This window comes from Streptomyces sp. NPDC046379, assembly GCF_055587785.1.
In genome coordinates this window covers 224,178-278,373 of the sequence record NZ_JBVJFP010000011.1, presented here as the reverse complement: position 1 = coordinate 278,373, position 54,196 = coordinate 224,178, and the positions used below count along the sequence as shown (strand labels likewise).

Here is a 54,196-nt window from a genome sequence, read left to right as displayed (position 1 = left end):
GGCGACGGCCTCGGCGGTGAACTCCGCCACGGAAAGACCCCGGCCGTCGGCGCGGTAGGTCTCGGCGAGCATGCCGATGTCGATCTGCGAGGGGCCGAGATCGAGGGTGGTGAGGGTCTGCAGGAACGGCATGGTCTCGGTGACCGAGAGCTCCGCGCCGGCGATCTGGCGGGCGAACCGATGGGTCTTGAGGATGCTGACCACCGACTTGTTCACCAAGGAGCGGCTGTGCAGCAGGACGGTCACGTCCCGCTCGCGCTGCAGCTTCCCGATGATCGGGATCATCGCCTCCGCGATCTCCTCGCGGTGCTTCCAATTCGTGAACGAGTCGTCGTTGACAGTCACAGGTCCATCTTTCGAGCTAGGTGGCGCTCAGATGATAACCACATGACTTTCCGGCCCGTTCACCCGGTCATCGCCCGCCGGTCGAGCAGGGCGCAGACGGCGTCCTCCTGGACCGCCCGCAACCGCGCGACCTGCTCCGGTGCGGTGGTCTCGTTGATCTGGGCGGTGACGGAGAAGGTCAGCGAGCGGCGGCCGTCCGGGGTGGCGGCGATCAGCTGGGTGTAGCCGGGGAAGTTGCCGGTGTGGCCGAGGACGGTGCCGCAGCGTGTCGCGTACCGGAAGATCGCCAGTCCGGCGGAGTTGCGGCCGGGGCCCGCGGGCTGGGAGGCGCCGGGGATCCACCGCCGCTGGGCGCGCAGCACGTCCTCGCCGTACAGCGCTCCCCCGGCGTAGGCGCGGACGAAGCGGTTCATGTCGGCGGGCGTGGAGACGATCCCGCCGGACGCCCAGACGCCGGAGGCGCCGAGGACCTCGCTCACGTCCTGCGGGGGCGGCGGGGTGACGTCGTAGCCGTGCAGATACGGCTCGGGCATCCGGTGGTCCTGCGGGAGGCTGGTCCGGCGCAGGCCGAGAGGGCGGTGGACCAGGTCGGCGAGGAGTTGTTCGTACGTCGTGCCGGTGGCCGCCTCCGCCATGAGGGCGACGGCGATGTTGTCGGAGTTGGAGTAGCGGTAGCGGCTGCCCGGCGGGAAGCGCAGGGGCTCGTCCGCGACGTAGTCGAGCAGGCGGCGGGAGTCGAAGCGGCGGCGCGGGTCGGCGGTGACGTCGGCGAGGAACCGGGGGTCCTCGCTGAAGTCGGGCAGCCCGCTGGTGTGGTGCAGGAGCTGCCGCAGGGTCACGGCGGACCAGGCCCTCGGCAGCCGCGGCAGCCTCCGGCCCAGGGTGTCGTCCAGGCTCAGGCGCCCGCGGTCGACCAGGGTGAGGGCGACGGCCCCGCTGAAGGCCTTGGCGACACTGGCGATGCGCATGTGGTCGCCGGGGCGGGGCGGGCGGCCGGTGGCGAGGTCGGCGACTCCGGCGCGCAGCACCCGCCGCTCACCGTCCCGCTGGAGGACGGCGATCACGCCCGGCGGGCCGCCGGCGCCGCGGACGAGATCGGCGATCCGCCGCTGGAGCGCCTGCTCCGCGGGCGGGACGGGCGGCGGGGCGGGCGTCGCCGCCGTGCTCACGGCCGCCGGGCACAGGGAGGCCAGGCAGAGCGCGAGCACGCAGGCCGCTCGCACACGGGCGCGCCGGGACGGCCCCGGACGGCGAGGCGGGCCGGGCGGGGCGGACGGGCCGGAAGGAGGAAACGGGACGGCGGTACGAGACGGGATGGGCGGCGGAGACGGAACGGGACGAGGCTCCGGAGCCGGACGGAACTCCGGGGCCGGGCGGGACTCCGGTACGGGACGGCGGGAGGCGGGACGGCGCGGCATGGCGGCTCCTGGGCGCTGGGCGATCCTGCCGCCCAGCCTCCGCCGTCCGCCCGCCCCCGGCCCGCCGGCGCTGCTCCGGTCGGCCCAGCCCCGCCTCCGCCGGGGTTACGCCTCCCGCGGCGGCTTGACGGCGACGTCCAGGTAGAAGGTGTCGATGCTGCGCACCGCCTCCTCGAACTCCTCCAGGTTGACCGGCTTGGTCACGTAGGCGTTGGCGTGGTGGCGGTAGGCGCCCGAGACGTCGTCCGGCGCCGCGGAGGTGGTCAGCACCACCACCGGGATGGTGCACAGCTCGGCGTCCTCCTTGACCACGGCCAGGAACTCGCGGCCGTTCATGCGGGGCATGTTGAGGTCGAGGACGATCAGGTCGGGGCGCTGCTTGCCGGGGTCGCGCAGGTATTCGAGGGCTTCGACCCCGTCGGCCACCTGGGTGAGGTTGCGGGCGCCGCGATCGGCGAGAGCGTCCTGGATGAGCATCGCGTCGGCGATGTCATCCTCGACCAGCAGCACGTCGTAGGGGCGAGTGGTGTCGGAGACGACCATGACTATGAACTCCGGGGGACTGGAGAAGGAGTGTGACGGGGGGTGCTGCTGGTGATCAGGCCCGGCCAGCGGCGCCGGGCTCCCTGACGGCTCATGCTCGACGCCCGGCCGATCTCGGGATAACCCGCGCCGGCCGCCGCCGCGGCCCTGGCCGCGTGATGCTCCAGGAGCTGAGCCGCCCGCTCGACCTGGATGAGCACCTGGAGCCGAGCGAGGGCCTGCCGGCGTGCCGCGACGACCGCGTCGTCCGTGCCGCCGGGCACGTCCACGGCACGTCGCGCGATCCGGCGGGCCACTTCGTCCACCACTTCGATCACGAGATCGGTCATCTCCCCGTCGTTCATGGGCAGGGGGAAGTGGGAGGCAGACATGCCACTACCCTAAGCGCCGCCGCACCTGCCGACAACAACCGTTGTCACCGGATGTGTATGGTGGGCGTTCCGCCGGGTGCGCCGCGCCGCCGCGGTCGTGTCGAGGACGAGGAGCTACGCAGGTCGTGATGAGTGAGCAGTCGTCCAGGGCCGCCTCCCGGGTCGCCGGCTGGACCACTCGCCGCTGGCTGCGGGTGAGCGTCGCGGTCACCCTGGCCGTCCTCGCGGTACTGGGCTCCCTGGGCGCCTGGGCGATGTCCCGCACCTCGGACCTGACCGACCAGCTCGTGGAGCGCCGGTCGCCCGCGCTGACGTACGCCGTGCGGCTGGAGACGGCCCTGGTCAACCAGGAGACCGGGGTCCGCGGCTACGGCCTGTCCGGACGGCGCGACTTCCTCCAGCCGTACCGGCAGGGCGTGACCGACGAGCGGACCGCGCTCGACCGGCTCGACCGGCTCACCGCGGACGACCCGCGGGGCCGGGCGGACCTCGCCACCGTGCGCCGGCTCGCGGACCGCTGGCAGGAGCAGTGGGCGCGGCCCATAGCGCAGGCGGACCCCGAGGAGGCGCTGCCGCTGGCCGAGCGGCGCGCCACCGCGGGCAACACGGCGTTCGACGCCCTGCGCGACGCCATGGCCCGGCAGCAGGAACATCTCCAGCAGGAGCAGTCGGCCGCCCGGGACGACCTGCGCCGGGCGCTGACCGTGCGCAACGCGGCGCTCGCCGTGATCGCGGCCGTCATCGCCCTCACCGCCGTCCTGGTGTTCGAGGCGCTGCGACGGGGCATCAGCGCGCCGCTGGCCCTGCTCGCGCACGGGGCGCGGGAGGTCGGCAGCGGCCGCTTCGACCGGCCGATCACCGTGACCGGTCCGGCCGACCTGCGTCAGCTGGGCGCCGACGTGGAGTCGATGCGCCGCCGGCTGCTGGCGGAGCTGGAGTTCAGCGAGCGCTCCCGGCGGCTGCTGGACGAGCAGGCGACCGACCTCAAGCGCTCCAACACCGAGCTGGAGCAGTTCGCCTACGTCGCCTCGCACGACCTCCAGGAGCCCCTGCGCAAGGTGTCGAGCTTCACCCAGCTGCTGCAGCGCCGCTACGGCGGGCAGCTGGACGAGCGGGCCGACCAGTACATCGACTTCGCCGTGGACGGCGCCAACCGCATGCAGGTCCTCATCAACGACCTGCTCGCCTTCTCCCGGGTGGGCCGCGTGCACAACGACCACGCGCTGGTCGACCTCGCCCAGATCGTCGACCGCACCCTGGACACCCTCAGCGTGGCCGTCGAGGAGAACGGCGCCCGGATCGCCCACGACCCGCTGCCCACCGTCGTCGGCGACGCCACCCAGCTCGGCATGCTCTGGCAGAACCTGCTCTCCAACTCGATCAAGTTCCGCCGCCCCGACGTGCCGCCGGAGATCCGGATCACCGTCGAGCGCGCGGACGACTTCTGGGAGTTCGCCGTCGCCGACAACGGCATAGGCATCGATCCGGAGTTCCAGGAGAAGGTGTTCGTCATCTTCCAGCGGCTGCACACCAGGGACGCCTACCCGGGCACCGGAATCGGGCTGGCCATGTGCAAGAAGGTCGTGGAGTTCCACGGCGGGAACATCCGGATCGACCCTGGTCACACGACCGGCACCCGCGTCGTGTTCACCCTTCCCGTTGAGCACTCCGCCGAGCATCCGGCGGCGGACGGCGCGCGAGAGGCACACCCGTGACACAGGCATCCGTGGGACAGACGCCACCCCTGCGCATCGCACTCGTCGAGGACGACGACGGCGACGCGCTGCTGGTGGAGGAGCTGCTGTCCGACACCGACCTCCGGTACGCGCTCGTGCGGTGCAGAACGCTCGCCGCGGCGCGCGCCGAGCTGGCGGTGCGCCACTTCGACTGCGTGCTGCTCGACCTGCATCTGCCGGACGCGTCCGGGCTCGGCACCGTCGAGGCGATCCAGCACACCGACACGCACGCCGCGGTCATCGTCCTGACCGGCCTCGCCGAGCCGCACGCCGGCGTCGAGGCGCTGGCCGCCGGCGCCCAGGACTATCTCATCAAGGGCAAGGTCGAGCCAGACCTGCTGCAGCGGGCCGTGCGCTACGCCGTCCAGCGCAAGCAGGCCGAGCGGGCCAACGCGGCCCTCCAGGTGGGCCGGCTGCGCGCCCAGGAGAACGCCCGGCTGGAGCGCGGACTGCTGCCGACGCCGATCCTCTCCTCCCCCGTCGTCAGCGCCACCAGCCGCTATCTGCCCGGCCGGGAGCAGGCCCTGCTCGGCGGTGACTTCCTCGACGTCGTGCAGACCGACGACGGACAGGTCCACGCGATCATCGGCGACGTCAGCGGGCACGGCCCCGACGCCGCCGCGCTCGGGGTCTGTCTGCGCATCGCGTGGCGCTCCCTCACCCTCGGCGGCCACCGCGACCAGGAGCTGCTGCGCCTGCTGGAGCAGATCCACACCGCCGAACGCACCGGCAGCGACCTGTTCACCACCTGCACGCTCATCACCCTCGATCCGCACGCCGCGACGGTGCGGCTGCACCTGGTCGGCCACCACGAACCGCTGCTCGTCGGCCCCGACGGCGCCCGTGTCCTGGAGGCGCCGCACGGTGTCGCCCTCGGCATCGTGCCGGGCCTCGGCCAGTGGCCGTCCGTGACCCTGCAGCTCCCGCCCACCGGCACGCTGATCGCGTACACCGACGGCCTGATCGAGGGCTACCGGGACGGCGGCGAGGAGCGGCTCGGAGTCGACGGGCTGCTGCGCATCCTGGAGGAGACCCGGGAGTCCGACCCGGGCAAGCACCTCGACGCGGTGATCGGCCGGGCCCGCGGCCTCAACGCCGAGCGCCACACGGACGACCTGGCCATCCTGCGCCTGGACTGGGCCGCCCGCCCCGCCCGCCACGGCGAGCGCACGGTCCCGCGCCAGGCCCCCGGGCACGCCGCCCGGCGCTGACACCGCCCGCGGACCCGGTCGCCGAATTCATGGCGCCGGACGGTGCGGGGTCCGGGAGGTAGGCTGCGGTCACGGTCGGCCGGTCCGTCGGCCGGGCCGGCACACCGACGGGCGGGTGGTGGACAGGGATGGACTGGCGCGAGTTCGCCGAACGGATGGCCGCCTTCGCCCGGGATCTGCTGGCGAAGGACTCCACGCAGGAGACGCTCGACGCGATCAGCGTGCAGGCCGTGGGACTGCTGGAGGGCTGCGACGCCGCCGGCGTCCTGGCGCTGCGCAAGGGCGAGGTGGTCACTCTCTCGGCGTACGGCGAGATGGTCGAGGACTCCGACCGGCTGCAGGGCGAGCTGTGCGAGGGCCCCTGCTTCGACGCGGCCCGGCGCACCGACGGCGAGCGGATGTTCCGCATCGCCGACCTGACCCGGCCCCAGCCGGACTGGCCCCGGTACGCGCCCGCCGCCCGTGACCTGGGCGTGGGCAGCATGATGGGCTTCCTGCTCTACACCCGCGACGAGGACTACGGCGCCCTCAACGTCTACTCCCGCCGCCCCGGCGCGTTCACGGCTCAGAGCGAGACCGCCGGCCTGGTCCTCGCCTCGCACGCCGCCGTCGCGCTGGCCGCCGCCCGCACGGTGGACCAGCTGGAGCAGGCCCTGGACAGCCGGCACGCGATCGGCGAGGCGATGGGCATCCTGCGCGAACGCCACCGGCTCAGCGAGGACGAGGCCTTCGACGTGCTGCGCCGCATCTCCCAGACGCACAACGTCAAGCTCCGCGAGGTCGCCCGCACGATCCGCCTCGAGGCCGACGGCCGCAAGGGCTGAGGGCGTCGGCCACCGGGGAGTCGGCATCCGGGGACGGGGCCGGTGGACCGGCCACCCGCTGGGTACCTGGGGAGCAGACGACGCCGGCGCCGTTGGACCCGGCCTCGTCGGGGTGTCGTGGTTCGGACCGGAGCCACGGCACCGCTGCTTGAAGCGCGGCCGAGCGGTTACTCGGCCCCCATGGCAAAGCTGCATCTTCCTGGGCGCAAGGAACACCGCGTCGACCCGAACCCCTCGCCCGAGGAGGCCGGTCCGGGGCCCGAGGTGGAGCGGGCGGCGCCCGACACTCCGGCCCACCTGTCGAAGCGTTCCTGGCTCGCGGTGCTCAAGGGCAGTGTGCGCGAGTTCAAGGACGACGAGCTGACCGACCGCGCCGCGGCGCTGACGTACTACGGGGTGCTGGCGCTGTTCCCGGCGCTGCTGGTGCTGGTGTCCCTGCTGGGCCTGGCCGGCAAGTCCACCACGGACCGGGTGCTGGAGAACGTCGAGAAACTCGCCCCCGGCCCGGCGCGCGACATCATCACCCGGGCCGTGGAACAGCTCCAGAACAACTCCGGCATCGGCTCGATCATGGCCGTCGTCGGTCTGGTGCTGGCCGTGTGGTCCGCCTCCGGCTTCGTCGCCGCGTTCATGCGCGCCTCGAACGCGGTCTACGACATGCCCGAGGGGCGACCGGCGTGGAAGATCCTCCCGGTGCGGCTCGGTGTGACCGTCGTGCTGATGGTCATGGCCGTGATCAGCGCGCTCATCGTGGTCTTCACCGGCGGGCTGGCGAAGGAGGCCGGGGAGATCCTCGGCGTCGGCGACACCGCGCTCACCGTGTGGTCGATCGCGAAGTGGCCGGTGCTGGTCGTCCTGGTCACCCTGATGATCGCGCTGCTGTACTGGGCGAGCCCCAACGCCAAGGTGCGCGGCTGGCGGTGGATCACCCCGGGCAGCTTCCTCGCCCTGGTGATCTGGCTGGTCGCCTCGGCCGGCTTCGCCTTCTACGTCGCCAACTTCGCCTCGTACAACAAGACGTACGGCACCATGGCGGGCGTCATCGTCTTCCTGATCTGGCTGTGGATCAGCAATCTGGCGATCCTGCTGGGGCTGGAGTTCGACGCCGAGACGGCGCGCCAGCGGGCCATCGCGGGCGGGCATCCGCCGGAGGCCGAGCCGTACACCGAGCCGCGCGACACCGCCAAGTGGGACGAGCAGGACCGGCGCCGGATCGAGCGCGACGGCGGCGTCTGACGGCGCCCGCGCGCGGTGCTCCGACGCCCCGCGCCGGGCGATCCGACGTTCGGTGTCGGGCGATCCGCATTCGGCAGGAGTGCTTCGCCTGTGAACAGGTACCCGGAAAGCGTCCGGAAGCCGAAGAGCGAAGGAGAAGCGATGTCGAAGGTCGAGGAATCCATCAAGGTCGACGTCCCGGTGCACACGGCCTACAACCAGTGGACCCAGTTCGAGTCGTTCCCCGAGTTCATGGGCGGGGTCGAGCGGATCGAGCAGCGCACGGACACGCTGACCCACTGGGTGACGAAGGTGGGCGGCGTCCAGCGGGAGTTCGACGCCCGTATCACCGAGCAGATCCCGGACGAGCGGGTCGCCTGGACGACCGTCGGCGGGGAGGCCGAGCAGGCGGGCGTGGTGACGTTCCACCGGATCGACGACGGCACGACCAAGGTGATGCTCCAGATGGAGTTCGATCCCGACGGCATGACGGAGACCGTCGGCGACAAGCTCGGTGTGGTGAAGCGGCAGGTCAGCGGTGACCTCAAGCGCTTCAAGGAGTTCATCGAGAAGCGTGGCACGGAGACCGGCGCCTGGCGCGGCGCGGTCTGACACGAGCGGCGAGGGCGGGGCCGCGGCCGGTGGGCCGCGGCCCCGCCGCCGTACGAGTGGCGGCATGTCACCGGCCGTGTCGGTGCGGCGCGCGCAGGGCACCCGTAGGCGGAGGCGGGACCGCAGGGAACCGCCGGCTCATCCGGAAGCGAGGAAGACATGGGACATGGTGGAAACGTCATCGACGAACTGATGACCGATCACCGCGAGGTGGAGGAGCTGTTCGGCAAGATCGAGGCGCTGCCGCCCGGTGACAAGAAGCGCAAGCTGCACGCCGATCAGGTCACGATGGAGCTGGTGCGGCACTCGGTGGCGGAGGAGGCGTATCTCTACCCGGCCGTGCGCGAGCACGTCCCCGACGGCGACTCCATCGCCGACAAGGAGCTGGAGGACCACGCCAACGCCGAGCAGATCATGAAGGATCTGGAGGGCTGTGAGGCGGACGACCCGGAGTTCGACCGGCTCGTCGGCATGCTGATGAGCGAGATCCGTATGCATGTGGCCGACGAGGAGGCGAACCTCTTCCCCAGGCTGGCCGCCGCCTGTCCGCCCGAGGCGCTCGACCAGCTCGGCGACAAGGTGCGCCAGGCGAAGAAGACGGCGCCGACCCGGCCACATCCGTCGGCCCCGGACAAGCCGCCGATGAACAAGCTGATGGCGCCGGGCGCCGGGCTCGTGGACCGGCTGCGGGACATGATGACGGGGCGCGGCAAGGAGCAGTGACCGCGGTCGGCCGGGGCGGCGCGGACGTGCCCCGTCCGGGCACGCGGGCCGCCCCGGCGGACGGACCGTGATCCGTCCGGGCGCGCGGGCGGTGATCCGCCCGGGCCGGCGGGGCGCGGCCCGTGGTCCGTCCGGCCTCGCGGGCGGGTGCGGCCGTCAGGCGACGAGCTGGTTCCCGGAGCTCAGGCGGTCCAGGAGACCGTCCTGGTGCAGTTCGGCCACGGGGAGCACGAGGTCGGGGTGGCGCAGCAGGGCCGCGGCCCGCCGGTCACGCTCGTCGGGGTGGAGCAGCCGCCGGAACTCGGCGGGCGCGCCGCCCGGCCGGCCGTCCTCGGCGAGCGCGGCCACCGCGAGACGGGCCAGCTGCGGGTCGGTGAGCAGCCCGGCCGCCCAGCTCGCCACGACCTCGTCCACCCAGGTGCGCCAGGCATGCCCGTCGGGGTCCGCCGCGTCGGTCGTATCCGCGCCGGTCACCCAGTCCAGGCGGGCCGAGCCGCCCGGACCCGCCATGACGACCAGCGCGGCGTCCATGGGCGTCAGGTAGCGCAGCCGCGCCGCGACCGTCACGGCCTGCCGTGCCTGCGCCTCGCACAGGGCGGCGGCCATCGCTCCCCCGGACGCCGGGTAGGCGCACGTCAGCCACTGTGTGGTGGCCGCTATCAGCGGGGAGAGGTCTGCGAGCACGTCGAGGGCCGTCCGGTTCGCCTGCGGGTCGGGGGGCTGGACGGAAACGGTAGCCCGCGACCCGACCGCGAGGACATGGCCCAAACCTCATCCGGGACGTGGTTTCGGCCACACCGCGGCTTCTTCCGGTACGCGGCGCGGCCGGACCGCCGTCTCCGCCGGCACGCGCCGCGACACGAGCGCTACGGCTCCATGAGCCCGGCGGCCACCGTCGCGCCGAGTTCCCGGCAGGCCTCGGTGTCGGCCCTGCCGGGCTCGCCGGTGACGGTGACCGCGCCGGCCGCGCGCCGCCAGCCGAGACCGGTGGTGATCGTCTCGATGCCGCGGACGGCGCCGGTGACGTCGTTGCCGCCGTGGACGTAGTAGCCGAAGGGCCGGCCGCGCGTCTCGTCCAGGCAGGGGTAGTACACCTGGTCGAAGAAGTGCTTGAGCGCGCCCGACATGTAGCCGAGGTTCGCCGGGGTGCCGAGCAGATAGCCGTCGGCGGCGAGCACGTCGGACGCCGTGGCGGACAGCGCAGCGCGCCGCACGACCCGGACGTTCTCGATGTCGGGGTCCGTCGCGCCGTCGACCACCGCCTCGAACAGCGCCTGGCAGTTGGGCGACGGCGTGTGATGCACGATCAGCAGGGTGGGCACGGTGAGAACCCTAGACGCCGCCCGCCGGGTCCCGTTGTCACCCCGGGTTCCGGATGCGACGATGCCGGGCACCGGCACACCTGGCGAAGGGAATCCATGTGACCGAGGGGGATCACCGAGCGCGCGGCGCCGAGGTGTTCGACGCGATCGGGGCGCGGTACGAGGAGGCGTTCGCGGGGTCCGAGGCGCACCGGGAGTCGCTGGAGTGGCTGCTGGAGCGGCTGGCGCCCGGGAGCAGGGTGCTGGACGTGGGCAGCGGCACCGGCCGGCCCACCGCCGACACGCTGGCCGCGGCCGGCCACGAGGTGCTGGGCGTCGACTTCTCCCCCGTGATGGTCGACCTGGCCGTGCAGCGGGTGCCGGACGCGACGTTCCGCTGCGCCGACATCCGGGAACTGCCGCTCGGGACGGGGTTCTTCGACGCGGTCTGCGTGTACTTCTCGCTGCTCCAGATGACCCGCGCGGAGCAGTCCGCCCTGGTGCGGCGGCTGACGGCGGCGCTCCGGCCCGGGGGGTACGTGATCCTGGCCACCGTGCCCCTCGACGTCGAGGGCGTGGACGCCGTCTTCATGGGCCGGCCGGTGCGGGTGACCAGCTTCGGCGCCGAGGAGTTCACCGCGCTCGCGACCGACGCGGGACTGACCGTGCTGCGGCGGCAGAGCACGGTGTTCACGCCGGCGCATCCGGAGGCGGTTCCCGAGCCCCATCTGTACCTGTACTGCCGGCGCGAGGCCGGCGCGGGGAGCTGATCCGGGCGGGCCGGGGGTCCGGCAGCGCGGTCGGGACCGGCTGCGGCGGCGGCCGGGCCGCCCAGGGGCCCTCCACCGCCACCCAGGTGCGCCTTATGCTTGGCATAAGATCGCCTTATGGGCCCATAGACCGGACCCCGGTACCAGGTAAGGCTTGCCTTAGCTTAGGCTTCCCGTCGAGTCGTTTCGTCACCACTCGAAGGGAACCCGATCATGCCCCGCCCCCTGCGGGTAGCAATCGTCGGCGCCGGTCCTGCCGGGATCTACGCCGCCGACGCACTGCTCAAGTCCGACGTGGCCGCCGAGCCCGGCGTGTCCATCGACCTCTTCGAGCGGATGCCCGCGCCGTTCGGACTGATCCGCTACGGCGTCGCCCCCGACCATCCCCGGATCAAGGGCATCATCACGGCCCTCCACCAGGTGCTGGACAAGCCGCAGATCCGGCTGTTCGGCAACGTGGACTATCCCTCCGACATCAGCCTGGACGACCTGCGCTCGTTCTACGACGCCGTGATCTTCTCCACCGGCGCGATGGCCGACCGGGCCCTGCCCATCCCCGGGATCGACCTCGACGGCTCCTACGGTGCCGCCGACTTCGTCTCCTGGTACGACGGCCACCCGGACGTGCCGCGCACCTGGCCGCTGGAGGCCGAGAAGGTCGCCGTCCTCGGCGTCGGCAACGTCGCCCTGGACGTCGCCCGCATCCTCGCCAAGACCGCCGACGAACTGCTGCCGACGGAGATCCCGCCGAACGTCTACGAGGGCCTGAAGGCCAACAAGGCGCTCGAGGTGCACGTCTTCGGCCGGCGCGGCCCGGCGCAGGCGAAGTTCAGCCCGATGGAACTGCGCGAGCTGGACCACTCCCCCAACATCGAGGTCATCGTCGACCCCGAGGACATCGACTACGACGAGGGCTCGATCGAGACCCGGCGCGGCAACAAGCAGGCCGACATGGTCGCCAAGACGCTGGAGAACTGGGCGATCCGCGACGTCGGCGACCGGCCGCACAAGCTCTTCCTGCACTTCTTCGAATCGCCCACCGAGATCCTCGGCGAGGACGGCAGGGTCGTGGGCCTGCGCACCGAGCGCACCGAACTGGACGGCACCGGCAACGTCAAGGGCACCGGCAAGTTCACCGACTGGGACGTCACCGCCGTCTACCGTGCGGTGGGCTACCTCTCCGACAAGCTGCCCAAGCTCCCGTGGGACCTCGACTCGGGCACCGTCCCGGACGAGGGCGGCCGGGTCATCGAGGAGAGCGGCGCGCATCTGCAGTCGACGTACGTCACCGGCTGGATCCGGCGCGGCCCGGTGGGTCTGATCGGTCACACCAAGGGCGACGCCAACGAGACGGTGTCCAACCTGCTGGACGACTTCGCGAACGGCCGGCTGCACACGCCGTCCGCGCCCGAGCCGCAGGCCGTGGACGCGTTCCTCGCCGAGCGCGAGATCCGCTTCACCACCTGGGAGGGCTGGTACAGGCTGGACGCCGCGGAGAAGGCGCTGGGCGAGCCGCAGGGCCGCGACCGGGTGAAGATCGTCGAGCGCGAGGACATGCTCCGGGAGAGCGGCGCGTAGGGCGCACGCCCCACGGCCGCGGAACACGGGCCCGGCGGACGCGTCCGCCGGGCCGGAACCCGACGCTGGCACCCTCCCGGGTGACCCCCGGGTCAACGGGGGCGACCTGCGGCGACGATACTGGCAATCGCCCCCGCCCCCGTTCACAGATGGACTCATGCCGACCTCCAGCACTGTCCGTACGACCACTCCCCCCACGGTGTGGCTGGCTCGCGGCCGCCACGTCGGATCCGGCGCCCACGATCTGCTCTGCCGGCGACTGCGACAGCAGCAGGACAGCGGGGCCATCCGCGCCTTCCTCGAACTGCCCCCGGCCGAGGACTCCGGGGACCGGGTGTTCGAGGCGCGGTGGGAGGCGGGCGGCGGTGTGACGGTGCGGGCCCGGCTCACGCTCACCGGTGGGCCCGGGGACGACGGAGCGGAACGGGAGTGGGTGCTGGCCGCCGAGGCCGAGGCCGCCTGGGACCCGCGGTGGCCGTCGCCCGCGACCGTGTTCTGGCCGGAAGCGCCGGGCACCGGCTGGGACCACGCGGCCGACGCCGGGCTGCGGCTGCGGCACGTCAACGCGCTCCCCGAGGACGACAAGGACCTGCGGCGGGTGCTGCGGGCCGCCGCGCGGGACTCCTGGGCCGTCCATGTCGTGGTGCACGAGGCCATGACGCCCGACGCACGCGGTCTGCTGCCGCTGACCCGGCTGATGCCCCCCGGCCTGCGCCACCTGGTGGTCGAGCACCGCGCCGCGCCCCAGCAGCTGCGGAAGGTCAACTACGCGCTGCGGGAGTTCGGCGTCGAGGTGCCCCGCGGCGGAGCCGTGGTGCTGCCGGGCGCACCCGCCGCCGAGAGCTACGACGCCGCCGCCTTCTGTGTGCGGACCGTCTTCCTGGACGGCAGCGAACCGGCCGAACTGAGCGACGCGGTGCGGCGTTTCGCCGCCTCGGCGAGGCCGCTGCCCCGGGGCGCGGACACCGTCCTCGCCGCACTCCGCGACGACTGGCACCTGCTCACGCTGGAGGAGGAACTCGACCGCCAGCGCGCGCTCGTCGCCATGTACGCCGAGGCGCTGGAGGCCATGACCAGGTCCCGGGACCTGTACCGGGAGGCGGCGGAGCGGGCCCACGAGGCGCTGGCCGCCTACCGCGAGTCGGCCGGCGATCCCCCGCCGCAGACGTCCGGGCAGACGCGGGAGGCGGCCGGCGCCTCCCCGCTCCAGCAGCTCACCCGCACCCTCGACCGGCTGCGGACCGGCCGGAAGTCCGCCCGCCCCGCCCGCCCCGCCCTCCCGGCGCCCGCCCAGGAGGCTCCCGGGAAGCGGACCGACACCGTCGGCTGACCCGCGCGGGCACGCCGATTGGGTCACACCCGCGTGCCGCAGGCAATACAGGGACCGTATGCGGGCATTCAAGGAAGGGACGCGCCGGTGTGCGCGCCGGACTGAGGAGGGCCCGTGGAGAACAGCACCACCGTGCTCGTCGTTGTCGCCGTGCTCCTCGCGGCCGTCCTGCTCGCCGCGGCCGTGGCGCTGCTCGTCCGGCTGGTCCGGGCACGCCGCGGACTGCGGCGCGCCGGGCTGCCGACCGGTCCCCGCTGGGTCTTCTGGGGGGCCGTGCTGTACTTCGTTCTGCCGACCGACCTGCTGCCCGACCCGGTGTACCTCGACGACATCGGCGTACTCCTGCTCGCCCTGCGCACGCTCCGCGCCCCCCTCGCCGCGACCGGCCGCCGGGCCACCCCCGCGGGTCACCGGCCCGGGGATGCGGCCTGACGGCACGGCAGATGCACGCCCCGCCGCGGGCGCGCACCGAGAAGAACCGCACCACTTTCACGCCCCACCGAGCACTTCACGCCCCATCCCGCGTCCACGTGCCTGCCTGTCGAGGCGGGTGTGCGGTACGCGTGCTCCACGATCGGTCAACCGGAGGGCCTCCTCCGCCGTCTCAGGTGCAGAGCGACCGAACCGCCGCCGCTCACGGAGCGTAAGGAAACCAATCACTCGTTCGACTCGTATAAGTCCATGGAAGCCCCGGCGTACCCCACGGGAAACGACGACATGGCAGGCCGGCGGCCCGGCCGGGGCAACACCCACGAGGGAGAGACGATGCAACCGTTCGCGCTCGACTACGCACGCCCGGCGGCGGAGTTGGCCGTCGCCACGCCCTACGCCTACGACCCCGGACTGCAGCTGAACGTGCTGCGCGACGGCCGGATCGCCGCCACCGACCTCGCCCTGCTGCGGGAGCTGGGCACCACGACGTCCACGGCCGGCTCCAAGACGCACTTCGACGACTGACCGCGGACCGTCGACGATGACCGTACTGATCCTGACCAGCGAGCAGGACGTCACGGCGGACATGGTGGTGGTGCACCTCAACGCCGCCGGCGTCCCGGTGGTCAGGCTGGACCCGGCCGACCTCACCGGCCGGGTCGCGCTCTCCGGCGAGTACGCACACGGCGGCTTCCGCGGCCATCTGTCGTCCGCCGGACGGCTGGTGGGCCTGGACGCGCTGCGTTCGGTGTGGGTGCGGCGGCCGGGGACCCCGGCCGCCCGGGTGGCCCAGCCGTCCGAGTGGCTCACCGAGGAGTCCGGGCAGGCGCTCTACGGCATGCTGCGCGGCAGCGGGACCCGCTGGATGAACCACCCCGACGCCGCCCGCCGGGCCCGGTACAAGCCCTGGCAGCTCCGGCTCGCCCAGCGCGTCGGGCTGCCCGTTCCGGCGACGCTCATCACGACGCTTCCCGAGGCCGCCCGGGACTTCGCGGCGCGGTTCCCGGACCTGGTGGTCAAGCCGGTGTCGGGGGCGCACCCCCAGGAGCCCCCGCGCGCGGTGCCGACCAGCCGCGTGGCCCCGGACGCCGACTTCGAGGCGGTCGCCTTCGGACCGACCCTGCTCCAGCGGCGGATCGCCAAGCGGGCCGACATCCGGCTCACCGTGGTCGGCGCCCGGATGCTGGCCGCCCGGCAGGCGGTCTCCCCGGACGCGGATCCCGACGAGGTGGACGGCCGGTTCGCCGCCCGGCCCTGCCCCTGGCGGCCGGTGGAGGCGCCGGCACGGGTCGCCGAGGGCGTGCGGGCGTACATGCGACAGGCCGAACTGGCGTACGGCGCCTTCGACTTCGTCGAGGACGCCGACGGGACCTGGTGGTTCCTGGAGTGCAACCAGTCCGGGCAGTTCGGTTTCGTGGAGGCGGACACGGGCCAGCCGATCGCCCGCACGATCGCGCGGTGGCTGGCCCGTCCCCCGGGCGACCTGCCGAGACAGGTCGACGGCAGCAGTACGACGGTCCGCTGACCGGGTGGGTCCGCCTCACACGGCCAGCAGCCCGCTCTCGCCGTCCGTGTCCGGCGTCCTGCCGTCGGTCAGCAGGGCGTCGGCCTTTGCGATCGCGTCCTTGAGCTCGCACTCGCCCATCATCACGCACAGGGTGTAACTGACGTCGTCCAACTCCCGAGCCCTCGCCGGCGTCTCCTTCTCGGCCTGGGCGATGCGCAGCGACGCATACCGGGTCAGCAGCTCTCTGACGACCTTCGGATCCGGAACAAGCACGGGGCGCCCCTCTCTCGAACTTTGCGCTCCGTATGCCCGGCATGCGCCGCAGCAATCACCTTCCGTCCGGACCGCTGTCCGATTGACGCGATTCCGTTGCCCGGCAGGCCGCTCAGGCTGCCTGGCCGCTGTGCAGCGCCGCGTAGGCGCCGCCCCGGCTCAGCAGTTCGTCGTGGGTGCCGATCTCCTGGATGCGGCCGTCCCCCATGACGACGATCCGGTCCGCGCCGCGCACGGTGGACAGCCGGTGCGCCACGACGAAGGTGGTCCTGCCCCGCAGCAGCCGGGCGAGGGCCTCCTGGACCAGCGCCTCGGAGCGGGTGTCGAGGGCGGAGGTCGCCTCGTCCAGGATCAGCACCTTGGGATCGCGTATCAGGGCGCGGGCGATGGCGAGCCGCTGGCGCTGGCCGCCGGAGAGACGGGCGCCGTGCTCGCCGACCAGGGTGTCCAGGCCCTGCGGGAGCCGGTCGACGAACTCCAGCGCGTTGGCGTCCCGCAGCGCCGCGCGGACCGTCTCCTCGTCGGTGTCGTCCATGCCGTAGGCGACGTTCTCGCGGATGGTGCCGTCGAAGAGGATCGACTCCTGCGGGACCACCGAGACGAACCGCCGGTAGGTGCGCAGGTCGAGGGTGTTCATGTCGGCGCCGTCGAGCAGCAGCCGTCCGGAGGTGGGGCGGATGAAGCCGATGACGAGGTTGAGCACGGTGGACTTGCCCGCGCCCGACGCACCCACCAGGGCGATGGTCTCGCCGGGCCGCACCGACAGGGTGAAGTCCCGTACGGCGGCCCGCCCGCCGTCGTAGGCGTAGCCGACCTGCTCGAAGGCGACCGCCCCGCGCAGCTCGGTCAGTTCCGCCTTGCCCTCGTTGTCCTCCAGTTCGGGCGCCTGGAGCACCTCGCCGACCGAGCGGACCGACTCCAGGCCCTTGGTGATCACCGGGGCCAGGCCGGCCAGGGTGGTGGTGGAGCCGGTGAGGGTGGTCAGCAGGGCGCTGAGCATGACGACGTCGCCGGGGGTGACGCCCCAGACGTCGTAGTACGAGATGAGGGCCGCGCCGGCCAGGACGAGGACGCCGACGACGTTGAGGAGGACCCAGGCCAGCGAGCCGAACTTGCCGTTGATGAGGTCCAGGCGCATCCCGGAGGCCAGCAGCCGGTGCAGGGTGCCGTCCATCCGGCGCAGCGCCTTGCCCTCCAGGCCGTGGGCGCGGGTGACCGGTATCAGCCGGGTCATCTCGGTCACCCGGGACGACAGGGCCTCCACCTCGTGGCGGAAGTGCTCGTTGTGGGAGCGCAGCCGGGACCGCAGCCGGGCCACGAGAATCGCGGCGGCGGGCACGACGATGAGGAAGACGGGCACGAACTCGGGGGTGCGGACGGCGATGATGATCAGTCCGCCGGTGAGGACCGTGAGCGCGCCGAGGCCGTTCTCGGCGGTCTGCTGGACCATCTGCTCGACGGTCTCCACGTCCCGGACGACCTTGGCCTGGAGGACGCCGGCGCTCATCCGCGAGTGGTAGCCGATGGACAGCTGCTGCATCCGCGTGCACAGCGAGGAGCGCAGGGCGGTGCCCATGCGGCGGACGCTGCCGTACAGCAGTCGCACGTAGAGGACGTGCAGGGGGTAGTTGACCACCAGGATGAACATGATGATCCCGGTGCTGGTCCACAGTCTGCTGATCGGCTGGTGCTGGACGACGGTGTCGATGATGGACGCGGTGATCAGCGGCAGCAGCCAGACCGGACTGTGCTTGACGGTGAAGACTCCGACGGCGGCGGCGAGCCGCCAGCGGTCGGCGTGGAACAGGTAGGCGAGTGTGCGTACCGGGTGTTCACCCTGGTAGCGGTGGTCGAGTGGGCGCTCCGACAGCGACGCCATCCGCGGTGGTCCTCTCCGGTCTGTCCTGGTGGCGGGCAAGCGCTTCCTGCCCACGGCGATCAGAGGTACACCGGGTGGGGCCCACGGCGCGGGTGCCGTCCGCGGGATGAGACCGGGCCGGGCGCCCGGCCGGTCAGTCGCCGAGGGCGAGGGCGAGTTCGCCGGCCGCGCGCACGACCTCGGGGTCGGGGTCGCACCGCAGGGCCGCGAGGGCGCCGCGTCCGGCGTGCACGGCGTCGCGGGCGGCCCGCTCCCAGACGACGTGGTTCTCGCGGTGGTTGAGCAGCTTGGGGTAGGCGGCCGCGGTGTGCTCCCACTGGCGGGCGTCGGCGATGTTCCGCAGCAGACCGAGGATCCCGGGCCGGCAGGCGACCTGCGGGATCCGGGCCAGTTCCCACAGGAAGGGCACGGTGGCCGCGGTGGCCTGCTCCGTCACGAAGCCGTACTGGCAGACACGGCCGCGCAGCTCGTCCAAGGCGGAGTGGGCGGTGTCGCTGGCGCCCCAGGCGATGCTGTTGAGGAGCAGGGGGACGGCGGCGGCCGAGCCGCTGGAGTCCCGCAGCTCGTGCCAGGGCACCTCGCCGAGCGCGCCGAGGGGCGGCACCCGGGGCACGCCCGTCGTCGTCTCGCGGTCGGTGCGCTCGTCGCTCTGCTGTCCCGTCGAAGCGGTGGGCATGGCTTCCGGCCTTTCCGCGGGCGGTCATGTGGTCGGGGAGGACCGTCGGAGCCGGCCTCATTCCCGGCGCGGTCGCTGATGCGACGTCAGAATCGGTCGGCCCTCCGTGGGTTGCGCCGCGGCCATTATTCACGTCGCCGACGCGCCCGTGCAATTGCATGAGAAATTGCGCGAGAATGTGGGTAGGTCTTCGGCCAAGCCAACGCCAGGGAGGTCACGGTGTCACCGATGCCGAACGGAGTGCGGGCCAGCGCGCTGGACGCCCGCTGGATCAAGAGCCGCCACAGCAACGCCGAGGGGAACTGCGTCGAGGTCGCCGCTCTGGCCGACGGGGCCGTCGCGGTGCGCAACTCCCGCCATCCCGACGGTCCCGCGCTCGTCTACACGGCCGCCGAGATGGCCGCGTTCGTCGCGGGCGCCAAGGACGGCGAGTTCGACCATCTCCTGTAGGACCCCCGCTCGTCGCAGGGCGTCCCCGTCTGCTGCGGACCGGCGAAGTACGGTAACGTGACGGTCACTTCCGCCGGTCCGCAGGGAGCCAGGATGTCCGCCGAATCGCAGCGCATCTCACGTCTCCGGCCCTATCTGGACCGGGCCGAACCCGCCCCGGTCCTGCTCAAGATGCTCGTCGGCGTGCAGCTCGCGGGCCTGCGCGAGGAGGCCGGGCTCGCCCAGGACCAGGCCGCGCGGGAAGTGGGCTTCAGCCCCGCGAAGCTGTCGCGGATCGAGTCCGGCAAGGGCCGCAGGCCGCCGACCGAGGCCGACGTCCGGGCGCTGCTCAGGCTCTACGGCGTCGAGGAGTACGAGACGTCGGTGCTGCTCGAGTTGCTGCGGCGGGCCGGTGAACCCGGCTGGTGGCAGCGCTACGACAAGCGGCTGATGCCGGAGTGGTTCGACCGGCTGGTCGGGCTCCAGGAGGGAGCGGCCGCGATCCGCACCTTCGAGATACAGCACGTCCCCGGCCTGCTGCAGATCCCGGAGTACACCCGGGCGGTCGTGGAGCGCGGACTGCCGGTCGCGTCACCGCGGGAGGTGCGCCGCCGGGTCGAACTGCGCACCAGGCGGGCCCGGTTGCTGCACCGCGCCGATCCGCCGCAGCTGTGGGCGATCCTGGACGAGGCGGTCCTGCTGCGCGTGCTCGGCAGCCGCGAGGTGATGCGCGAGCAGCTCGCCCATCTGATCGAGATGGCCCGCCGCCCCCATGTCACCGTGCAGATCGTGCCGTTGGACGTCACCAACGCCTCGGCCCCGTCGTTCCCGATCACCTATCTCCGCTTCGACGGCCTCGATCTGCCCGACGTCGTCTATCTGGAGCACATCAAGAGCGCGAACTTCCTCGAGGACCGTGACGACACCGAGCAGTACCGTCTGGTCCTGGACCGGCTGGCCGACGACGCGCTCACGCCGCGCGAGTCGCTGGCCCTGCTGGAGCGGACCATGGAGAGCCGCTACGCCGCCGGCTGAGCCGTCCCGTCCGGCGGCCGGCTCGGGAGGCTGCGCCACGGCCCGCGGGCCGGGCTACTTCGGCGGAATCCTGCCTATGCCGCCGAACTCGATCCACTCGTGGGTGAGCTGGCGGGGCGCGGACACCTCGGAGTCGGGGCGCCAGGTGGAGACCTCCACCAGTCCGGGCTCCAGGATCTCCAGTCCCTCGAACAGGGCGGCCACGTCCTTCTCCTCGCGGACGCGGCCCCAGCTGCCCTGGGTGGCCCGGTGCATGAAGTCGGTGACGAACGCGCGGACCTCAGGATCGGCGCTGACCAGCTGGCACATCAGCAGGAAGCTGCCAGGGGCGAGCCGCTCGGCGACCCGGCGAACCACGGCCTGCGGGCCGTCGGTGTCGCTGTCCGGGATGCAGTGGAACACCGAGTTGAACAGCACGGCGACCGGCTCGTCGAAGTCGATCAGGCGCTTCGTGTCGGGGTGGTCGAAGATCTCGTCGGTCCTGCGCAGGTCGGCGTGGATCACGCAGGTGCGCTCGTCCTGCTCCAGCAGCGCGCGGCCGTGCACCAGGACCATCGGGTCGTTGTCGACGTAGACGACGTGCGCCGTGGGGTCGACGCTCTGTGCGACCTGGTGGACGTTGTCCTGGGTGGGCAGGCCGGAGCCGTGGTCCACGAACTGGCGTATGCCGAACTCCCGCGTCAGCGTCCGCACGGCGCGCTGGAGGAAGCGGCGGTTGTTGACCGCCAGCCGGCGGGTGCTGGGGACCACCTGGTCGAGTTGCTCGCACGCCGCGCGGTCGGCGGCGTAGTTGTCCTTGCCGCCGAGGTAGTAGTCGTACATACGCGCGGCGGTCGGGACGTTGGCGTCGATCTCCGTGGACAGCGGTTTGTCGGTGTGCATGCATCCCCCAGCTCGGTGCCGAGCGCCAACTCGGTGGAAACGACGGGCAGTCCGCCATCCTAGGGAGTGGACGATCGCCGGTGCCAGTCCGCGTGCGCATGATCGCGGAACGCCTCGCGGCCGTCCGCCGCGCTGCCCGTCCTCTTCCGCGTCGATGGCACGCCGCCCGGCCCGCGCCCCGTGCCGCGGGCCGGGCGGCACCGTCGTCAGCCCCTCGACGCGAGGTAGTCCTCGGCGCCGGGGATCTCCTTGGCGTCCTCCTCGATCACGATGTTGCCGACCGCCTTGGCGTCGGGCTTGAGGATGTAGGCGGACAGGCTCGCCGGGCGGGAGACGTCGGAGAAGTTCTGCGGGGTGCCGAGGCCGGTGTCGGCGCGGTCCTGCGACCGGTGGGCCGCGACCACGTCCTCACGCGCCAGGCTGCCGCGCGCGCACGCCTTCTCCAGGTCGTCGCCCAGCAGCTTGGCGGCGTTGTACCCGGACAGCACACCGGAGTCGACCGGCGAGCCCGGGTACTTCTTCTGGTAGGAGGCGACCATCCGCTGCACCCCGACGATGTCCGCGCTGACCGCGGGCGCGGCGCTCACCACGTGCACCATGGCCTCCAGGGCCTTGGCGGCCGGGGTCTTCATCAGCTGGGGCGCGTAACCCGGGGCGCTGCTGACGATCGGCACCTGCAGTCCGCGGGAGGCGGCCACACCGGCGAGCGACGCCGTCTGGGCGGGACCCGCGCTGATCAGGACGGCCTTCACGCCGGCCTCGCGCAGCGCCGACACCTGGGCGGTCAGGTCGGTGTCGGTGGCCTTGATCTTCTGGTCCACGACCTTCAGACCGGCCTGCTCCGCGGCCCACTCGGAGCCCTCCAGCGCATTGGCGCCGTAGTCGCCCTCGAAGTAGACGTGTCCGATCGCGTCGCCCTTCTTCAGCCCCTTGGTGCGGGTCAGGTAGTCGACGGCGGCGATCATGTCGATGTCGTAGGTCGTGCCGAGGACCTGCACGGACTCCTTGCCGAGCAGGGAGGCCGCCCACGCCTGCGGGAAGGTGAGCACCTTGTCCTTCTCGATGTCGTCGATCAGCGCGGCGACCACCGGGGAGCCGATGACCTGGGGCAGCGCGACGACGTCCGAGGACATGTCGGCGTACGCGGTGACCGCCTTCTGCACGTCGTAGCCGTGGTCCTCGACGACGATCTCGACCTTGCGGTCGCAGATGCCGCCGTCGGCGTTGACCTCCTCGGCCCACATCTGCTGCGCCTGCACGATGCTCTTGCCGAGGGTGGCGTAGGGGCCGGTCAGGTCGGTGAGGGCGCCCAGCCGGATGGTCTTCTCGGTGACGCCGGGGCCGGTCTTGACGCCGTCGGCGCCGGCCGTCGGCTTCTCGTCCTCCCCCTTGGAGCTGCAGCCGGTGGCCGCGATGAGCAGAGCCGACAAGGCCGAGGCGAGGAGGATGCGGGAGGTGCGGGTTCTGTGGTGCGTGAGGTTCACGGGGTGTGCTCCTTGGCTCGAACGGCTGAGGCGGGTGGAGGAGTGGAGGGTGGGGAGTCCGTCGCCGGGGGCCGGGTTCGCCTCCGGCTCAGACGGGCGCGGAGCCGGCCGGTCAGGCCGTGCAGTCCGTCCGGCGCGTACAGCAGTACGAGCACGATCGCCGCGCCGTAGAGGTAGCGGGCGGCCTCGGTGGGGCCGACCGATCCGTCGCCGGAGCCGGGCGCCGCGACGAACGGCAGCTGGTCGGCGTAGCGCGTCATCAGCAGGGGCAGGGCGGTGACGAAGACCGCGCCCGCGGTGGCGCCGGCCACGGAGCCCAGGCCGCCGATGACGATCATGGCGAGGTAGTCGACGGAGAGCAGCAGGCCGAAGTAGTCCGGCACGATGCGGCGGAAGCCCAGGGCGAGCAGCGCGCCGCCGAGTCCCGCGTACATGGAGGACACCACGAACGCCGCCGAGCGGTAGCGGGCCACGTCGACGCCCATCACGGCCGCCGCGGTCTCGCTGTCGCGCACGGCCACCAGGGCGCGGCCGGGGCGTCCGCGCAGCAGTCCGCGGGCGGTGAACCAGGTGAGGGCGAACAGCGCGAGCCCCAGGTACCACAGCCGTTCCTCGGCGCCGAAGGGCACGCCGAGCACGGTCAGTTCGGAGGTGTCGTCGAAGGCGAACCCGCCGACGGTCAGCGGCGGCACGGAGCGGCCGTTGAAGCCGCCGGTGACGGAGTCCGCGGTGAGCAGGATGTGGTGGCCGAGGAAGACCAGCGCGAGGGTGGCGACACCGAGGTAGATACCGCGCACCCGGCCGGCGACGGGGCTGAACAGGCCGCCCGCGACGCCGGTGAGCAGCACGGCCAGCACCAGGGCGAGCAGGGGCGGCAGGCCGAGCCCGGGGTCGCCCGCCAGCCAGGAGTAGCCGTACGCGCCGACGGCGAGGAAGAAGGCGTGGCCGAGGGAGAGCTGGCCGGCGGTGCCGGAGAGCAGGTTGAGGCCGACGGCGCCGATGGCGGCGGCCATCGCGAACAGGCCGATGCGCAGCCAGAAGGCGTCCAGGTAGAAGGGCAGGGCGCACAGCAGGACGAGGGGCAGCGCGAGGGCGAGCAGGCGCCGGGGGGCCGGGATGCCCGGGCGGGCGGGGCCGGCCTTGGGGGCGCGGGCGGGCCGGTGGTCAGACACGGACGGCTCCCTTCGCGCCGAACAGTCCGGTGGGGCGCACGAGGAGCACCAGAACCATCACGGCGTACGGGGCGACATCGCCGAATCCCTCGCCGAGGACGTGGAGTTGGGTCTGGTAGCCGGCGACGAGGGCCTCGGTGAGGCCGATGAGCAGGCTGCCGGCCAGGGCGCCGGTGGGCGAGGCCATGCCGCCGAGGACGGCGGCCGGGAATGCCTTGAGGGCGATCTGGCCTGTGGTGCGCTCCAGTCCGGGCGCGGGGAAGGCGACGAGGAACACCGCGGCCAGCGCGGCCAGCGCGCCGGCCAGGCACCAGGCGATGGTGCGCACACGCACCAGCCGGACGCCCATCAGGGAGGCGGCCTCGACGTCCTCCGCCGCCGCCCGCAGGGACAGGCCCCAGGAGGTGAAGCGGAAGAGAGCGAAGACGCCCGCGATGACGAGGGCGGAGACCACGATGGCGGCGATCCGGCTGTCCGCGACGGTCACCGGGCCCAGTTCGGTCACCGCGTCGCCCCAGGGGTCGCCGAGGGAGAGCAGGTCGCCGCCGATGCGCCGGGCCAGATCGGTGACGAGCACGATGTCGACGCCGATGGTCACGATGGTGGCCACGTGCGCGGCCTGGGCGTCCTGGCCGACGCGCTGCAGCAGGAGCCGGTCGACGGCGCCGGCCACCAGGGCGGTGGCCAGGACGGCGACGGCGAGGGCGCCCGCGAAGCCGAGGTCGTCGTGGAGTACGGCGGTGAGGTAGCCGCCGAGCAGCAGCAGGGAACCGTGGGCGAAGTTGAGCACGCCCGACGCCTTGAAGATGATCACGAAGCCCAGGGCGACCAGGGCGTAGACCGAGCCGAGGGCCAGCCCGTTGAGCACGTGGTCGAGCAGTTCGGTCATGCCGCCTCCTCCTCGGGGTTGCCGGTGCCGAGATAGGCGCGCAGCACTTCGGGGTCGCGCTGGACCTCTTCGGGGGTGCCGTGGGCGATGCGCCGGCCGAAGTCGAGGACGGTGACCTCGTCGGCCAGGCGCATCACCAGGCCCATGTCGTGTTCCACCAGGACCACCGACAGGCCGAGCCTGGCGCGCACGTCGCGGACCACCTCGGCGGTGCGGGCGCGTTCCTCGGCGTTCATGCCGGCCACGGGCTCGTCGAGCAGCAGCACGCGGGGCTCCAGGCACAGGGCGCGGGCGAACTCCACGCGCTTGCGGTCGCCGTACGACAGGACCGCGACGGGAGTGTCGAAGTGCGGTCCGAGACCGACGAGTTCGGCGATCTCCCGGACTCGCGCCCGGTGTTCGCGCTGTTCGCGGACGGCGCCGGGCAGGCGCAGGGCGCTGGCGGCGAATCCGGCGCGGGACAGGGCGTGCCGGCCGAGCATCAGGTTGTCGGCGACCGTGCCCTCGGTGGTGACGATGTTCTGGAAGGTGCGGGCGACGCCGAGCGCTGCGATCCGGTGCGGGGCCAGCCGGGTCAGTTCCACGTCGCCGAGCCGGATGGAGCCGGCTGCCGGACGGTACAGGCCCGAAAGGACGTTGAAACAGGTCGACTTGCCCGCCCCGTTGGGGCCGATGACGGCGTGCACGGTGCCCGGGGCGACGGTGAGGGAGACGCCGTCGAGGGCGGTGAGTCCGGCGAACCGGACGGTGACGTCGCGGACTTCGAGGACCGGTGGCGTGGAGCTGCGAGTCGTCACGCCGCCCCCTGGTCGTCGGCGGCCTCGCCCAGGTACAGGCGGCGCACCGCGTCGGTGCGCGCCAGTTCGTCGGCGGGGCCGGACAGCTGGACCTCGCCGACCTCCAGCACATGGGCGTGGTCGGCGAGGGACAGCGCCATGCCGGCGTTCTGCTCGACGAGGAGTACGGCGGTGCCCTGGGCGTTGATCTCGCGGATCACCTCGGCGATCCGCTGCACCATGAGCGGGGCGAGCCCGAGGGAGGGCTCGTCGAGCAGCAGCAGGCGGGGGGCGGCCATCAGGGCGCGGCCCATCGCGAGCATCTGCTGTTCGCCGCCGGAGAGCAGGCCGGCGGCCTGGCCGGTGCGCTCGGCGAGGCGGGGGAAGAGCGTGAAGACCCGGTCGCGCGCCTCCCGGACGAGGGCGGGGCTGCGGCGGCCGAGACCCAGGCCGCCGGAGCGGAGGTTCTCCTCGACGGTGAGCCCGGCGAACACGCGCCGGCCCTCGGGGACCTGGACGACGCCGGCGCGGACCGCCGCGACCGGCTCCTGACCGTCGAGCGCGGTGTCGCCGTAGTGGATGCGGCCGGCCGTGATCGCGCCGCGGTGCAGACGCAGCGTCCCCGACACCGCCCGCAGCAGCGTCGACTTGCCGGCGCCGTTGGCGCCGAGCAGGGCGACCACGCCGCCGGGCGGGACGGTGAGGGACACGTTACGGAGGGCGGACAGGGAACGGCCGTACGTCACGTCGAGGTTCTCGACGCGCAGAGCGGTCTGCTCGTCCGGTGGTGCTTCGGGCATCACGGCTCCTCGGATCCGCGCCACGGACGGCACGGGCTTCGGGGGAATGAGCGCTCACGACAGCACGGGGGGCCGACGCCGGTACAGGCTGAGGCGGGTGGTCGCTGCGCGGTTACAACGGGGGGGCGGTGGGCTTGTGTGGGTGCCCAGGGGGCGGCGGGGGCGGGGGACGGGGGCCGGCTGCGGGGGCGGAACCCGGCTGCGGGGCGGGCCGGTCGGGGGTGCGCGGCATGGAGGCGGAGGTGTCGCAGGGTGGGCGGGGCGGTGGGCCCGCCGGTGGACGTGCGGGCGCGAAACGGCGGGCCGCGTAGGCCGGCGGAGGTGTCGCAGGGTGGCGGGGCGGTGGGCCCGCCGGTGGACGTGCGGGCGCGAAACGGCGGGGCGCATAGGCCGGCGGAGTGACGGGACCGGAGCCCGGGTGCGGCGGGCGGGGGCCGAGCGCCCGACCGCGGCGGGTGTCCGGGGCGGGCAGGTGGTGGAGCTCCGGGGCTGGGCGTGCGGGCGCGAGGGGCGTGCGGGGCGGTGCGGGAGGGGGCGGAGGTGGCGTGGACCCGGTGCCCGAAGGCGCGGTCGCCGTGGGCGAAGTCGGCACCGAGTCGCGCGAGACGGCTCGAAGCGCCGTCACCGGACCGCGGCACGGACGCGTTCGACGCGGCAGTGGCCGGGGAGGTCACGACCCGCCGTGTCGGCGCGGACGCGGCGGGTCGGCGGACGCCCGCGAAGGGGCGGGCCCACCCACGGGACGGCCAAGGGCGCGACGGGGTCGGGGTCCCCACGCGGCGGGTGCGGTGCCGAGCGCCCCGACCGGGGCGGTTGCAGGGGGTGCGGGGACATCCCGAGCACAGCGCCGAGCAGCCGGCCCGAGCGGGGACCCGCGGGCGGCAGGTGGGCCGGGAGCGCACCCCGGGCGCCGGATCGCCATCGCAGCCGTCGCACGCCGACCTCACGGGGCTCCGCGCGGACGCCGACGGGCGTCGGGCCGGACGCGACCGGCGTCGGGCGTCGGGCGTCGGGCGTCGGGCGTCGGGCGGATGCCACAGGCGGCGGGCCGGAACCCGCGGGAGGCGCGCCCGCCCGGCGTACGGGCTCGCCGCCCGAGCCGCGACGCCCGGCCTCCTGGACCGCTGGGCTTTGGGGCTTCCGGGTCCCTGGACTCCTGGCGAAGTCGGCCGAAAGTCGTCCTCAGTCGCGCAGGAGGCGACGGGCCGTCAGGGCCAGGCTGATCTCGACGACGTCGGACGGGCGGGCCAGGGAGCGGGAGGTGAGCTGCTCGAAGCGGCGCAGCCGGTTCAGGACCGTGTTGCGGTGGCAGTACAGCTGCCGCCCCGCCCGCTGCGCGGAGCCGTCGCACGCGAACCACGCCGCCAGCGTGTCCAGCAGGACCTCGCGGTCGGCCGGCTCCAGCCGGTCCAACGGTCCGAGGACCTGCTCGGCGAGCGCCGCGCCGAGCTCCGGGGAGGAGACGACGAGGGCCGCGGGAAGGTGCTCGTCCAATCTGATCGTGCCGCCTTCCTCGGGGCAGATCTCGAGCGCGGTGTCCGCCAGTCTGCGGGCGTCGCCCACCGCGGCCAGCCCCTCGACGACACCGCCGATGCCGATCCGCACCCCCGCAGCGGTGTCCACGGTGTCACCCCCGGCCCACGGCGACTCCCCCTCGGGCAGCAGGACTATGCCGTAGTCCACCTCCGCGCCCGTGTGCCAGTGCACCTGCACACCCGGGGGCACGGCGGCGGCCCTGACCTCACCGGTGCCGAGGACGGCCGGCCCGGCGGCCACCGCCACGACGGCGTACCGCCCCTGCTCGGGCAGGTCGAGCACGCTCGCGGCCTCGGGCAGGTCGGCGATCCTGCTGGTGCCGTCGAGCAGCGCGGCGAGCAGCAGCCGCGCCCGGTTCTCGCGCCGCCAGGCCAGTTGCCGCTCCACCTGCCGGTAGGCATCGGCGACGAGGGTGCAGTGCTCGTCGACGAAGTTCCACACGTCGGACGCCACGTGCACCAGCAGCCGTACGTCCTCCGGCGCCGACCGTGCCGTCTCCTCGACCAGACCCTGCCAGACCAGCGAGCCGCCGAGCCGGAACGCGTGCAGCAGCGCGTCCAGCGGCAGCCCCTGCTCCGCGCGGACGGCGCCGATCCGCCAGGAGCAGCGCAGGGCGGCGTCCCGGGCGCCACGCGGGTCGAGCAGCGAGGCCACGCTGTGCCGCAGGGACCGGTGCACCTCCTGCCAGGTCCCGGTCGGATCGCTCGCCACGGCGGACCGGTAGGCGGGTTCCTGCTCCTGCAGCTGGGCCACGAGCCGGTCGGTCAGCTCGGGCAGGTCGTCCAGCAGCACGCGGGCAGCGCGGTGCAGGACGCGCAGGGCGTCCGCGTCCATCAACGACCGGCCGGTGCGCGTCCGCGTGGGCGGGACGGCTCCCGGTCCGGGCCGCAGCGTCGTTCTCGGCCGAAGGGCTGGCTGCATCGCGGTCCTCCCCCAGGGTGACTCGTGCTGCCTCGAAGGATGGCATACCGTCCGGTCGGTCCCTAGGGTTGTGCACCGGACTTTTCGGCGCGGCCGACGATACGCGCCAGCTCGACCCGGGATCGCACCCCCAGAACCGCGAAGACATTGCGCAGGTGGTAGTCGATCGTCCGGGTGCTGACGGACAGCGTGCGGGCCACTTCGCGGTTGGTGGCGCCGGCCGCCACACACCGCGCGACGCGCCACTGCTGGGGCGTCAGCCGGTCCAGGGCGCCGGCCCCGTCGCCGCTCGGCGCCGCCCCGTTGGCCCGCAGTTCGCCCCGGGTCTGCTGCGCCCACGCGCCGGCGCCGCACCGCTCGAAACCCATCAGCGCGGCCCCGAGCCGGTCCCGCGCCTCCCGCAGCCGGCGCCGGCGCCGCAGCCATTTGCCGTACGCCAGCTCGGTGCGGGCCCGTTCGAAGTCCCCGGCCGCTGCGTCGTGCAGGTCGAGGGCGCGCAGGTAGAGGGCGTCGGCCCGGTCGGGGGCGGCCAGCAGGGCGTGGCAGCGTTCCAGCAGGGCGGGGGCCTGCGGGTCGGCGCCCAGGCCGGCCCAGGCGGCGAACTCGCCGACGACGGTGCGCGCGTCGTCGGGGCGGCCGGCGAGCACCGCCGCCTCCACGAAGCAGGGCACGGCGAGCATCCACACCGCGAAGTGGCCGCGCCTCGGTCCGGGCAGGACGAGCGGGCCGAGCCGGTCGGCCGCCTCCAGGGGACGGCCACGGCCCAGGTCGGCGCGGGCCGCGGCCCAGTGGGCGAGCGCGGCGGCCTGGGCGAGTCCGTGCCGGCGCGCCGTCGCGAGCGCGGCGATCACGTGGTGGGCGACGACGGCCGACTCGTCCTCGATCGACGCCGCCAGGGCGAGTACGGCGTGGTGGTGGGCGGCGGTGTTGCGCTGGCCCGCCCGTTCGGCGGCGCGCAGTCCCTCCTCGGCGTGGGTGCGGGCCTGGGCGTGGCAGCCGGCGCGCAGTTCGGCGTAGGCGAGGTACTCCAGCGCCCGGGGTTCGACGGCGCCGGATCCGTGGGTGCGGGCCGATGCGAGCGCCCTCGCCCCGGCACGGGCGGCGGTGGCGGCGTCGCCGAGCAGCAGCGCCGCAGCGGCGGCGCGGAGGAGGGCCTCGGCGTCGTCGGCGGCGAGGGCGTGCCGGACGACCCGGCCGAGGGGGGCCGCCGCCCGGTCGAACCGTGCCTCCAGCACGGCCCGCATGCCGACCCGGTAGTCGGCGGTCGGATCAGGGGCCGCGGCGACGGTGAGCGGGCGGTGCCCGTGAGCATGAGAGGCGGCGTGCGGGATGCTCCCGCTCGCCGCGGCCGGGGCAGGACGGGCGACGTCGAAGGCGGGCAGGCCGTCCGCCGTGCGGCCCCTGTCGCCGGCGGCGAGGACTGCCGCGGCGGTACGCGGGCGGTCCCGGCTTGGCAGCGCCTGCGCACCGAGACGGTCGCGCCGCGCGCCTGCGGCCTCGGGCATGCCCGGCCTGTCGCCGCCGGTCGCCCGCGACGCGGCCTCCGGCCCGCCGAGCCCTTCACCACCGGCCGCCCGCGGCACGGACCGTGGACAGCCCCCGCCGGAAGCGGCGTCCGCACCGAAGCCGTCGCGCCGCACACCCTCCGTCTCCAGCCCTCCGAACCCCTCGCCGCCGGTCACCCGCGGCACGGACCGTGGACAGCCCCCGCCGGAAGCGGCGTCCGCACCGAAGCCGTCGCGTCCCTCTCCCCCGGCCGCATGGCACCCCACCGACGCCGACACCGGTGCCGCGGACACCGATCCCGCGGACCGCACTCGCTCACCCCCGGACAGGGCAGCACCGCGCATCCCGCACACCACCTCGCGGTCGCCCCCGGACAGCGCCCCGCACACCGCGCACACCTCCCCGGCCGCCTCACGGCGACCGGCGCTGCGCGCCGCGACCACGCCCGCCGACGCCGGCCGGACCGGCGGCTCCAGACCCGGCAGTCGCAGACGGCCGATGGCGCCGGCCGGGTCGTCGGCCGTCAGGGCCTCGTGGCAGTCCGTGATGCGGCCGGCCGTCCAGGCGGCGTCCGCGGCGGCCAGGGCCGCTGCCGCCGCGCGTGGGGGGTCGTCCGCGGCCAGCAGTGAGGCGGCGGCCAGGAGGGAGGCGTGGGCGTCGGCCACCGGGCCGTCGTACCGCTCGGCCAGGCCGCGCACCAGTTCGGCGCGCCCGCGGACCGCTGCCGGGACCACGCCGTCGGGGACCTCGGCGAGCAGCCGGAGGGCGCGGCGGGGGCTGCCGGCGAGCAGGGCCTGCTCGGCTGCGGCCACATGGCGCGCGGCGCGCAGGGGCAGCGCGGGGGTCAGTTCGGCGGCGCGGGCGTGGGCGGCGGCGCGCAGTCGGTGGGAGGCGGGGAGCGCCGGGTCGTCGGCCGCCGCCGACAGTTCGGCCGCGACGGGAAGGTCGGGCGCGGTCGTCGCCCAGGCGCGGTGCAGCAGCGCGGCCGGGCGGCGTCCGGCGCTCTCGTGGGCGTGGGCGAGCGCGCGGTGGGCGGCGCGCCGCCGACTGGGGGGCGCGGCGGCGTAGCAGGCCCGGCGGACCAGGTCGGAGGCGAAGTGGAAGCCGCCGTCGGCGGCGACGACCGTCTCGGGGACGGGCGCGGGGCGTCCCAGGGCGGTCAGGACGAGGCCGGCGTCGGCGGACTGCGCGTCCGCCTCGCGCAGGGCGGCGGCCACGGTCAGCGCCAGGTCGTCCGCTTCGGTCCAGGTCCCGCCCGGCCGGTATCCGGCGACGCTCGTCAGGACGGCGGCGTCGGCCAGGGGACGAGGCGGAGTCCGGCGGCCGGCCAGTTGCTCGGGGGACAGCCGGTCCAGCAGGGCCAGCAAGAGGGCGGGGTTCCCGGCCGCCTCCGTCAGGAGTTCGCCGCGGACCGGGCCGGTCATGCCGCCGGTCGCCTCGTCGAGCAGCGCGCCCGCGTCCGTGTCGGACAAGGGGTGCAGGGCGAGGACGGGCAGCCCCGCCAGCTCCCGGTCGGGCGCGGGCCGGTGTCCGCCCGTGGTGAGCAGCAGGCCCACCCGGCCGGCGGTGTGCAGTCGGCGGGCGGCCCCGGCGAGCGCGGCGCGGGACGGGGCGTCCCACAGGTGCACGTCGTCCACGCAGACCAGCAGCGGGGCGGGTCCGGCCGCGGCCCGCAGCGCTTCGAGCAGGGTCCGGGCGGCCGTCTCGGCATCCTGGAGGCCGCCGGCGGGAGGGTGACCGCCGGTGGGAGTGCGGCCGGGGGCGGGAGGGTGGCCGTCGGGGGCGGCGCGGTCGCTGCCGGTGAGGGCCGCCGCGGCCCTGCACAGCGCGTGCGGGCCGTCGTAGGGCCGTGGTGTCCCGGCGGAGTCGGCCCGCAGATGGAGCACGGGACCGGTGGAGAAGGAGCGGGCGGCGTGGTCGAGGAGGACGGTGCGGCCGAGGCCGGGTTCCCCGGTCACGACGAGCACGCCGCTGCCCGTCCCGATCCGTTCCAACAGCGCGGCAAGGGCGCGCAGTTGGCTGTCGCGTCCGTGGAGCCGGGGTGCCGTCCTCGCGGTCGTCTGTCCGGTCATTCCCGCGACGTTACGCGCGGGTAACGCGTAGTGGAAGGGTCGGGTCCAGGTTGCCCCGGCGGCGTATCCGGGCGGTCACCTGCCCGTTCTCCCGCCGCCGGGGACGTACGACGTGTGCGGGCGCCCAACGAGGCGGCGGTCCGCCCGTGCAGTGGCCCAACGCGAAGGCGGCGGCCGCCGAGGTGCGGCCGCCGCCTCGTCACCCGCGGATCAGGAGCGGATCACGAGGTGTGCGGGCAGTTGCCCCGGTACTCCTCGATCGTCAGGCTCGGCCGCGGCAGCGGGCAGAGGAACTGCTCGTAGCGGGTGTCGTTGTCGATGAAGCGCTTCAGCCAGCTGATGCTGTACTTCGCGATCGTCGTGTTGGACGAGTTGGGCGTGAAGTGCGAGGCGTTGTTCAGCTCCAGGTACGCCTTGTCGAGCGTGGAGGGCAGGTTGTTGTAGAACGGCTCGGCGTGGCTGGAGACCGAGGCGACCGTGTCTCCGTCGGCGCCGACGATCAGGGTGGGCGTCCTGACCTCGGGCCAGGTCTTGTCGGTGTTCCACGGCGTCAGCGGGATGGCCGCCTGGAGGGAGGGCCGGGTCTTGGCCGCCTCCAGGCTGCCGCCGCCGCCCATGGAGTGGCCCATCACGCCGAGGCGGGTGCTGTCGACGCGGCTGCGCACGGAGCTGCGCTGGGTGAGGTAGTCCAGCGCGGCCAGCAGCTGGTCGCCGCGGGAGTCGGGCTGGTCCATCGTGGTGTTGGTGTCGATGGTGAACACCACGAAGCCCTGGGAGGCCAGTCGCGGGCCGAGCCAGGCGATGGAGGACTCGTAGGCGGTGAAGCCCGGCGAGATGGCGACGGCGCCGAAGGTGCCGTCGGCGGTGCTGGTCGGGTAGTAGATGGTGCCGCCGCCGAAGCCGGTGACGGCGAGGGAGGAGACCGAGGTCTGCGAGACGGCGTAGGGGCCGCGCGTGGCCTCGATGCTGGCGTTGGTCGGGGCCGGGCCGCGCTCGTAGGGGTTGTCCGCGGCGTGCGCGCCGGGCCCGGTGAGGGTGGTGAGCCCGACGACGGCGGCGACGGCCGCGGCGGCGCCGGCGAGCCGGCCGGTGCGCCGGAAGGGCCGGGTGGCGGGGGAAGCGGTGCTGGGGACGGAGTGCTGCTGCACGACGAGTCGTCCTCTCGGTCGTGGCGAGCCGCCCACCGCACGCGGCACTCGGGGACACGACACGGGTCGGTCCCCGCGGTGCGCGGGGCGGGCGCCGCCGACTGGCTGGCCGTGCCACTGTCGGCGGGAAGCACCGGCCCGGGGACCGGCAATGTCACCAGTCATCGACGAGGATTCGACCGACGCGCCGGGCGAGGGCTCGCGCCGGCCGCCCCTCCCCCGGCCCCGGCCGTCCCGTCCCCGCGGGCCCCTCCCCCGTGGCCGGGCCTCGGCTGTGCCGCCGTCGCGCCGGTGTGAAACGCTCGCCGGGCAGGAACGACCACTGTGACGAGGGAAGAGGAGCGGCATGCGGATCGGACTGCTCGGCACCGGCCCCTGGGCGGGGATGGTCCACGCCCCCGCCCTGAGCGGGCACGACGAGCTGGAACTCACCGGCGTCTGGGGCCGCCGCCCCGAAGCGGCCAGGGAACTGGCGGAACGTCACGGCACACGCGCCTACGAGGACGTGGACGCCCTGCTCGCCGACGTGGACGCCGTCGCGGTCGCCCTGCCCCCGGCGATCCAGGCGGAACTGGCGGTGCGGGCCGCCCGGGCGGGTTGTCATCTGCTGCTCGACAAGCCCGTCGCCGTGTCGGTCGAGGCGGGCCGGGCCGTGGTCGAGGCGGTGGAGGAGGCGCAGGTCGCCTCGGTCGTCTTCTTCACCACCCGTTTCCAGCCGGAGCCGGACGCCTGGATCGCCGAACAGACGGAGCGGGGTGGCTGGTTCGTCGCGCGGGCGCAGTGGCTGGGCGCGGTGTTCACCAGCGACAGCCCGTTCGCCGCGTCACCGTGGCGGCGGGAGAAGGGCGGGCTGTGGGACGTCGGCCCGCACGCGCTGTCCGTACTGCTGCCCGTCCTCGGGGACGTGACGCGCGTGGCGGCGGCCGCGCGCGGCGCCGAGGGCACGGTGCACGCCGTGCTGGAGCACGCCGGGGGCGCGACCGGCACGCTGGTGCTGAGCCTGAACGCGCCGCCCGCGGCGGCCGGAGCGCTGGTGGAGCTGCGCGGCGAGTCCGGGGTGACGTATCTGCCGGAGGCCGCCGACCCGCCGGTGACCGCGTTCGGCCGGGCCGCCGACGCGCTGCTCGCCGCGGCGCGCACCGGGCGCGCGCACGCGTGCGACGCGGCGTTCGGGCTGCGGGTGACGGAGGTCCTCGCCGCGGTGGAGGAGGAGCTGGGCCGGTCCACGACCTGACGGCGCGGGGGCACGGAACGGCGATGCGTTCCGTGCCCCCGCGTAGCCGGGCCGGTGCGGCCCTTCCGGGCGCCTCGCCCGTCAGGCGTGACGGTGCGTGTGCCGACGGCCGCCGCCGCCCGCGATGGCCCGGTAGAGCACGAGCAGGATCAGGGAGCCGACGATCGCGGCGATCCAGGTGGACAGGTCGAAGAACCCGTCGATGGAGTCGACGCCGAAGATGACCTTCCCCAGCCAGCCGCCCAGCAGACCGCCGGCGACGCCGATCAGCATGGTGACGATGATTCCGCCCGGGTCCTTGCCCGGCAGAAGCAGCTTGGCGATCGCACCGGCGAGCAGTCCGATCAGAATCCAGGCGATGATGCCCACGGCTCCTCCACAATCCTTCGGAAATGTGTTCCCTTACCGGATGCGCCGAGATTGCGCCATCAAACCCGGAATGTGTGACCCCCGGGTCCGGTGCCGTACGGTTTCCCCAGGCCCGGCGGTTCAGGCCTCGCGCCAGCGGAACCAGGCGCGGTCGCCGCGGATGTGCAGCAGGAAGTCCGCGACGGGGCCGTCCGGCGAGGACAGCGAGACGCGTCGGCCGATCTCCTCGTACACCGTCTCCCACTCCCGCCAGTGCCCGTCGTCGTCCCCGTCGTTCCGCTCGGCCAGGGCCAGTTCGCGGGCGAACAGGTCCCGTACGGCGGGGTAGGCCGGGCCGGGGGTGAACCGTCCGGCCAGCCACGGGAAGTCGGCGTCGTCGACGGCGATCTCCCCGACCAGGTCGTCCCCGCTGCGCACGTACCAGGTGTCGTTCTCGAATCCCATGCGCCCAGCCTGGCCTCCGGATGCGCGGCGCGCCTCGGGGATGAATGGTGTTAGTGGACCCTGTCGCCCCTGTGGGTACACGGGACCGAAGCACATCCCCGGACCGGAGGAGCAGAGATCATGTCGACGCCACAGCCCGAAGCTTCCCGGCAGCCCGCCGACCGCGTCACCCCGGACGCACTGCTCCACACCCGCACCGGCACCGACGTGTCCCCCGAGGATCTGGTCCTCGCCTCGGGCAAGGACATCACCCCGAAGAACCTGGAATGGGCCCGCCGCAAGCTGGACCAGGAGGGTCCGGCGGCGATGGACAAGCTGCTGCCGTAACCGGGCGCCCGCGCCGAAGGCGGCCGTGCCCGCGGGGCGTCCGGCTCCCCGCGTGCCCCTGCCGCTGCGCCTTGGTCGTCCGTCCACGCCCGGCCGTCCCGGCCGGGCGTCGCGCATCACGTCGTGTCCGGGCCGCTTCCAGCGGCCGGAACGGTACGGCCGGCGCATCGGCCCGGCCCGCGAGGCCCGGCCCGGAGGAGACCGCCGAGGCGCTGTCGGCGGTCGCGCGGGGCCGGCCGGGCGACGGGCCCCGCCACGCTCCTACAGCAAGCCGGCCGCGCCCGCGCCCGACCGCCGAAGGCCGCGCTCGGCAGTCCCGGCCCCGCCGATGCACCGCGGGAGCACGCTGCGGGAGCACGCCGACCCCGGCCCCACGGGCGAACCGTGGGGCCGGGGTCGGCGTGTCACCGTGCGACCGCCTGTCAGGGCAGGTCGCGGTCCTCCACGACGTGGACCGCCGCCTCCTCCGCGCCCGCCGCGCCCGCGTCGATGCCGACGTCGTCGGCGATCTCCTCGCGGGTCGTGTCCGTGCGCAGGCCCTCGTCCGGGGCCACCAGGCGCCCGGCGCGGTCCTGCCCCGCCTCCGGGTCCACCGGTTCTCCCTCGCCGTCCGGCAGGTCGCCGATGCCGTCGCCCTGCGGTTCGCCGACGTCGGGCCGTTCCTGGGCGAGCCGCTGGTCCAGGGTCTCGCCCTCCTGCTGCTCGGCGGCCGTGGTGCCGTGCTTGGTGACGCCGAGCGGCTTCTCCGGGGGCGAGTAGCCCTCGTCCAGGGTGTCGTCGTAGGTCCGCTCATCGAGCGCGTCCTGCATGTCGAGGGGGGCGGCGTCCTCCTGCTCCTCATTGGTCCCGGTGGGCTGGTAGGCGTCGTCGGCCATCGGTTCGGGGCTGGTGCCCATGGCTGTCTCCCTCCATGTCCGCAGTCCCGCGTTTCCCGATCCGCACGCCCCAATCCCGGCTCGCCCGGCAAGATCGCCGATGCGGCCCGGCGCGGCCCGCCGAAACTATCCTGAACGCCCTGTTCGAACTGCCGGTGCGACTACTGTCGCGGCGAGCGCCGTGGGCCGGGTGCGGGAGGGCGAACGCCGTCGGTCGGAGGCTGGTGTGTGGACGCCGCCCGTCGGAGTCTGGGGTGCGGACGCCGTGGGCCGGAAGAGAGGGAAGGCATTCCGCGGGCGGGGGCCGTGGGCGGGAAGGATGGGGGCATGAAGTGCTCGCAGTGTGACGCCACGGGGCTGGAGGCCGGTTTCGTCGAGGATTCCGGCGACGGGTCGAAGGGATTCGCGCGGTGGATCCCGGGGCCCTGGAGCGCGGTCTGTTCGGCGGGGCCAAGCGGTTCGGGCGGACCCGGTTCCAGATCGACGCCTACCGGTGCCCGAAGTGCGGACACCTGGAGCTGTTCGCCCGCCATGAGGTGTGACGCGCCTCGGCGCCTTCGTGTCGTCAGTCCCCGTCGTCCAGGTCGTCCAGGTCGGCCAGTTCGGCCAGTTCGGCGAGGTCCGCGACGACCCGGTCGGCGCCGTGCGCGTGGAGGGCGTCGGCCTGTCCGACGCGGTCGACGCCGACGACGTACCCGAAGCCGCCCGCGCGTCCGGCGTCCATCCCGGCCAGGGCGTCCTCGAAGACGGCCGCCCGCCGTGCTGCCACGCCCAGGTCCCGGGCGGCGGCCAGGAAGGTGTCGGGGCGGGGTTTGCCGGGCAGGCTGCGCTCGGCGGCGACCACGCCGTCGATCCGTACCTCGAACAGGTCCTCGGCGCCGATCGCGCGCAGCACGTCGCGGCAGTTGGCGCTGGAGGAGACGACGGCGGTGCGCAGCCCGGCGGCGCGGACGGCGGTGACGTAGCGCAGGGTGGTGTCGTAGGCCTCGACGCCGCCGGTGCGGATCCGCTCCAGGAGGAGCGCGTTCTTGCGGTTGCCGAGGCCGTGCACGGTCGGCGCGTCCGCCGGGTCGTCGGGGCGGCCCTCGGGCAGACGGACGCCGCGGGAGGCGAGGAAGGTGCGGACGCCGTCCGCGCGAGGGCGCCCGTCGACGTACTCGTCGTAGTCGGACGGGGTGAAGGGCCGGAATGCCGCGCCGTCGCGCTCCCGCAGGAAGGCGTCGAACGTCTCCTTCCAGGCGGCCGCGTGCACGACGGCCGTCCTGGTGATCACTCCGTCGAGGTCGAAGAGACAGGCCTGGATGTGGCGGGGAAGTCCGAGCTGCGTCATACCGGACACCGTTCCCCGCGCGGTCCCGTCCGGTGGCCGCCGGGGGCCGGACGGCACGCGGATGGCAGACTCTGCCTGTGTCCGTGACCTTCCCCGGCCTCCTCACCCGCGCCCGCGCCCTGGCCACCGGCCGCCGACGGGCCCTGCTCGGCATCGCCGGCGCTCCCGGCTCGGGCAAGTCGACGCTCGCCGAGCGGCTGGTGCGGGAGCTGAACGGCGACGGCGAGCCCTGGGCCGCGTCCGTCCCCATGGACGGTTTCCACCTCTCCGACGCCGAGTTGGAGCGGCTCGGCCGCCGGGACCGCAAGGGAGCGCCGGACACCTTCGACGCGGCCGGGTACGCGGCGCTGCTGCGGCGGCTGCGGGAGGAGGCGGACGGCGACGACACCGTGTACGCCCCCGCCTTCGAGCGGGACCTGGAACAGCCGCTGGCCGGCGCGATCCCGGTGCCGCCGGCGGTCCGGCTCGTGGTGACCGAGGGGAACTACCTGCTGCTGGACACGGGCGCGTGGGCGAGGGTGCGCCCGCAGTTGGACGAGGTGTGGTTCTGCGAGACGGCCGAGCCGGAGCGGATCCGCCGACTGACCGCCCGTCACGAACGGTTCGGCAAGAACCCCGAGCAGGCGGCGGCCTGGGCCCAGGGCCCGGACCAGCGCAACGCCGACCTGGTCGCCGGCACGCGGGCACGCGCGGATCTGGTGGTCACCGTCTCCTAGGCCGTCCGACGAATGCCCGCGGCGGCGCGGCTCTTCGCGGGTGGCCCCGCGTGACGTGTGATCCCCTTCTCGGGACGACGGTGCGGTCCTGCACACGCCCCCGTACCGCAGACTGGTCCGGACGCGTCGAGCCGGACTCCGCCCACCGCGTGCACCGGCACCGCCCGCACCCACCCGCACCCGCCCCCCGTCGCCTGCCATCGACCGCCCGCCGCTTGCCGCTTGCCGCCGCACGACGGGACGCCTGTTCACCCGCCCCCTCCCACCCCCCTGTTCCGGAAGGGCCGGGCGGCATTTCCGCCACGGTGCGTGAGCTATGTTGAAGCTCCGTTGGGGAGACGAAGGAGGCGCACCGGTGCCATCGCCGCAGCAGGCACGCGCACAGGCGTCCGCCATCACCTCGGGGAGGACGGTGGCGGAAGCGGCCGCTCCCGCCTCCCAGCTCCGGGCGCTGTTCGACCGGCCGCGGCTGTCGCCGGGGCAGCGGCGCATCGCCCAGTACCTGATCGAGCACCTCACCGAGGCGGCGTTCCTGTCGATCACCGACCTCGCCGAGCGGGCGGGAGTCAGCCAGCCCTCGGTGACACGGTTCGCCGCGGCGGTCGGATTCAGCGGTTACCCCGCGCTGCGGGAGAGGCTCCAGACGATCGCGCTCGGCTCCCTGGCCGGCGGCCCGGTCGCGGCCGAGGAGGAGAGCGGCAACGAGCTTCAGGCGGCGGTGGACGCCGAGATCGAGAACCTGGAGAACCTGCGGCGCGACTTCGCCGATCCCGCGCGGGTCGTCGACACGGGCAGGCGGCTGTCGGAGTCGACGCCGCTGACCGTACTGGGGCTGCGCATCTCGGTCTCCTTGGCCGAGTACTTCGCGTACGCGGCCCGGCGCATCCATCCCGACGTGCGGCTGGTGACGCGGGGCGGCAGCGTCGCGTACGACGCGCTGCTCCAGGCGCGGGAGGCGGGCGGGACATGGGTGCTGGCGTTCTCGCTGCCCCGGCACGCGCAGGAGACGCTGGCGGCGGTGCGGGTCGCGCGCGATGCCGGGCTGCGGGTCGCGCTGATCACCGACCTGGCGCTCGGACCGGTGGCCGACGCGGCCGACGTCACCTTCGCCACCGGTACGGGCTCCCGGCTGGTCTTCGACTCGTACGCGGCGCCCGGCGTGATGGCGGCGGCACTGCTTCAGGCCATGACCGACGCCGACCCGGAACGCACCCAGGCGCGCCTCGACGCCTACGAGCAGCTCTCCGACCAGCACCAGTTCTTTCTGCGGGACTGAGCCGGGCCGGTCCGGGGACCGTCGAGATCCCGTCATTCATGAATGTTTTCATACGTCTTGCAAACCGGACGGCATATATAAATACTGCTCGCGGGCCGCACCCCCGCCCGGCTCACCGGGCCGCAGCACGAACATCCGAGCCGTCGTCCCCTACCCACGGCGGTGCCCGGGTGTTCGGCCGGGCGGTCCCGGCCATCCCCTAGGCCGGGGCCGCCCTCCCCGTCCGCGCCGCCGGACCGCCCTGGCGACCAGCACACCGGAAGCGATGATCATGTCTCTGACGTCCACGCGCCCAGGCCCGGACTGGCCGTGCCAGGTGAAGACCCCCGGCAGTTACGACTGGGAGCGGTCCGCCGCCAAATGGCTGCGCGAGCTGGTGCCGGCCCGCTACGCCGGCTACCCGGCGCTGATGCGGCACCCGGTGCTGCTCGCCCGCCACGCGCACATCCAGGTCCAGCAGGAGATCCGGATCGCCCGCACGGCCCTGCAGACCGCCCGCGCCGACCTGCCGAGGCTCGGGGTGCCCGAGTCGGTCATCGAACACACGATCACGATGTACGCGGCCGAGGTCGGCCAGCTCCAGCATCTCGCGCGCAGCGTGCGCGCCGTCACGCAGGCGCTCGCCGATCGCAACGCGGCGCGCTGAGCCGCAGGTGCGGCCGTACGCGCATCACGACGTGCGGTCAAGCCCGCGCTACGGGCGGGACGACTGTGCGATGCTCGTTCGGTGACGAGCGAGCCCGCCCTTCCCGCGGAGTCCGGCGCCGGATCCGACACGGTCGGATCGACGGGCGGCGTGATCCGTCAGCGTGCCGACACGGACCGGCTACGGGACCTGACGGCCACGTCGGCGATCCTGGAACGCGCCAAGGGCGCCGTCATGGCGCTCGCCGGCTGTTCCGCGGAGGCGGCGCACGAGGAGCTGCTGGGCCGCGCCCGGGCGGCCGACCGCACCCTGATCGAGGAGTGCTGGATCACGCTCGGCGCCTTCGGCGCTCCCGCGCCCCCGCCCGCCCGGGGCTTTCCGCCTCCCGGCGCCTCCCCCACCGTGCCTCTCTCCCGTGCGCCGGGCGGCGACGCATCGGATGACCTGGCGCGGCTCGGGGCGGCACTGTCGGGCGTCGCCTCCCCGCAGGAACTGGCGCGGCGGCTGCTGGAGCATCTCGCGCGGACGGTGGCGGCCGACGCCGTGATGGTCTTCGGGCGGCTGCCCTCCGGCGGCCTGGAACTCCTCGGGCACGCCGGGATCGGCGACGTGCTGGCCGACCAGTGGCAGCGGGTGCCGCCGCTGGACGGGCTCGCGCCGCTGGAGGCGCTGACCACCGGACAGGCCTGCTGGGTGGAGGACATCGACCGGGAGCGTCGGCGTCCGCTGATCGGCGACCCTCCGGAGCGATGGCAGTCGCGGGCGTGGCTGCCGGTGCCGAACGGGAACGCGGCCGAGGGCGTCGTCGGGGTGCTTCGCTCCCGTCCGGGGCCGTTCACCGCGCGCGCCCGCGAGCACCTGCGGGCCGTGGTCCGGCGCTGCGCCGGGCGGCTGCGGGCCCCGGAGGCCCGGACGGCGTCCGTCGGCGACGACGCCGCCGGGGCCGTGCGGGCCGTGTTCGACGCGCTGCCGGGGTCCGCGCTGCTGCTCACCCCGCTGCGCGGCCCCTCCGGCGACGTCGAGGACTTCCGCGTCGACGCGGCCACCCCGGACGCTGCCGCCGCCGACGGCCGCACCGGGCGCGAGCTGCTCGGCGCGCGGGTCCTGCACTGCTGGCCGCCGCTGGCGGACGGGCCGTTGTGGCGGCGGTGCCTCGACGTGCTCGACACCGGCCGACCGTACGAGGGGGAACCGTTCGCGGGGCAGGAGCCGGCGGACGGGTCCGCGGAGCCGTCGGTCCGGTCGGTGCGCGTGACGCGCCTGGGCGCCGGCCTGGTCGTCGGCTGGACGCGGCACGATCCCGCCGAGCGGCAGGAGCAGCGGCTGGCGGACGTGCAGCGGCTGGGCAACCTGGGCTGGGCGAGCTGGGACCTGGTCACCGGCGAGGCCGCCTGGGCCGCGCAGGTCTTCACCGTGCTCGGCCGCGATCCGGAGGCCGCCCCCGTCCCGCTGGGCGACCTGCCCGGCCTGGCCCTGTCCGAGGACCGGCCGGCGCTGGCCCGGGCCCTCGGGGAACTGGAGCGCGCGGGGACCCCCGCCGCCGTGCCGTTCCGGATCGAGACGCGGGACGGCGTACGGCATCTGCGGATCGTGGCGGAGGCGGTCACGGGCCCGCACGGCACGCCCGTCGAGGTGCACGGCTTCCTCCAGGACCTCACCGCGCAGCGCAGCGCCGAACTCGCCCTGGTGGAGAGCGAGCGGGCGATGCTGGCCCAGCACGGCGTGCTCCAGGCCGAGCGGGAGCTGGCCGGCCGGCTCCAGCACGCGCTGCTGCCGCTGCCCAGCGAGCCGCTGCGCCCGGCGGGACTGCGGGTCGAGGTCGCCTATCTGCCCGCGCAGTCGGGCATCCACGTCGGCGGCGACTGGTTCAGCGCCATCGAACTGGCCGACGGCTCGGCCCTGTTCGTCGTCGGCGACGTCGCCGGACACGGCATCGACGCCGTCGCCACGATGGCTCAGCTCCGGTTCACGGCCAAGGGCATGGTCAGCACGGGGTCCTCGCTGACCGGCGCGCTGAGCCGGCTCAACACCCTGCTGCTGCACTCCCGGGACGCGCACGGCACGGCGACCATGGTGCTGGCGCTCTACCGGCCCGACGAGCGCCGGCTGGTGTGGGCGCAGGCCGGTCACCCGCCGCCGGTGCTGCTGCGTGCCGGACAGGTGCGCCGGCTGGAGCGGCCGCGCGGGATGCTGCTCGGGGCGTGCGCCGCGCCGCCGTACGAGGAGGCGGAGTGCCTGCTCGAGCCCGGCGACCGGCTGCTGCTCTACACCGACGGTCTGGTGGAGCGGCCCGGCGAAGGGCTGGACCTCGGCCTGGAGCGGCTGGCGCGGGCGATGGGCGCGGAGCACACCGACGAGCCCGGCTCGCTCGCCCCGCTGCTGGACGCGATGCTGGAGGGCGAACTGCGCGACGACGTCTGCGTGGTCGACGTCCGTGTCCCGCGAGAGGCGGACGTCGCACACCGCTGACCCCGGCGGCGGCCGTCCGGTTCAGCCGTCGGCGACGGCCGCGGCGCCACTGTCCGCCACCTCCCGGCCGCGGTGCGCCTCGTCCCTCACCAGCAGGGCGAGCAGGGCGGCGACGGTCAGCCCCGCCTCCGCCGGGTGCCGCAGCACCTTGTCCGGCTCGATGCGGTACGTGTTCGTCCGGCCCTCGCGCCGGTGCGAGAGGTATCCGGCGTGTTCCAGGTCGGCGATGATCTTCTGCACAGCCCGCTCGGTGAGTCGGCAGTACGCCGCGATGTCCCGCACGCGGGCGTTGCGATCATCGGCGATGGCGGCCAGTACGCGTGCGTGGTTGGTGAGGAAGGTCCATCCGGTATGCGGCTCAGGCACTGCACCCATGCGGCCATCATAGGACCTCTGCTTCCCGTATTTCAAAACGCGAAATCTGTTTCGTGTATCGCTTGACGCGTGACACCTCGGGGCAGACGCTGGGAATGACGGCAGGCAGGAATCACGAGGGAGAGGCGGTCATGCGGCCCGACGCGCCGGTGATCGACAGGCGGCCCGACGGCGCCCGGACGATCGTGAAGGTCCGCGGGGAGCTGGGGCTGCACTCGGGCGACGTATTGCGCGGCACCCTGGAGGCCGCCCTCACGACGTCGCCGGAGGGCCTCGACCTGGACCTCGGCGACGTGGACTTCTGCGACTGCTCGGCCCTCAATGTCCTGCTCGGCGTCCGGGAGCACGCAGTGGCGGAAGGAAAGACCGTGACCGTCCGTGCCGCCGGCCCCGTCGTCGAACGCCTGTTCACCCTGACGGGGACCCGGCCGCTGTTCCGACCCGGCGCCGCGGACGGCGACGACCGCGAGGATCTCGGGGCGGAGGTCGCCCAGCTGCGGCGCGCCATGCGGACGCGCCCGACCATCGACCTGGCGCGCGGGGTGCTGATGGCGTCGTTCGGACTGAGTCCGCAGGACGCCTGGCACGTCCTGGTGATGGTGTCGCAGCACACCAACACCAAGTTGCACCGGCTCGCCGAGGACCTGGTGACGGCCGTGCAGGGCGACCCGCTGCCCGAGGAGACGCAGCGGCAGGTGGCCGCCGCGGTGGCCCGGCTGTCGGCCTCCGATGGGCACTGAGTGCCACCATCGCCCGGCGGTCCGACACCCCCACCCCCTGAGCCTCCTGCCGAGTAGAAGAGCACCGGAACGCAGGCCGGATTTCGCGGTACCCAGTACCTTTACGCCTGACACTCAGTGCCATACGCTGTCGGCCGTGCACGGTGGCACGGTGAGCCGCGCACATGCGTGTGCGGGCGCCGCGCACGCGGATTTCCGGCCGAGCGCAGGGAGTTACAGCGTGTACCAGACGTCATCAGGAAGCGCCGCTCAGCAGGCTTTCGGCTCCGCGGCGGGCGTTCTCGAGCACCGGAGGGGCGACTCGGACGCCATGCTCTTCCAGCGCTGCACCTGGTGCGGCACCGCCGTGTACCACCGGCTGCTGTGCCGGGTCTGCCAGGGCAGCGACCTGCGCACCGAGCGCAGCGCGGGCGTCGGCACGGTCCGCCACACCACCGTGGTGCACCGCAACACCCCGGCCGCGCGCAACGTCTCCCTGATCGAGATGGCCGAGGGTTTCGTGGTGCGGGGCCGGGTCATGGGCCCGCCCGTCGGCATCCACAGCGGGGACCGGGTGCGGCTGTCCACGGCCAAGGACCCCGTGCGCGGGGAGCCGGTGTTCCAGCTGGTCGACGAGCCCTACCGCGCCTGGACGTGACCGGCCCGGCAGGGTGTCCGGCGCGGGGCTTACCGCGTCAGTCGGCGAGGGTGACGCGGATGCCGACCGTGCCGTCGAGCCCGCGCCGCAGCCGGCTGCCGAGCAGGGTGAGCCGTCCGGTGACGCCGTACTTGCGGGCGATGAGGGCGCGATAGCGGGAGGTGGTGCCCGGGTCGCAGATCCGCGCGGTGGCCGGGACCTGCTCCCCCGTCGGGTTGCCGCGCAGGTCGCAGGGGCCGACCAGGACGTCGGCGCGGCGGCGGATCCGCTTGACCTTCCAGGAGTCGGCCGCCGTCCACACCCCGAGCGCGTCCCCGTCGGGGACCACCCAGACGGGGGTCGGGACCGGGGTGCCGTCCTTGCGATAGCTGGTGAGCAGCAGATACTTGCCGACGCCCAGCCGGTCCGCCGTGTCGTTCATGCCCGAAGTCTAGGCGTTCCGGGCGCTCCGGCACCCCGTCCCGGGACGGCGGAAATCGCTCAGGACTCGGCAAAGATCAACTCATCGGTCTAGATTGCATCTTGACGCCGCACCAGGCACCCCCAATCACCGCACAGGCACCCCCAGGAGCTGCACCGTGACCGAGAACCCGCACGCCGCCGACGGCGTGGCCGAGTCGCTGCGCGAACGCATCAACACCGCCCAGGCGCACACGGCGCGCATCTGGAACTACTGGCTGGGCGGCAAGGACAACTACGAGGTCGACCGCGCGGCCGGCGACCAGATCCGGCAGCTGCATCCGGGCATAGGCGAGTACGCCCGCGCGGACCGGCTCTTCCTGGGGCGCGCGGTGCGCCACCTCGTCCAAGAGGCGGGAATTCGCCAGTTCCTGGACGTCGGCACGGGCCTGCCGACCGCCGACAACACGCACGAGGTGGCCCAGCGGCTGGCCCCGGACGCGCGGATCGTGTACGTCGACAACGACCCGCTGGTCCTGGCGCACGCCCGCGCCCTGCTCACCAGCACGCCCGAGGGCCGCACCGACTACCTCGACGAGGACCTGCGCAACGTCGACACGATCCTGGAGCACGCCGCCAGGACCCTGGACTTCAGCAAGCCCGTGGGTCTGATCCTGCTCGGCGTGGTCATCTTCATCGGCGACGACGAGGACCCGTACGGGGTGGTCCGCCGACTGGTGGACGCGCTGCCGGAGGGCAGCCACCTGGTGCTGTCGCACACGATCACCTCGCCGTCGATGCCCGACGTGGACGAGGCGGTGAAGTTCTGGAACGAGCACGGCACCCCGAAGCTGACGCAGCGCACCGGCGAGCAGATCGCCCGCTTCTTCGACGGGCTGGAGCTGCTGGAGCCGGGTGTGGTGTCGTGCTCGCGCTGGCGTCCGGAGGGCGGCGACGGATCGCTGCCGGACGAGGTGGCCATGTTCGGCGGCGTGGCCCGCAAGCGCTGACGCGCGCCGCCCGGCGCTGAACACGGCCGGGCCCCGGCCCGTACGGAGAAGGGGCGCCCGACACCCGGGCGCCCCGCGGCCTGCCGCCGCGCGTTTCGGGTTCGGGTTCGGGAGTCATCCATGAGGCACGCACGACGACGGATCGTCCGGCGCACGGCACGACTGACGGCGGTCGGCGGCCTCCTGCTCGGGGTGGCCATGATCGCGCACGCCGTGGCGAGCGAGCCGCCCCGCGCGCCGGGCGGCTCCGCCCGCGCCCTCGCGGATCCCGCGACCGGCCTCGTCGCCCGGCTGGGCGCCTCCCGTACGGCGGGCAGCTGGATCGACGCCGACGGACGCCGGGTCGTCGCGGTCACCGACGAGGACGCGGCCGGTGAGGTGCGGCGGGCCGGGGCGCGGGCGAAGGCCGTCCGGCACAGCATGCGCGAGCTGATGTCGGCCACCCGGGCGCTGGGTTCGGCGCCGCGCGTGGCGGGCACCGCCTGGACGGTGGACTACCGGTCGAACGAGGTCGTGGTGCGCGGTGACCGCACGGTCTCCGCCGCCGACTGGTCGGAGCTGACCGAGGTCGCGCAGGGCATCGGCGGCTTCGTGCGCATGGAGCGCACCGGGGGCGTCTTCACCACCCGCCTGAACGGGGCGCGTCCGATCCTGTCCACCGCAGGCCGCTGCTCCGCCGGTTTCAACGTCACCGACGGGCGGCGCGACTACATCCTGACCGCCGGGCACTGCGGTCCGAACGGCTCGGTGTGGTTCGCCGACGCCACCGCCCGGCGGCAGGTGGGCCGGACGGTGGACGGCAGCTTCCCCGGCGACGACTACTCGCTGGTGCGTTACGACGCCGGGCGGGCGGGCGACGGGGCCGACGTGGTCGCCGTCGGCGGCGACCGGGGCGTGCGGATCACCGGGACCGGCGAGGCGTCGGTGGGGCAGCGGGTGTTCCGCAGCGGCAGCACCAGTGGGCTGCGGGACGGCCGGGTGACCGCGCTCGACGCGACGGTGAACTACCCCGAGGGCACGGTCACCGGGCTGATCGAGACGGACGTGTGCGCGGAACCGGGAGACAGCGGGGGGCCGTTGTTCGCGGGAGGCATCGCGCTGGGGGTGACCTCGGGCGGCAACGGGGACTGCCGGGCGGGCGGTACGACGTACTTCCAGCCGGTGACGCCGGCGCTGACCGCCCTCGGCGTCCGGCTGATCACGGCGACGCCTCCGGCCGCCGGGGACGACGCGGCGAGCGCGGGGGCCCCGGCGGGAGCGGCGGCCGGCGGCGGCACGGGTTCGACGGCGCCGTCGCGGCTGACGGACCCGGGGAACACCGGCCCGGGCCTGCTCATCGTCGCCGGCAGCCTGGTGGCGCTGGCGGCGACCCGCCGCCTCCGCACGGAGCTGGACCGCAGGGACTACCGGCGTCGGTACGCGGCGACCTGGGGACGAGGGTGGGGATGAGGAGATCGGTGACGGAGACGAGGAGAAGGACGGCTCAGGCCGCCTGCGCCGGGTCCGGGTCGGGGACCGCGGCGGCCCACTCCATGACGAGGCGCTGGTACTGCTCGCGCTGCTCGGTGCTCAGGGTCCCGCCCGCCCGGCGCCACAGCGCCCGGATCTCCTCGTTGACCTCCGCGGCCGATCGCTCGGAAACGGCTTCAACACTGGTGGACATGTTGTGAAGCATACGGCGACCGAGGTGAAGGCGATGTGAGCCATCAGGCACGAACCGGACATAACGGGCCGTGTCCCTGATCACGTCCGACCGCCTGAACCGGTCGCCGCGCTCCGGCGTCCGCCGGTGACCGGTCAGGTGCCCGGCTTGCGGCCGTACACGAAGACGTCGTCGCCGGTCTTCAGCAGCGACCAGTACTTCTGGGCCGTGGTCTTCGTCATGTTGACGCAGCCGCGGGAGCCCGGCGGGTTCCACATGCTCACGCTCGCCGAGTGGAAGGCCTGGCCGCCGTCGAAGAACTGGGAGTAGGGCATCGGCACGTCGTAGATGGTCGAGTGGTGGTCGATGTTGCGCCAGTAGATCTTCTTCAGGCCGGTGCGGGTCTCGTACCCGTCCCGTCCGGTGCGCACGGGCACGGGGCCGTACACGAGACGGCTGCCGTCCTGGATCCAGCTGATCTGGAGCGTCAGGTTCACGCAGGCGATGCGGCCCTTGTTGACCGGGCACTTGCCGGCCTTGTTCGGCGTGTTCCCCACCGCCTTCTGCTTGTTCATGAGGTCCATCACACCCCAGGTGACGGGCCCCGCGTAGCCGGCGTTGGGCTGGATGCCGTGCTTGGTCTGGAAGGCCTGGATCGCCTTGCAGTCGGTCGACGACTGCACGCCGTCGACCGGGCGGCCGAGGAACTTCTCGACCTGCTTCTGGTACGGCCCTGTCTGCGTCGTGCAACTCGCCGCCTGCGCGGGCGCGGTGCCCAGCGCGAGTGTGAGCGGCGCCACCAGCGCGGTGGTTCCGAGAACGACGGTCGCCCGTCTGCGCATGTCCCCCATGAGCCAGCCTTTCGGTCCGCGGTGCGGGTCTCGCACCATCCATGCCAGTTGGACGGCCTGTAGGGAAACCGGGTTGTAGGCCAACCTCGACTGCTACCGAACGGTGACATTCGGGGCTGCCGGCGAGGGCTACCGTGGCGATCATGTCCGCGTTCGTACAACAACTGCCCGCGCTCCTCGGTGTCGTGATCGGCGCCCTCGGCTCCTATCTGGTGGTCGTACGGGGCGACCAGGTCCGCTTCCGGCGGGAGCAGGCCGCCCGGTGGGAGGAGCGGCGGCTGTCGGTGTACGCCGAGTACGCGCGAGCGCTGAAGAAGACGGTGACGCTGACCTACCGGGTGGCGTCCCACCTCGGCAACGACCCGCATCCCCATCCCCTCACCGCGCAGCAGGCCGAGCCGCTGTTCGCGGAGGCGACGGTCGGACGGGACCCGTCGGGCGAGGCGCTGATCCTGCTCGGCAGCCCGGAGGTGGTGGAGCGGGCGCGGGAGTGGGTCGTCGTGGTGATGGAGATGGAGCGGTTCCTCCGGGAGGAGAGGCGCGATCCGGCGGCCTGGCGGGCGCTGCTGGAGCGGCAGCGGGCCGCGCGCGAGCGCTACTACGCGGCCGTGCGCGCGGATCTCGCGCTGCCGCCGGGTCACGCGGCGCGTCGGCCGCTGCCGCCCGCGAACGGTCAGCGGTAGCCGGTGGTGTCGGCCGGCCGGCCCGCGTCCTGCACCTCCACCAGATAGCGCCAGGCATCCGGGCGGCTGCCGTCGAGATCGGTGAAGCCGTAGACCCGCGCGAGCCCGCCGCTGGAGAGGGACTGCCCGTTGAAGCGGGCCGCGTCCGGGTCGGCGGCGAGGGCGGCGACGGCCCGGCCGACAAAGCGGGGCGTCTCGGAGATGGCGAAGTGCGGGACGTTCTCGAGGGCGTCGCGCCAGTTCTCCTCGCGCACCCCGTAGTGCTCCAGCATCATCTCGGAGCGCAGCCAGCCCGGGGTGAGGGCGAGGGCGGTGGCGCCGTGCGGGGCGAGTTCATGGCCGAGGGCGAAGGCCATGCGCAGCACGGACGCCTTGGCGAGGTCGTAGAAGAAGTTCACGCGGTAGTGGTCGCGGTTGTACTCGGCGGTGCCGTCCGTCATCTCCACGACCAGCCCGCCGGGCCGGCGCAGCAGCAGCGGCAGGGCGTGGTGGCTGGTGATCGCGTGGGTCTCGACGGCGAGCCGCAGCAGCCGCAGGCCCTTGTCGAGGTCGTGCTCCCAGACGGGCTTGTCCCATTCGAAGAGGGTCTCGCCGCCCCAGATGTCGTTGACCAGGACGTCCAGCCGGCCCTGCTCGCCGGCGATCCGGTCGACCACGTCGCGGACGGCCGCCGGGTCGAGGTGGTCGGCGGGGACGGCGATCCCCCGGCCGCCGGCCGCGGTGACGAGGTCGGCGGTGTCCTCGATCGTCTCCGGGCGGTCGTACTCGGAGCGGCGGGCGCGGGTGCTGCGCCCGGTGACGTAGACGGTGGCCCCGGCCGCCCCGAGTTCCACCGCGATCCCGCGCCCCGCGCCCCTGGTCGCCCCCGCGACCAGCGCCACCTTGCCCCGCAACGGCTCCGACATGTCCGGCCTCCTGTGCTGTTCTCGTGCTCTCGCCTTCGACGTCGTCGAGAGTGACGGGTAAGCCGGACATCCTCTGTCGCCTTTTCCGGGGAGATCACCTCTCTGGGGGATCACCGGCGGTCAGTGGCCGCGGGCGATCCATTCGTCCAGGTGCGGGGCCTCGTCGCCGATCGTGGTCGGGTCGCCGTGGCCGGTGAGAACCTTCGTCCCGGGCGGCAGGGTCAGCAGCCGGTCCCGGATCGAGTCGATGATCGTCGGGAAGTGGGAGTACGACCGCCCCGTCGCCCCCGGACCACCCCGGAACAACGTGTCCCCGGTGAACACCGCGCCCAGGGCCGGGTCGTACAGGCACACCGCCCCCGGCGCGTGACCGGGCGTGTGGATGACCCGCAGATCCGCCCCCGCCGCCTCGATGACCTGGCCGTCGCGCAGGCGGGCGTCGGGGGCGCGGCCGGGATGGGTCTGCCGCCACAGCGGCAGATCGTCCTCATGCAGCCAGATCACCGCGCCGGTACGCTCCGCCAGTTCCGGAGCGGCGTTGACATGGTCGTCGTGGGCATGGGTGCACACGATCGCCGTCAGCCGCCGCTCCCCCACCGCCGCCGCGATCGCGTCCGCGTCATGCGCCGCGTCGATCACCACCACCTCGCGGTCGTCGCCCACGATCCACACATTGTTGTCCACCTCCCACGTCCCGCCGTCCAGACTGAACGTCCCGGAGGTGACGAGGCGTTCGATCCGCGCACGCATCACAGCACCACCACCGAACGCAGCACATCGCCCTCGTGCATCCGCGTGAACGCCTGCTCCACCTCGTCCAGCCCGATCGTCTCCGACACGAACATTCCCAGATCCAGCCGGCCCTGCAGATGCAGATCCACCAGCACCGGGAAGTCCCGCGAAGGCAGACAGTCCCCGTACCAGCTCGACTTCACCGCCCCGCCCCGCCCGAACACGTCCAGCAACGGCAGCTCCACCCGCATCTCCGGCGTCGGCACGCCCACCAGCACCACCGTCCCCGCCAGATCACGCGCATAGAACGCCTGCCGGAACGTCTCCGGACGCCCCACCGCATCGATCACCACATCCGCGCCGAAACCACCCGTCAGCTCGCGGATCGCGTCCACCGCGTCCGTCTCCCGCGAGTTGACCGTGTGCGTGGCACCCGCCCTGCGCGCCGTCTCCAGCTTGCGGTCGTCGATGTCCACCGCGATGATCCGTGCCGCCCCCGCCAGCCGCGACCCCACGATCGCGGCGTCCCCCACACCACCGCACCCGATCACCGCGACCGTGTCACCGCGACCGACGTCGCCGGTGTTGACCGCCGCCCCGATCCCCGCCATCACCCCGCAGCCCAGAAGCCCCGCGACCTCCGCAGCCACCCCCGGATCCACCTTCGTGCACTGCCCCGCCGCCACCAGCGTCTTCTCCGCGAAGGCCCCGATGCCCAGTGCCGGCGACAGCTCCTGCCCCGTGGACGCCAGTGTCATCCGCCGCACCGCGTTGTGCGTGTCGAAGCAGTACCACGGCCGCCCCCGCCGGCACGCCCTGCACCGCCCGCACACCGCACGCCAGTTCAGGATCACGAAATCACCGGGCGCCACCTCCGTGACCCCCTCCCCCACGGCCTCCACGACCCCCGCCGCCTCGTGCCCCAGCAGGAACGGGAAGTCGTCACCGATCCCGCCCTCCCGGTAGTGCAGATCCGTATGGCACACCCCGCACGCCCGCACCCGCACCACCGCCTCCCCCGGCCCCGGATCCGGCACCACAACCGTCTCGACCCGCACCGGCTCGCCCCTCCCCGGAGCGATCACGCCGCGCACTTCCTGCGTCATGCTGCTGGCCCTTTCCCTGTGCCTGGTGTCCGTCTCCACCGACCGTACGCGCACCTGATCGGCAGGCGCACGACGGCGTAGCCTGAACTCCAGTCCGAGCGGCGAAGGAGCAGCGTGAGCAGTGCACAGACGGAGACCGCCCCGCCCACCTGGCGGCTCCTCCTCGGCTATGTACGGCCGCATCGCCGGGCTCTGCTCGCGGGCGCGGTGCTGTCGCTCGTCACCGGGGCGACCGGGCTGCTGCTGCCGCTGGTGGCACGGGAGTTGATCGACGACCTGTCCCACGACCGGCCGATCACGGGCGCGTTGCTGTTCATGTCCGGGCTGGTGGTCGCCAACGCGGCGGTGGGCGCGCTGGGTTCGTACGTGTTGCGGCGCACCGCGGAGTCGGTGGTGCTCGGGGCGCGGCGCGCCCTGTCGTCGTATCTGCTGCGGCTGCGGATATCCGCCGTGGACCGCACCGAGCCGGGCGACCTGATGGCGCGGATCACCTCGGACACCACCCTGTTGCGCGAGGTCACCACCGACTCGCTGGTGGGCCTCGGCACGGGCGGGCTGACGCTGGTGGCGACGGTGGTGATGATGGGACTGGTCGATCCGGTGCTGCTGGCGGTGACGCTGGCGGTGATCGCCGCGGCGGGCACGGTCCTCGGGGTGATCGTGCCGCGCATCAACCGGGCCAGCCGGCAGGCGCAGGACGCGGTCGGTGTGATGGGGGCCTCGCTGGAGCGGGTGCTGGGCGCGCTGCGGACGGTGAAGGCGTCCGGCGCGGAGGCCCGGGAGGAACGGGCGCTGCACACGGCGGCCGAGGAGTCCTGGCGGCAGAGCGTGCGTGCCGCCAAGTGGTCGGCGGCGGCCGGCAACACGGCTGGACTGGCGATGCAGATCGCGTTCATCACGGTCCTCGCGGTGGGCGGGGCGCGGGTGGCGACGGGCGCGGTCGACGTCGGCACGCTGGTGGCGTTCCTGTTGTACGTCTTCTATCTGATGTCGCCGATCCAGCAGGTCGTCGGCGCGATCACGCAGTACCAGACCGGCGCCGCGGCCCTGGCGCGGATCCAGGAGGCGCTGCGGCTGCCCGCGGAGCCCCCGGCCGCCGCGGTCGCGCTGCCGTCGCACGGCGCCGAGCCGGCCTCGGTCGCCTTCCGCGACGTCCGTTTCCGCTACGCCGACGATCTCCCGTACGTGCATCACGGGGTGACCTTCTCGGTGCCCGCGCGGGGGATGACCGCGTTCGTCGGCCCGTCCGGCGCGGGTAAGACGACCGTCTTCTCCCTGATCGAGCGGTTCTACGACCCGGAGGCGGGCGTGATCACGCTGGACGGCCGGGACGTCGCCGAGTGGGAGCAGGCGCGGCTGCGGTCGGTGATCGGCTATGTCGAACAGGACGCGCCGGTCCTTTCGGGCACCCTGCGCGACAACCTGCTGCTGGGCAATCCGGAGGCCGACGAGGGCGCCGTCGCCGAGGTGCTGAAGACGACGCGGCTGGACGGGCTGGTGGAGCGGCTGCCGCAGGGCCTCGACACACTGGTCGGGCACCGGGGCACGAAGCTGTCGGGCGGTGAGCGTCAGCGGGTGGCCATCGCGCGGGCGCTGCTGCGCCGTCCCCGGCTGCTGCTGCTCGACGAGGCCACCTCGCAGCTCGACGCGGTGAACGAGGCGGCGCTGCGGGACACCGTCGCCGAGGTGGCCCGGACGACGACGGTGCTGGTGGTCGCCCACCGGCTGTCCACGGTGACGATGGCCGACCGGATCGTGGTGATGGACGCGGGCCGCGTCCGTGCGGTGGGGACCCACCGCGAACTCGTGGCCGCCGACCCGCTGTACGCGGAGCTGGCGGCCACGCAGTTCCTGGCCACGGCCGGGTAGCCGGCCGGGCGGGTGGTTCAGTGGCCCTGGCCCTGGCCCGGGACCAGGCCGGTGACCGGGGCGGCGGCGCCCGTCACGGGGCTGAGCTGGTCGGACGGCCGGGGGACGTCGTCCTTGTGCTCATCGGGGATTTCACTGACGGCGAGGGAGTCGAGCGCGGTCAGCGG

The 54,196-nt window shown here is 73.8% G+C and carries 57 protein-coding genes (2 of these 57 only partly in view); 27 read left to right on the top strand and 30 right to left on the bottom strand.

Annotation, left to right across the window (positions count from 1 at the left end; genetic code table 11):
- The 4 genes from ACZ6KF_RS21120 to ACZ6KF_RS21105 all read right to left on the bottom strand — a co-directional run.
- Positions 1-345 carry the beginning of a glyceraldehyde-3-phosphate dehydrogenase gene (locus ACZ6KF_RS21120; RefSeq protein ID WP_356636703.1) on the bottom strand. 1,101 nt of this gene lie to the left of the window's left edge, so the window shows 345 of its 1,446 coding nt (coding positions 1-345); its start codon is at positions 343-345; its stop codon lies off the left edge, out of view.
- Between the two features lie 59 nt (positions 346-404).
- On the bottom strand, positions 405-1,553 hold the full coding sequence (locus ACZ6KF_RS21115; RefSeq protein ID WP_469239600.1) for a serine hydrolase domain-containing protein: 1,149 nt from the start codon (positions 1,551-1,553) through the stop codon (positions 405-407).
- A gap of 315 nt (positions 1,554-1,868) precedes the next feature.
- Positions 1,869-2,306 carry a response regulator gene (locus ACZ6KF_RS21110; RefSeq protein ID WP_356636701.1) on the bottom strand — a complete coding sequence of 146 codons (438 nt, stop codon included), beginning with the start codon at positions 2,304-2,306 and terminating at the stop codon, positions 1,869-1,871.
- A gap of 2 nt (positions 2,307-2,308) precedes the next feature.
- Positions 2,309-2,677 carry a hypothetical protein gene (locus ACZ6KF_RS21105; RefSeq protein WP_356636699.1) on the bottom strand — a complete coding sequence of 123 codons (369 nt, stop codon included), beginning with the start codon at positions 2,675-2,677 and terminating at the stop codon, positions 2,309-2,311.
- Between the two features lie 128 nt (positions 2,678-2,805).
- Here ACZ6KF_RS21105 and ACZ6KF_RS21100 point away from each other — a divergent pair, with 128 nt between their 5' ends.
- From ACZ6KF_RS21100 to ACZ6KF_RS21075, 6 genes are all read left to right on the top strand, one after another.
- Positions 2,806-4,392 carry a sensor histidine kinase gene (locus ACZ6KF_RS21100; RefSeq protein ID WP_469239598.1) on the top strand — a complete coding sequence of 529 codons (1,587 nt, stop codon included), beginning with the start codon at positions 2,806-2,808 and terminating at the stop codon, positions 4,390-4,392.
- The gene (locus tag ACZ6KF_RS21095; RefSeq protein ID WP_469174950.1) at positions 4,389-5,624 is read left to right on the top strand and encodes a PP2C family protein-serine/threonine phosphatase; all 1,236 of its coding nucleotides are present in this window, start codon (positions 4,389-4,391) and stop codon (positions 5,622-5,624) included. Before ACZ6KF_RS21100 ends, ACZ6KF_RS21095 begins: the two co-directional genes overlap by 4 nt.
- A gap of 128 nt (positions 5,625-5,752) precedes the next feature.
- Complete coding sequence (locus ACZ6KF_RS21090; protein ID WP_356636693.1) at positions 5,753-6,448, top strand: GAF and ANTAR domain-containing protein; 696 nt, start codon at positions 5,753-5,755, stop codon at positions 6,446-6,448.
- A 180-nt stretch (positions 6,449-6,628) separates the two neighbouring features.
- Complete coding sequence (locus ACZ6KF_RS21085; protein ID WP_469239596.1) at positions 6,629-7,684, top strand: YihY/virulence factor BrkB family protein; 1,056 nt, start codon at positions 6,629-6,631, stop codon at positions 7,682-7,684.
- Between the two features lie 141 nt (positions 7,685-7,825).
- Positions 7,826-8,275: an SRPBCC family protein gene (locus ACZ6KF_RS21080; protein ID WP_469174952.1), complete on the top strand. Its 450-nt coding sequence runs from the start codon at positions 7,826-7,828 to the stop codon at positions 8,273-8,275.
- Between the two features lie 159 nt (positions 8,276-8,434).
- Positions 8,435-8,998 (top strand): hemerythrin domain-containing protein, encoded by a 564-nt coding sequence (locus ACZ6KF_RS21075; protein ID WP_356636687.1) that lies wholly within the window; start codon positions 8,435-8,437, stop codon positions 8,996-8,998.
- Between the two features lie 156 nt (positions 8,999-9,154).
- On the opposite strand, the gene ACZ6KF_RS21070 is transcribed toward ACZ6KF_RS21075, so the two are convergent.
- Both ACZ6KF_RS21070 and ACZ6KF_RS21065 read right to left on the bottom strand, forming a co-directional pair.
- Positions 9,155-9,682 carry a hypothetical protein gene (locus ACZ6KF_RS21070; RefSeq protein WP_469239594.1) on the bottom strand — a complete coding sequence of 176 codons (528 nt, stop codon included), beginning with the start codon at positions 9,680-9,682 and terminating at the stop codon, positions 9,155-9,157.
- A 182-nt stretch (positions 9,683-9,864) separates the two neighbouring features.
- The gene (locus tag ACZ6KF_RS21065) at positions 9,865-10,320 is read right to left on the bottom strand and encodes a flavodoxin family protein (protein ID WP_356636683.1); all 456 of its coding nucleotides are present in this window, start codon (positions 10,318-10,320) and stop codon (positions 9,865-9,867) included.
- Positions 10,321-10,373: 53 nt separating this feature from the next.
- Between ACZ6KF_RS21065 and ACZ6KF_RS21060 the strand changes: the two genes are divergently transcribed.
- The 6 genes from ACZ6KF_RS21060 to tgmB all read left to right on the top strand — a co-directional run bounded on the left by ACZ6KF_RS21060 (position 10,374) and on the right by tgmB (position 15,934).
- Entirely contained in the window at positions 10,374-11,069 is a 696-nt protein-coding gene (locus ACZ6KF_RS21060; protein WP_469157785.1) for a class I SAM-dependent methyltransferase, read from the top strand.
- Positions 11,070-11,282: 213 nt separating this feature from the next.
- Positions 11,283-12,647 carry an FAD-dependent oxidoreductase gene (locus ACZ6KF_RS21055; RefSeq protein WP_469157786.1) on the top strand — a complete coding sequence of 455 codons (1,365 nt, stop codon included), beginning with the start codon at positions 11,283-11,285 and terminating at the stop codon, positions 12,645-12,647.
- Positions 12,648-12,804: 157 nt separating this feature from the next.
- Complete coding sequence (locus ACZ6KF_RS21050) at positions 12,805-13,977, top strand: hypothetical protein (protein WP_469239592.1); 1,173 nt, start codon at positions 12,805-12,807, stop codon at positions 13,975-13,977.
- Positions 13,978-14,091: 114 nt separating this feature from the next.
- A complete protein-coding gene (locus tag ACZ6KF_RS21045) occupies positions 14,092-14,409 on the top strand; it encodes a YkvA family protein (RefSeq protein WP_356635645.1) in 318 nt (105 codons plus the stop codon).
- Positions 14,410-14,742: 333 nt separating this feature from the next.
- Positions 14,743-14,934 carry a putative ATP-grasp-modified RiPP gene (gene tgmA, locus ACZ6KF_RS21040; protein WP_356635647.1) on the top strand — a complete coding sequence of 64 codons (192 nt, stop codon included), beginning with the start codon at positions 14,743-14,745 and terminating at the stop codon, positions 14,932-14,934.
- Positions 14,935-14,950: 16 nt separating this feature from the next.
- On the top strand, positions 14,951-15,934 hold the full coding sequence (gene tgmB, locus ACZ6KF_RS21035; RefSeq protein WP_469239590.1) for an ATP-grasp ribosomal peptide maturase: 984 nt from the start codon (positions 14,951-14,953) through the stop codon (positions 15,932-15,934).
- Between the two features lie 15 nt (positions 15,935-15,949).
- On the opposite strand, the gene ACZ6KF_RS21030 is transcribed toward tgmB, so the two are convergent.
- The 3 genes from ACZ6KF_RS21030 to ACZ6KF_RS21020 form a co-directional block, all read right to left on the bottom strand.
- The gene (locus ACZ6KF_RS21030; RefSeq protein WP_356635651.1) at positions 15,950-16,189 is read right to left on the bottom strand and encodes a DUF5133 domain-containing protein; all 240 of its coding nucleotides are present in this window, start codon (positions 16,187-16,189) and stop codon (positions 15,950-15,952) included.
- A 112-nt stretch (positions 16,190-16,301) separates the two neighbouring features.
- Complete coding sequence (locus tag ACZ6KF_RS21025) at positions 16,302-18,068, bottom strand: ABC transporter ATP-binding protein (RefSeq protein WP_469157788.1); 1,767 nt, start codon at positions 18,066-18,068, stop codon at positions 16,302-16,304.
- Between the two features lie 133 nt (positions 18,069-18,201).
- On the bottom strand, positions 18,202-18,744 hold the full coding sequence (locus tag ACZ6KF_RS21020) for a hypothetical protein (RefSeq protein WP_469174962.1): 543 nt from the start codon (positions 18,742-18,744) through the stop codon (positions 18,202-18,204).
- A gap of 228 nt (positions 18,745-18,972) precedes the next feature.
- Here ACZ6KF_RS21020 and ACZ6KF_RS21015 point away from each other — a divergent pair, with 228 nt between their 5' ends.
- Both ACZ6KF_RS21015 and ACZ6KF_RS21010 read left to right on the top strand, forming a co-directional pair.
- On the top strand, positions 18,973-19,194 hold the full coding sequence (locus ACZ6KF_RS21015) for a DUF397 domain-containing protein (protein WP_356635657.1): 222 nt from the start codon (positions 18,973-18,975) through the stop codon (positions 19,192-19,194).
- Positions 19,195-19,287: 93 nt separating this feature from the next.
- On the top strand, positions 19,288-20,208 hold the full coding sequence (locus ACZ6KF_RS21010) for a helix-turn-helix domain-containing protein (RefSeq protein ID WP_469157790.1): 921 nt from the start codon (positions 19,288-19,290) through the stop codon (positions 20,206-20,208).
- 54 nt (positions 20,209-20,262) lie between these two features.
- On the opposite strand, the gene ACZ6KF_RS21005 is transcribed toward ACZ6KF_RS21010, so the two are convergent.
- From ACZ6KF_RS21005 to bdeA, 9 genes are all read right to left on the bottom strand, one after another.
- The gene (locus ACZ6KF_RS21005) at positions 20,263-21,090 is read right to left on the bottom strand and encodes an SAM-dependent methyltransferase (RefSeq protein WP_356635661.1); all 828 of its coding nucleotides are present in this window, start codon (positions 21,088-21,090) and stop codon (positions 20,263-20,265) included.
- Positions 21,091-21,296: 206 nt separating this feature from the next.
- Positions 21,297-22,574 carry an ABC transporter substrate-binding protein gene (locus tag ACZ6KF_RS21000; RefSeq protein ID WP_356635663.1) on the bottom strand — a complete coding sequence of 426 codons (1,278 nt, stop codon included), beginning with the start codon at positions 22,572-22,574 and terminating at the stop codon, positions 21,297-21,299.
- Positions 22,571-23,692, bottom strand: coding sequence for a branched-chain amino acid ABC transporter permease (locus ACZ6KF_RS20995; RefSeq protein ID WP_356635760.1), 1,122 nt, complete (start codon positions 23,690-23,692; stop codon positions 22,571-22,573). The genes ACZ6KF_RS21000 and ACZ6KF_RS20995 overlap by 4 nt, the downstream gene beginning before the upstream one ends.
- A gap of 46 nt (positions 23,693-23,738) precedes the next feature.
- Positions 23,739-24,635: a branched-chain amino acid ABC transporter permease gene (locus tag ACZ6KF_RS20990; protein ID WP_469239588.1), complete on the bottom strand. Its 897-nt coding sequence runs from the start codon at positions 24,633-24,635 to the stop codon at positions 23,739-23,741.
- Positions 24,632-25,432: an ABC transporter ATP-binding protein gene (locus ACZ6KF_RS20985; RefSeq protein ID WP_356635667.1), complete on the bottom strand. Its 801-nt coding sequence runs from the start codon at positions 25,430-25,432 to the stop codon at positions 24,632-24,634. The genes ACZ6KF_RS20990 and ACZ6KF_RS20985 overlap by 4 nt, the downstream gene beginning before the upstream one ends.
- Positions 25,429-26,211: an ABC transporter ATP-binding protein gene (locus ACZ6KF_RS20980; RefSeq protein WP_469239586.1), complete on the bottom strand. Its 783-nt coding sequence runs from the start codon at positions 26,209-26,211 to the stop codon at positions 25,429-25,431. Before ACZ6KF_RS20980 ends, ACZ6KF_RS20985 begins: the two co-directional genes overlap by 4 nt.
- Before the next feature lie 1,182 nt (positions 26,212-27,393).
- Positions 27,394-28,668: an RsbRD N-terminal domain-containing protein gene (locus tag ACZ6KF_RS20975; protein ID WP_356635671.1), complete on the bottom strand. Its 1,275-nt coding sequence runs from the start codon at positions 28,666-28,668 to the stop codon at positions 27,394-27,396.
- A gap of 62 nt (positions 28,669-28,730) precedes the next feature.
- Entirely contained in the window at positions 28,731-32,246 is a 3,516-nt protein-coding gene (locus ACZ6KF_RS20970) for a helix-turn-helix transcriptional regulator (protein ID WP_469239584.1), read from the bottom strand.
- 221 nt (positions 32,247-32,467) lie between these two features.
- Positions 32,468-33,394: a bis(hydroxyethyl) terephthalate hydrolase gene (gene bdeA, locus ACZ6KF_RS20965; RefSeq protein WP_356635675.1), complete on the bottom strand. Its 927-nt coding sequence runs from the start codon at positions 33,392-33,394 to the stop codon at positions 32,468-32,470.
- 346 nt (positions 33,395-33,740) lie between these two features.
- Between bdeA and ACZ6KF_RS20960 the strand changes: the two genes are divergently transcribed.
- Positions 33,741-34,628 carry a Gfo/Idh/MocA family protein gene (locus ACZ6KF_RS20960; RefSeq protein WP_356635677.1) on the top strand — a complete coding sequence of 296 codons (888 nt, stop codon included), beginning with the start codon at positions 33,741-33,743 and terminating at the stop codon, positions 34,626-34,628.
- 81 nt (positions 34,629-34,709) lie between these two features.
- On the opposite strand, the gene ACZ6KF_RS20955 is transcribed toward ACZ6KF_RS20960, so the two are convergent.
- Positions 34,710-34,997, bottom strand: coding sequence for a GlsB/YeaQ/YmgE family stress response membrane protein (locus ACZ6KF_RS20955; protein ID WP_356635679.1), 288 nt, complete (start codon positions 34,995-34,997; stop codon positions 34,710-34,712).
- 120 nt (positions 34,998-35,117) lie between these two features.
- The gene (locus ACZ6KF_RS20950; protein WP_469239581.1) at positions 35,118-35,441 is read right to left on the bottom strand and encodes a hypothetical protein; all 324 of its coding nucleotides are present in this window, start codon (positions 35,439-35,441) and stop codon (positions 35,118-35,120) included.
- A gap of 120 nt (positions 35,442-35,561) precedes the next feature.
- On the opposite strand from ACZ6KF_RS20950, the gene ACZ6KF_RS20945 reads away from it, so the two are divergent.
- On the top strand, positions 35,562-35,768 hold the full coding sequence (locus tag ACZ6KF_RS20945) for a hypothetical protein (RefSeq protein ID WP_356635682.1): 207 nt from the start codon (positions 35,562-35,564) through the stop codon (positions 35,766-35,768).
- Between the two features lie 422 nt (positions 35,769-36,190).
- Here the strand turns inward: ACZ6KF_RS20945 and ACZ6KF_RS20940 are convergent, their stop codons facing one another.
- Positions 36,191-36,664 carry a DUF5709 domain-containing protein gene (locus ACZ6KF_RS20940; RefSeq protein WP_356635684.1) on the bottom strand — a complete coding sequence of 158 codons (474 nt, stop codon included), beginning with the start codon at positions 36,662-36,664 and terminating at the stop codon, positions 36,191-36,193.
- Positions 36,665-37,053: 389 nt separating this feature from the next.
- Here ACZ6KF_RS20940 and ACZ6KF_RS20935 point away from each other — a divergent pair, with 389 nt between their 5' ends.
- Positions 37,054-37,185: a hypothetical protein gene (locus ACZ6KF_RS20935; protein ID WP_469239580.1), complete on the top strand. Its 132-nt coding sequence runs from the start codon at positions 37,054-37,056 to the stop codon at positions 37,183-37,185.
- A 23-nt stretch (positions 37,186-37,208) separates the two neighbouring features.
- Here the strand turns inward: ACZ6KF_RS20935 and ACZ6KF_RS20930 are convergent, their stop codons facing one another.
- Positions 37,209-37,973 carry a beta-phosphoglucomutase family hydrolase gene (locus ACZ6KF_RS20930; protein ID WP_469239578.1) on the bottom strand — a complete coding sequence of 255 codons (765 nt, stop codon included), beginning with the start codon at positions 37,971-37,973 and terminating at the stop codon, positions 37,209-37,211.
- 77 nt (positions 37,974-38,050) lie between these two features.
- Between ACZ6KF_RS20930 and ACZ6KF_RS20925 the strand changes: the two genes are divergently transcribed.
- The 4 genes from ACZ6KF_RS20925 (at position 38,051) to ACZ6KF_RS20910 (ending at position 43,080) form a co-directional block, all read left to right on the top strand.
- Positions 38,051-38,689, top strand: a complete 639-nt coding sequence (locus tag ACZ6KF_RS20925) for a nucleoside/nucleotide kinase family protein (RefSeq protein WP_469157799.1) — start codon at positions 38,051-38,053, stop codon at positions 38,687-38,689.
- A gap of 355 nt (positions 38,690-39,044) precedes the next feature.
- The gene (locus ACZ6KF_RS20920; RefSeq protein WP_356635692.1) at positions 39,045-39,965 is read left to right on the top strand and encodes a MurR/RpiR family transcriptional regulator; all 921 of its coding nucleotides are present in this window, start codon (positions 39,045-39,047) and stop codon (positions 39,963-39,965) included.
- 265 nt (positions 39,966-40,230) lie between these two features.
- Positions 40,231-40,611 (top strand): hypothetical protein, encoded by a 381-nt coding sequence (locus tag ACZ6KF_RS20915; RefSeq protein ID WP_469157801.1) that lies wholly within the window; start codon positions 40,231-40,233, stop codon positions 40,609-40,611.
- Positions 40,612-40,692: 81 nt separating this feature from the next.
- Entirely contained in the window at positions 40,693-43,080 is a 2,388-nt protein-coding gene (locus ACZ6KF_RS20910; RefSeq protein WP_469239576.1) for a SpoIIE family protein phosphatase, read from the top strand.
- Between the two features lie 21 nt (positions 43,081-43,101).
- Here ACZ6KF_RS20910 and ACZ6KF_RS20905 read toward each other — a convergent pair whose 3' ends face one another.
- Positions 43,102-43,455 (bottom strand): helix-turn-helix transcriptional regulator, encoded by a 354-nt coding sequence (locus ACZ6KF_RS20905; RefSeq protein WP_469157802.1) that lies wholly within the window; start codon positions 43,453-43,455, stop codon positions 43,102-43,104.
- 131 nt (positions 43,456-43,586) lie between these two features.
- Between ACZ6KF_RS20905 and ACZ6KF_RS20900 the strand changes: the two genes are divergently transcribed.
- Together ACZ6KF_RS20900 and ACZ6KF_RS20895 are read left to right on the top strand one after the other, a co-directional pair.
- Positions 43,587-44,195, top strand: a complete 609-nt coding sequence (locus ACZ6KF_RS20900) for an ANTAR domain-containing protein (protein WP_469239574.1) — start codon at positions 43,587-43,589, stop codon at positions 44,193-44,195.
- Between the two features lie 310 nt (positions 44,196-44,505).
- Complete coding sequence (locus ACZ6KF_RS20895) at positions 44,506-44,832, top strand: Zn-ribbon domain-containing OB-fold protein (RefSeq protein WP_469239624.1); 327 nt, start codon at positions 44,506-44,508, stop codon at positions 44,830-44,832.
- A gap of 37 nt (positions 44,833-44,869) precedes the next feature.
- On the opposite strand, the gene ACZ6KF_RS20890 is transcribed toward ACZ6KF_RS20895, so the two are convergent.
- Positions 44,870-45,253, bottom strand: a complete 384-nt coding sequence (locus ACZ6KF_RS20890; protein ID WP_356635702.1) for a PPOX class F420-dependent oxidoreductase — start codon at positions 45,251-45,253, stop codon at positions 44,870-44,872.
- A gap of 157 nt (positions 45,254-45,410) precedes the next feature.
- On the opposite strand from ACZ6KF_RS20890, the gene ACZ6KF_RS20885 reads away from it, so the two are divergent.
- Positions 45,411-46,241: an SAM-dependent methyltransferase gene (locus ACZ6KF_RS20885; RefSeq protein ID WP_469157804.1), complete on the top strand. Its 831-nt coding sequence runs from the start codon at positions 45,411-45,413 to the stop codon at positions 46,239-46,241.
- A gap of 120 nt (positions 46,242-46,361) precedes the next feature.
- Positions 46,362-47,690, top strand: a complete 1,329-nt coding sequence (locus ACZ6KF_RS20880; RefSeq protein WP_469239573.1) for a S1 family peptidase — start codon at positions 46,362-46,364, stop codon at positions 47,688-47,690.
- Between the two features lie 34 nt (positions 47,691-47,724).
- On the opposite strand, the gene ACZ6KF_RS20875 is transcribed toward ACZ6KF_RS20880, so the two are convergent.
- Both ACZ6KF_RS20875 and ACZ6KF_RS20870 read right to left on the bottom strand, forming a co-directional pair.
- Positions 47,725-47,916 carry a hypothetical protein gene (locus tag ACZ6KF_RS20875; RefSeq protein ID WP_356635708.1) on the bottom strand — a complete coding sequence of 64 codons (192 nt, stop codon included), beginning with the start codon at positions 47,914-47,916 and terminating at the stop codon, positions 47,725-47,727.
- Between the two features lie 122 nt (positions 47,917-48,038).
- On the bottom strand, positions 48,039-48,734 hold the full coding sequence (locus tag ACZ6KF_RS20870; RefSeq protein ID WP_469157806.1) for a L,D-transpeptidase family protein: 696 nt from the start codon (positions 48,732-48,734) through the stop codon (positions 48,039-48,041).
- A gap of 143 nt (positions 48,735-48,877) precedes the next feature.
- Here ACZ6KF_RS20870 and ACZ6KF_RS20865 point away from each other — a divergent pair, with 143 nt between their 5' ends.
- Positions 48,878-49,417 carry a hypothetical protein gene (locus ACZ6KF_RS20865; protein ID WP_356635712.1) on the top strand — a complete coding sequence of 180 codons (540 nt, stop codon included), beginning with the start codon at positions 48,878-48,880 and terminating at the stop codon, positions 49,415-49,417.
- On the opposite strand, the gene ACZ6KF_RS20860 is transcribed toward ACZ6KF_RS20865, so the two are convergent.
- The 3 genes from ACZ6KF_RS20860 to ACZ6KF_RS20850 all read right to left on the bottom strand — a co-directional run bounded on the left by ACZ6KF_RS20860 (position 49,408) and on the right by ACZ6KF_RS20850 (position 52,160).
- Entirely contained in the window at positions 49,408-50,322 is a 915-nt protein-coding gene (locus ACZ6KF_RS20860) for an SDR family oxidoreductase (protein WP_469157808.1), read from the bottom strand. The two genes, ACZ6KF_RS20865 and ACZ6KF_RS20860, sit on opposite strands and share 10 nt — an antisense overlap.
- A gap of 120 nt (positions 50,323-50,442) precedes the next feature.
- The gene (locus ACZ6KF_RS20855) at positions 50,443-51,072 is read right to left on the bottom strand and encodes an MBL fold metallo-hydrolase (RefSeq protein ID WP_469239570.1); all 630 of its coding nucleotides are present in this window, start codon (positions 51,070-51,072) and stop codon (positions 50,443-50,445) included.
- Positions 51,072-52,160 carry an S-(hydroxymethyl)mycothiol dehydrogenase gene (locus tag ACZ6KF_RS20850; RefSeq protein ID WP_469239569.1) on the bottom strand — a complete coding sequence of 363 codons (1,089 nt, stop codon included), beginning with the start codon at positions 52,158-52,160 and terminating at the stop codon, positions 51,072-51,074. The genes ACZ6KF_RS20855 and ACZ6KF_RS20850 overlap by 1 nt, the downstream gene beginning before the upstream one ends.
- A gap of 114 nt (positions 52,161-52,274) precedes the next feature.
- Here ACZ6KF_RS20850 and ACZ6KF_RS20845 point away from each other — a divergent pair, with 114 nt between their 5' ends.
- Entirely contained in the window at positions 52,275-54,029 is a 1,755-nt protein-coding gene (locus tag ACZ6KF_RS20845; protein ID WP_356635720.1) for an ABC transporter ATP-binding protein, read from the top strand.
- A 17-nt stretch (positions 54,030-54,046) separates the two neighbouring features.
- Here the strand turns inward: ACZ6KF_RS20845 and ACZ6KF_RS20840 are convergent, their stop codons facing one another.
- Positions 54,047-54,196: the 3' portion of a hypothetical protein gene (locus tag ACZ6KF_RS20840; protein ID WP_469239567.1), read on the bottom strand. It continues 108 nt past the right edge of the window; 150 of the gene's 258 nt are visible here — the last part of the coding sequence; its start codon lies off the right edge, out of view; it ends in the stop codon at positions 54,047-54,049.

What these genes read in the sequence shown, in the direction of transcription:
- ACZ6KF_RS21110 (WP_356636701.1), bottom strand. Translation starts at nt 2,306, where the DNA reads ATGGTCGTCTCCGACACCACTCGCCCCTACGACGTGCTGCTGGTCGAG.
- ACZ6KF_RS21105 (WP_356636699.1), bottom strand. Translation starts at nt 2,677, where the DNA reads ATGTCTGCCTCCCACTTCCCCCTGCCCATGAACGACGGGGAGATGACC.
- ACZ6KF_RS21100 (WP_469239598.1), top strand. Translation starts at nt 2,806, where the DNA reads ATGAGTGAGCAGTCGTCCAGGGCCGCCTCCCGGGTCGCCGGCTGGACC.
- ACZ6KF_RS21090 (WP_356636693.1), top strand. Translation starts at nt 5,753, where the DNA reads ATGGACTGGCGCGAGTTCGCCGAACGGATGGCCGCCTTCGCCCGGGAT.
- ACZ6KF_RS21085 (WP_469239596.1), top strand. Translation starts at nt 6,629, where the DNA reads ATGGCAAAGCTGCATCTTCCTGGGCGCAAGGAACACCGCGTCGACCCG.
- ACZ6KF_RS21080 (WP_469174952.1), top strand. Translation starts at nt 7,826, where the DNA reads ATGTCGAAGGTCGAGGAATCCATCAAGGTCGACGTCCCGGTGCACACG.
- ACZ6KF_RS21075 (WP_356636687.1), top strand. Translation starts at nt 8,435, where the DNA reads ATGGGACATGGTGGAAACGTCATCGACGAACTGATGACCGATCACCGC.
- ACZ6KF_RS21060 (WP_469157785.1), top strand. Translation starts at nt 10,374, where the DNA reads ATGCGACGATGCCGGGCACCGGCACACCTGGCGAAGGGAATCCATGTG.
- ACZ6KF_RS21055 (WP_469157786.1), top strand. Translation starts at nt 11,283, where the DNA reads ATGCCCCGCCCCCTGCGGGTAGCAATCGTCGGCGCCGGTCCTGCCGGG.
- ACZ6KF_RS21050 (WP_469239592.1), top strand. Translation starts at nt 12,805, where the DNA reads ATGCCGACCTCCAGCACTGTCCGTACGACCACTCCCCCCACGGTGTGG.
- tgmA (WP_356635647.1), top strand. Translation starts at nt 14,743, where the DNA reads ATGCAACCGTTCGCGCTCGACTACGCACGCCCGGCGGCGGAGTTGGCC.
- tgmB (WP_469239590.1), top strand. Translation starts at nt 14,951, where the DNA reads ATGACCGTACTGATCCTGACCAGCGAGCAGGACGTCACGGCGGACATG.
- ACZ6KF_RS21025 (WP_469157788.1), bottom strand. Translation starts at nt 18,068, where the DNA reads ATGGCGTCGCTGTCGGAGCGCCCACTCGACCACCGCTACCAGGGTGAA.
- ACZ6KF_RS21020 (WP_469174962.1), bottom strand. Translation starts at nt 18,744, where the DNA reads ATGCCCACCGCTTCGACGGGACAGCAGAGCGACGAGCGCACCGACCGC.
- ACZ6KF_RS21015 (WP_356635657.1), top strand. Translation starts at nt 18,973, where the DNA reads ATGCCGAACGGAGTGCGGGCCAGCGCGCTGGACGCCCGCTGGATCAAG.
- ACZ6KF_RS21010 (WP_469157790.1), top strand. Translation starts at nt 19,288, where the DNA reads ATGTCCGCCGAATCGCAGCGCATCTCACGTCTCCGGCCCTATCTGGAC.
- ACZ6KF_RS21005 (WP_356635661.1), bottom strand. Translation starts at nt 21,090, where the DNA reads ATGCACACCGACAAACCGCTGTCCACGGAGATCGACGCCAACGTCCCG.
- ACZ6KF_RS20990 (WP_469239588.1), bottom strand. Translation starts at nt 24,635, where the DNA reads ATGACCGAACTGCTCGACCACGTGCTCAACGGGCTGGCCCTCGGCTCG.
- ACZ6KF_RS20980 (WP_469239586.1), bottom strand. Translation starts at nt 26,211, where the DNA reads ATGCCCGAAGCACCACCGGACGAGCAGACCGCTCTGCGCGTCGAGAAC.
- ACZ6KF_RS20975 (WP_356635671.1), bottom strand. Translation starts at nt 28,668, where the DNA reads ATGCAGCCAGCCCTTCGGCCGAGAACGACGCTGCGGCCCGGACCGGGA.
- ACZ6KF_RS20970 (WP_469239584.1), bottom strand. Translation starts at nt 32,246, where the DNA reads ATGACCGGACAGACGACCGCGAGGACGGCACCCCGGCTCCACGGACGC.
- ACZ6KF_RS20960 (WP_356635677.1), top strand. Translation starts at nt 33,741, where the DNA reads ATGCGGATCGGACTGCTCGGCACCGGCCCCTGGGCGGGGATGGTCCAC.
- ACZ6KF_RS20950 (WP_469239581.1), bottom strand. Translation starts at nt 35,441, where the DNA reads ATGGGATTCGAGAACGACACCTGGTACGTGCGCAGCGGGGACGACCTG.
- ACZ6KF_RS20945 (WP_356635682.1), top strand. Translation starts at nt 35,562, where the DNA reads ATGTCGACGCCACAGCCCGAAGCTTCCCGGCAGCCCGCCGACCGCGTC.
- ACZ6KF_RS20940 (WP_356635684.1), bottom strand. Translation starts at nt 36,664, where the DNA reads ATGGGCACCAGCCCCGAACCGATGGCCGACGACGCCTACCAGCCCACC.
- ACZ6KF_RS20930 (WP_469239578.1), bottom strand. Translation starts at nt 37,973, where the DNA reads ATGACGCAGCTCGGACTTCCCCGCCACATCCAGGCCTGTCTCTTCGAC.
- ACZ6KF_RS20915 (WP_469157801.1), top strand. Translation starts at nt 40,231, where the DNA reads ATGATCATGTCTCTGACGTCCACGCGCCCAGGCCCGGACTGGCCGTGC.
- ACZ6KF_RS20905 (WP_469157802.1), bottom strand. Translation starts at nt 43,455, where the DNA reads ATGGGTGCAGTGCCTGAGCCGCATACCGGATGGACCTTCCTCACCAAC.
- ACZ6KF_RS20900 (WP_469239574.1), top strand. Translation starts at nt 43,587, where the DNA reads ATGCGGCCCGACGCGCCGGTGATCGACAGGCGGCCCGACGGCGCCCGG.
- ACZ6KF_RS20895 (WP_469239624.1), top strand. Translation starts at nt 44,506, where the DNA reads ATGCTCTTCCAGCGCTGCACCTGGTGCGGCACCGCCGTGTACCACCGG.
- ACZ6KF_RS20890 (WP_356635702.1), bottom strand. Translation starts at nt 45,253, where the DNA reads ATGAACGACACGGCGGACCGGCTGGGCGTCGGCAAGTATCTGCTGCTC.
- ACZ6KF_RS20880 (WP_469239573.1), top strand. Translation starts at nt 46,362, where the DNA reads ATGAGGCACGCACGACGACGGATCGTCCGGCGCACGGCACGACTGACG.
- ACZ6KF_RS20875 (WP_356635708.1), bottom strand. Translation starts at nt 47,916, where the DNA reads ATGCTTCACAACATGTCCACCAGTGTTGAAGCCGTTTCCGAGCGATCG.
- ACZ6KF_RS20870 (WP_469157806.1), bottom strand. Translation starts at nt 48,734, where the DNA reads ATGGGGGACATGCGCAGACGGGCGACCGTCGTTCTCGGAACCACCGCG.
- ACZ6KF_RS20865 (WP_356635712.1), top strand. Translation starts at nt 48,878, where the DNA reads ATGTCCGCGTTCGTACAACAACTGCCCGCGCTCCTCGGTGTCGTGATC.
- ACZ6KF_RS20860 (WP_469157808.1), bottom strand. Translation starts at nt 50,322, where the DNA reads ATGTCGGAGCCGTTGCGGGGCAAGGTGGCGCTGGTCGCGGGGGCGACC.
- ACZ6KF_RS20855 (WP_469239570.1), bottom strand. Translation starts at nt 51,072, where the DNA reads ATGCGTGCGCGGATCGAACGCCTCGTCACCTCCGGGACGTTCAGTCTG.
- ACZ6KF_RS20850 (WP_469239569.1), bottom strand. Translation starts at nt 52,160, where the DNA reads ATGACGCAGGAAGTGCGCGGCGTGATCGCTCCGGGGAGGGGCGAGCCG.